The organism is Leclercia barmai (assembly GCF_049312895.1).
GTDB classification, from domain to species: Bacteria; Pseudomonadota; Gammaproteobacteria; order Enterobacterales; family Enterobacteriaceae; genus Enterobacter; species Enterobacter barmai.
In genome coordinates this window covers 1-57,671 of the sequence record NZ_JBMNWZ010000003.1, presented here as the reverse complement: position 1 = coordinate 57,671, position 57,671 = coordinate 1, and the positions used below count along the sequence as shown (strand labels likewise).

51 protein-coding genes (1 of these 51 running past the window's edge) are annotated in these 57,671 nt (G+C 56.1%); 35 read left to right on the top strand and 16 right to left on the bottom strand.

The window, feature by feature from the left end; all coding sequences use genetic code 11:
- The 6 genes from hrpB to fhuB form a co-directional block, all read left to right on the top strand.
- On the top strand, positions 1-1,048 hold the final stretch of the coding sequence (gene hrpB / locus ACOYA6_RS12970) for an ATP-dependent helicase HrpB (RefSeq protein ID WP_422654805.1). It extends 1,382 nt beyond the left edge of the window; 1,048 of the gene's 2,430 nt are visible here — the last part of the coding sequence; the start codon falls outside the window, past its left edge; its stop codon occupies positions 1,046-1,048.
- Positions 1,049-1,203: 155 nt separating this feature from the next.
- Positions 1,204-3,732: a bifunctional glycosyl transferase/transpeptidase gene (gene mrcB / locus ACOYA6_RS12965; protein WP_422654804.1), complete on the top strand. Its 2,529-nt coding sequence runs from the start codon at positions 1,204-1,206 to the stop codon at positions 3,730-3,732.
- Positions 3,733-3,964: 232 nt separating this feature from the next.
- Positions 3,965-6,220 carry a ferrichrome porin FhuA gene (gene fhuA, locus ACOYA6_RS12960; RefSeq protein WP_039030325.1) on the top strand — a complete coding sequence of 752 codons (2,256 nt, stop codon included), beginning with the start codon at positions 3,965-3,967 and terminating at the stop codon, positions 6,218-6,220.
- Between the two features lie 54 nt (positions 6,221-6,274).
- The gene (gene fhuC, locus ACOYA6_RS12955; RefSeq protein ID WP_039030324.1) at positions 6,275-7,072 is read left to right on the top strand and encodes a Fe3+-hydroxamate ABC transporter ATP-binding protein FhuC; all 798 of its coding nucleotides are present in this window, start codon (positions 6,275-6,277) and stop codon (positions 7,070-7,072) included.
- Positions 7,072-7,959: a Fe(3+)-hydroxamate ABC transporter substrate-binding protein FhuD gene (gene fhuD, locus ACOYA6_RS12950; RefSeq protein ID WP_422654803.1), complete on the top strand. Its 888-nt coding sequence runs from the start codon at positions 7,072-7,074 to the stop codon at positions 7,957-7,959. The genes fhuC and fhuD overlap by 1 nt, the downstream gene beginning before the upstream one ends.
- Positions 7,956-9,938, top strand: a complete 1,983-nt coding sequence (gene fhuB, locus ACOYA6_RS12945) for a Fe(3+)-hydroxamate ABC transporter permease FhuB (protein ID WP_422654802.1) — start codon at positions 7,956-7,958, stop codon at positions 9,936-9,938. The genes fhuD and fhuB overlap by 4 nt, the downstream gene beginning before the upstream one ends.
- A gap of 92 nt (positions 9,939-10,030) precedes the next feature.
- Here the strand turns inward: fhuB and hemL are convergent, their stop codons facing one another.
- A complete protein-coding gene (gene hemL, locus ACOYA6_RS12940; protein ID WP_422654801.1) occupies positions 10,031-11,311 on the bottom strand; it encodes a glutamate-1-semialdehyde 2,1-aminomutase in 1,281 nt (426 codons plus the stop codon).
- 177 nt (positions 11,312-11,488) lie between these two features.
- Here hemL and clcA point away from each other — a divergent pair, with 177 nt between their 5' ends.
- Entirely contained in the window at positions 11,489-12,865 is a 1,377-nt protein-coding gene (gene clcA / locus ACOYA6_RS12935; protein WP_039030320.1) for a H(+)/Cl(-) exchange transporter ClcA, read from the top strand.
- A gap of 79 nt (positions 12,866-12,944) precedes the next feature.
- On the top strand, positions 12,945-13,289 hold the full coding sequence (gene erpA / locus ACOYA6_RS12930; protein WP_039030319.1) for an iron-sulfur cluster insertion protein ErpA: 345 nt from the start codon (positions 12,945-12,947) through the stop codon (positions 13,287-13,289).
- Positions 13,290-13,383: 94 nt separating this feature from the next.
- On the opposite strand, the gene ACOYA6_RS12925 is transcribed toward erpA, so the two are convergent.
- Genes ACOYA6_RS12925 through mtnN form a run of 3 tightly spaced genes read right to left on the bottom strand, consistent with a single transcriptional unit; the run spans position 13,384 to position 15,516 of the window.
- Entirely contained in the window at positions 13,384-14,007 is a 624-nt protein-coding gene (locus ACOYA6_RS12925) for a TRIC cation channel family protein (RefSeq protein ID WP_223074941.1), read from the bottom strand.
- Between the two features lie 17 nt (positions 14,008-14,024).
- The gene (btuF, locus tag ACOYA6_RS12920; protein WP_139564353.1) at positions 14,025-14,825 is read right to left on the bottom strand and encodes a vitamin B12 ABC transporter substrate-binding protein BtuF; all 801 of its coding nucleotides are present in this window, start codon (positions 14,823-14,825) and stop codon (positions 14,025-14,027) included.
- Positions 14,818-15,516 (bottom strand): 5'-methylthioadenosine/S-adenosylhomocysteine nucleosidase, encoded by a 699-nt coding sequence (gene mtnN / locus ACOYA6_RS12915; RefSeq protein ID WP_039030316.1) that lies wholly within the window; start codon positions 15,514-15,516, stop codon positions 14,818-14,820. Before mtnN ends, btuF begins: the two co-directional genes overlap by 8 nt.
- An 82-nt stretch (positions 15,517-15,598) precedes the next feature.
- Between mtnN and dgt the strand changes: the two genes are divergently transcribed.
- The 3 genes from dgt (at position 15,599) to cdaR (ending at position 19,991) form a co-directional block, all read left to right on the top strand.
- Positions 15,599-17,113 (top strand): dGTPase, encoded by a 1,515-nt coding sequence (dgt, locus tag ACOYA6_RS12910; protein WP_422654800.1) that lies wholly within the window; start codon positions 15,599-15,601, stop codon positions 17,111-17,113.
- A 130-nt stretch (positions 17,114-17,243) separates the two neighbouring features.
- Positions 17,244-18,674 (top strand): serine endoprotease DegP, encoded by a 1,431-nt coding sequence (gene degP, locus ACOYA6_RS12905; protein ID WP_039030314.1) that lies wholly within the window; start codon positions 17,244-17,246, stop codon positions 18,672-18,674.
- 159 nt (positions 18,675-18,833) lie between these two features.
- The gene (cdaR, locus tag ACOYA6_RS12900) at positions 18,834-19,991 is read left to right on the top strand and encodes a DNA-binding transcriptional regulator CdaR (protein ID WP_422654799.1); all 1,158 of its coding nucleotides are present in this window, start codon (positions 18,834-18,836) and stop codon (positions 19,989-19,991) included.
- A gap of 138 nt (positions 19,992-20,129) precedes the next feature.
- On the opposite strand, the gene ACOYA6_RS12895 is transcribed toward cdaR, so the two are convergent.
- The 4 genes from ACOYA6_RS12895 to map form a co-directional block, all read right to left on the bottom strand.
- Positions 20,130-20,519, bottom strand: a complete 390-nt coding sequence (locus tag ACOYA6_RS12895; protein ID WP_032616607.1) for a DUF3461 family protein — start codon at positions 20,517-20,519, stop codon at positions 20,130-20,132.
- Between the two features lie 111 nt (positions 20,520-20,630).
- Positions 20,631-21,455 carry a 2,3,4,5-tetrahydropyridine-2,6-dicarboxylate N-succinyltransferase gene (dapD, locus tag ACOYA6_RS12890; protein WP_039030312.1) on the bottom strand — a complete coding sequence of 275 codons (825 nt, stop codon included), beginning with the start codon at positions 21,453-21,455 and terminating at the stop codon, positions 20,631-20,633.
- 30 nt (positions 21,456-21,485) lie between these two features.
- Positions 21,486-24,161 (bottom strand): bifunctional uridylyltransferase/uridylyl-removing protein GlnD, encoded by a 2,676-nt coding sequence (glnD, locus tag ACOYA6_RS12885; RefSeq protein ID WP_039030623.1) that lies wholly within the window; start codon positions 24,159-24,161, stop codon positions 21,486-21,488.
- Positions 24,162-24,223: 62 nt separating this feature from the next.
- Positions 24,224-25,018: a type I methionyl aminopeptidase gene (gene map, locus ACOYA6_RS12880; protein WP_138370465.1), complete on the bottom strand. Its 795-nt coding sequence runs from the start codon at positions 25,016-25,018 to the stop codon at positions 24,224-24,226.
- A 321-nt stretch (positions 25,019-25,339) separates the two neighbouring features.
- Here map and rpsB point away from each other — a divergent pair, with 321 nt between their 5' ends.
- The 20 genes from rpsB (at position 25,340) to tilS (ending at position 48,818) form a co-directional block, all read left to right on the top strand.
- Positions 25,340-26,065 (top strand): 30S ribosomal protein S2, encoded by a 726-nt coding sequence (gene rpsB / locus ACOYA6_RS12875; RefSeq protein ID WP_103178332.1) that lies wholly within the window; start codon positions 25,340-25,342, stop codon positions 26,063-26,065.
- A 117-nt stretch (positions 26,066-26,182) separates the two neighbouring features.
- On the top strand, positions 26,183-27,034 hold the full coding sequence (gene tsf, locus ACOYA6_RS12870; RefSeq protein ID WP_039030310.1) for a translation elongation factor Ts: 852 nt from the start codon (positions 26,183-26,185) through the stop codon (positions 27,032-27,034).
- Between the two features lie 150 nt (positions 27,035-27,184).
- Entirely contained in the window at positions 27,185-27,910 is a 726-nt protein-coding gene (pyrH, locus tag ACOYA6_RS12865) for a UMP kinase (protein ID WP_032616613.1), read from the top strand.
- 168 nt (positions 27,911-28,078) lie between these two features.
- The gene (gene frr / locus ACOYA6_RS12860; protein WP_039030309.1) at positions 28,079-28,636 is read left to right on the top strand and encodes a ribosome recycling factor; all 558 of its coding nucleotides are present in this window, start codon (positions 28,079-28,081) and stop codon (positions 28,634-28,636) included.
- A gap of 92 nt (positions 28,637-28,728) precedes the next feature.
- Positions 28,729-29,928, top strand: a complete 1,200-nt coding sequence (gene ispC, locus ACOYA6_RS12855; RefSeq protein WP_422654798.1) for a 1-deoxy-D-xylulose-5-phosphate reductoisomerase — start codon at positions 28,729-28,731, stop codon at positions 29,926-29,928.
- Between the two features lie 185 nt (positions 29,929-30,113).
- Complete coding sequence (ispU, locus tag ACOYA6_RS12850) at positions 30,114-30,872, top strand: (2E,6E)-farnesyl-diphosphate-specific ditrans,polycis-undecaprenyl-diphosphate synthase (protein WP_039030307.1); 759 nt, start codon at positions 30,114-30,116, stop codon at positions 30,870-30,872.
- Between the two features lie 12 nt (positions 30,873-30,884).
- The gene (gene cdsA / locus ACOYA6_RS12845) at positions 30,885-31,742 is read left to right on the top strand and encodes a phosphatidate cytidylyltransferase (protein WP_039030306.1); all 858 of its coding nucleotides are present in this window, start codon (positions 30,885-30,887) and stop codon (positions 31,740-31,742) included.
- An 11-nt stretch (positions 31,743-31,753) separates the two neighbouring features.
- On the top strand, positions 31,754-33,106 hold the full coding sequence (gene rseP, locus ACOYA6_RS12840; RefSeq protein WP_039030305.1) for a sigma E protease regulator RseP: 1,353 nt from the start codon (positions 31,754-31,756) through the stop codon (positions 33,104-33,106).
- Between the two features lie 29 nt (positions 33,107-33,135).
- Entirely contained in the window at positions 33,136-35,553 is a 2,418-nt protein-coding gene (gene bamA / locus ACOYA6_RS12835) for an outer membrane protein assembly factor BamA (protein WP_039030304.1), read from the top strand.
- Between the two features lie 118 nt (positions 35,554-35,671).
- Complete coding sequence (gene skp, locus ACOYA6_RS12830; RefSeq protein ID WP_039030303.1) at positions 35,672-36,166, top strand: molecular chaperone Skp; 495 nt, start codon at positions 35,672-35,674, stop codon at positions 36,164-36,166.
- Positions 36,167-36,169: 3 nt separating this feature from the next.
- Positions 36,170-37,195, top strand: coding sequence for a UDP-3-O-(3-hydroxymyristoyl)glucosamine N-acyltransferase (gene lpxD / locus ACOYA6_RS12825; protein ID WP_039030302.1), 1,026 nt, complete (start codon positions 36,170-36,172; stop codon positions 37,193-37,195).
- A gap of 102 nt (positions 37,196-37,297) precedes the next feature.
- Complete coding sequence (fabZ, locus tag ACOYA6_RS12820) at positions 37,298-37,753, top strand: 3-hydroxyacyl-ACP dehydratase FabZ (RefSeq protein ID WP_007373234.1); 456 nt, start codon at positions 37,298-37,300, stop codon at positions 37,751-37,753.
- 3 nt (positions 37,754-37,756) lie between these two features.
- Positions 37,757-38,545, top strand: coding sequence for an acyl-ACP--UDP-N-acetylglucosamine O-acyltransferase (gene lpxA / locus ACOYA6_RS12815; RefSeq protein ID WP_032616625.1), 789 nt, complete (start codon positions 37,757-37,759; stop codon positions 38,543-38,545).
- The gene (lpxB, locus tag ACOYA6_RS12810) at positions 38,545-39,693 is read left to right on the top strand and encodes a lipid-A-disaccharide synthase (protein WP_422654797.1); all 1,149 of its coding nucleotides are present in this window, start codon (positions 38,545-38,547) and stop codon (positions 39,691-39,693) included. Before lpxA ends, lpxB begins: the two co-directional genes overlap by 1 nt.
- Positions 39,690-40,286 (top strand): ribonuclease HII, encoded by a 597-nt coding sequence (gene rnhB, locus ACOYA6_RS12805; RefSeq protein WP_422654796.1) that lies wholly within the window; start codon positions 39,690-39,692, stop codon positions 40,284-40,286. Before lpxB ends, rnhB begins: the two co-directional genes overlap by 4 nt.
- A gap of 34 nt (positions 40,287-40,320) precedes the next feature.
- The gene (gene dnaE / locus ACOYA6_RS12800) at positions 40,321-43,803 is read left to right on the top strand and encodes a DNA polymerase III subunit alpha (RefSeq protein WP_422654795.1); all 3,483 of its coding nucleotides are present in this window, start codon (positions 40,321-40,323) and stop codon (positions 43,801-43,803) included.
- Positions 43,804-43,815: 12 nt separating this feature from the next.
- Positions 43,816-44,775 carry an acetyl-CoA carboxylase carboxyl transferase subunit alpha gene (accA, locus tag ACOYA6_RS12795; RefSeq protein ID WP_039030298.1) on the top strand — a complete coding sequence of 320 codons (960 nt, stop codon included), beginning with the start codon at positions 43,816-43,818 and terminating at the stop codon, positions 44,773-44,775.
- Between the two features lie 100 nt (positions 44,776-44,875).
- Complete coding sequence (locus tag ACOYA6_RS12790; protein WP_039030297.1) at positions 44,876-47,014, top strand: lysine decarboxylase LdcC; 2,139 nt, start codon at positions 44,876-44,878, stop codon at positions 47,012-47,014.
- Between the two features lie 59 nt (positions 47,015-47,073).
- A complete protein-coding gene (locus ACOYA6_RS12785; RefSeq protein WP_138370470.1) occupies positions 47,074-47,463 on the top strand; it encodes a VOC family protein in 390 nt (129 codons plus the stop codon).
- A gap of 62 nt (positions 47,464-47,525) precedes the next feature.
- Positions 47,526-48,818 carry a tRNA lysidine(34) synthetase TilS gene (gene tilS / locus ACOYA6_RS12780; protein ID WP_422654971.1) on the top strand — a complete coding sequence of 431 codons (1,293 nt, stop codon included), beginning with the start codon at positions 47,526-47,528 and terminating at the stop codon, positions 48,816-48,818.
- Positions 48,819-48,846: 28 nt separating this feature from the next.
- Here tilS and rof read toward each other — a convergent pair whose 3' ends face one another.
- Complete coding sequence (gene rof / locus ACOYA6_RS12775; RefSeq protein ID WP_039030294.1) at positions 48,847-49,107, bottom strand: Rho-binding antiterminator; 261 nt, start codon at positions 49,105-49,107, stop codon at positions 48,847-48,849.
- Complete coding sequence (locus ACOYA6_RS12770) at positions 49,094-49,294, bottom strand: YaeP family protein (RefSeq protein ID WP_039030293.1); 201 nt, start codon at positions 49,292-49,294, stop codon at positions 49,094-49,096. Before ACOYA6_RS12770 ends, rof begins: the two co-directional genes overlap by 14 nt.
- Positions 49,295-49,492: 198 nt before the next feature.
- On the opposite strand from ACOYA6_RS12770, the gene ACOYA6_RS12765 reads away from it, so the two are divergent.
- From ACOYA6_RS12765 to nlpE, 3 genes are read left to right on the top strand one after another with little or no spacing between them, the layout of a single operon-like run.
- A complete protein-coding gene (locus ACOYA6_RS12765) occupies positions 49,493-50,038 on the top strand; it encodes a YaeQ family protein (RefSeq protein ID WP_039030292.1) in 546 nt (181 codons plus the stop codon).
- Positions 50,035-50,457, top strand: coding sequence for an alternative ribosome rescue aminoacyl-tRNA hydrolase ArfB (gene arfB / locus ACOYA6_RS12760; protein ID WP_039030291.1), 423 nt, complete (start codon positions 50,035-50,037; stop codon positions 50,455-50,457). The genes ACOYA6_RS12765 and arfB overlap by 4 nt, the downstream gene beginning before the upstream one ends.
- 26 nt (positions 50,458-50,483) lie before the next feature.
- Entirely contained in the window at positions 50,484-51,182 is a 699-nt protein-coding gene (gene nlpE, locus ACOYA6_RS12755; RefSeq protein ID WP_039030290.1) for an envelope stress response activation lipoprotein NlpE, read from the top strand.
- A gap of 40 nt (positions 51,183-51,222) precedes the next feature.
- On the opposite strand, the gene proS is transcribed toward nlpE, so the two are convergent.
- From proS to metN, 6 genes are all read right to left on the bottom strand, one after another.
- A complete protein-coding gene (proS, locus tag ACOYA6_RS12750; RefSeq protein ID WP_039030289.1) occupies positions 51,223-52,941 on the bottom strand; it encodes a proline--tRNA ligase in 1,719 nt (572 codons plus the stop codon).
- A 111-nt stretch (positions 52,942-53,052) separates the two neighbouring features.
- Positions 53,053-53,760 carry a tRNA (N6-threonylcarbamoyladenosine(37)-N6)-methyltransferase TrmO gene (tsaA, locus tag ACOYA6_RS12745; RefSeq protein ID WP_039030288.1) on the bottom strand — a complete coding sequence of 236 codons (708 nt, stop codon included), beginning with the start codon at positions 53,758-53,760 and terminating at the stop codon, positions 53,053-53,055.
- Positions 53,757-54,161 (bottom strand): Rcs stress response system protein RcsF, encoded by a 405-nt coding sequence (rcsF, locus tag ACOYA6_RS12740; RefSeq protein WP_039030287.1) that lies wholly within the window; start codon positions 54,159-54,161, stop codon positions 53,757-53,759. Before rcsF ends, tsaA begins: the two co-directional genes overlap by 4 nt.
- Positions 54,162-54,268: 107 nt before the next feature.
- Positions 54,269-55,084, bottom strand: a complete 816-nt coding sequence (metQ, locus tag ACOYA6_RS12735; RefSeq protein WP_039030286.1) for a methionine ABC transporter substrate-binding lipoprotein MetQ — start codon at positions 55,082-55,084, stop codon at positions 54,269-54,271.
- A gap of 39 nt (positions 55,085-55,123) precedes the next feature.
- Positions 55,124-55,777, bottom strand: a complete 654-nt coding sequence (locus ACOYA6_RS12730) for a methionine ABC transporter permease MetI (protein WP_039030285.1) — start codon at positions 55,775-55,777, stop codon at positions 55,124-55,126.
- Complete coding sequence (metN, locus tag ACOYA6_RS12725) at positions 55,770-56,801, bottom strand: methionine ABC transporter ATP-binding protein MetN (protein WP_039030284.1); 1,032 nt, start codon at positions 56,799-56,801, stop codon at positions 55,770-55,772. The genes ACOYA6_RS12730 and metN overlap by 8 nt, the downstream gene beginning before the upstream one ends.
- A gap of 187 nt (positions 56,802-56,988) precedes the next feature.
- Between metN and gmhB the strand changes: the two genes are divergently transcribed.
- Positions 56,989-57,555 (top strand): D-glycero-beta-D-manno-heptose 1,7-bisphosphate 7-phosphatase, encoded by a 567-nt coding sequence (gmhB, locus tag ACOYA6_RS12720; RefSeq protein ID WP_422654794.1) that lies wholly within the window; start codon positions 56,989-56,991, stop codon positions 57,553-57,555.
- Positions 57,556-57,671 lie beyond the last annotated feature (116 nt).

The window sequence follows — 57,671 nt, the reverse complement described above, 5'->3', positions numbered from 1 at the left end:
TCAGCCGGAGTGGCAGCAGCGCGCCCGGCAGCTGAGTTCGCGACTGAACAGCCGGGGCGGGGCGCCGGACAGCGACCGGGTGCCCGCGCTGCTGGCGAAGGCGTTTCCCGACCGCATCGCCCGCCGTCGCGGGCTGGATGGCCGCTACCAGCTGGCAAACGGCATGGGGGCGATGCTGCAGAGCGACGACGCCATGACCCGTCACGAGTGGCTGATTGCCCCGCTGCTGCTGCAGGGCAGCCAGTCGCCGGACGCGCGCATTTTGTTGGGCCTGGCCGTGGATATCGATGCCCTGATCGGTGCTTGCCCCGATCTGGTGGAGCAGTCCGACACCGTGGAGTGGGATGAGGCGCAGGGCACCCTGAAGGCGCTGCGGCGCACGCAGATTGGCCGCCTGACGGTGAACGTCAGACCGCTGGCGAAGCCCTCGGAAGAGGAGCTGCATCAGGCGATGCTCAACGGCATCCGCGACAGAGGGCTCAGCGTGCTGAACTGGACCCCGGAGGCGGAGCAGTTCCGGATCCGTTTACACTGTGCAGCCAGGTGGCTGCCGGAGTACGACTGGCCCGCGGTGGACGATGCCTCGCTGCTGGCAGATCTGGAAAACTGGTTACTGCCGCAAATGAGTGGCGTACACTCCCTGCGCGCGCTGAAAGCGCTGGATGTGAAGGCGGCGTTACAGAACTTAACCGACTGGTCGTTACGTCAACGTCTGGATACCGAGCTTCCGGGGCATTACACTGTGCCGACCGGCAGCCGGATAGCCATTCGTTATCATGAAGATAATCCTCCGGCGCTGGCGGTACGGATGCAGGAGATGTTTGGCGAGGCGACCACGCCTGCCATTGCGCAGGGGCGTGTGCCGCTGGTGCTGGAGCTACTGTCACCGGCCCAGCGCCCGCTGCAGATCACCCGCGATTTGGGTGCTTTCTGGGCCGGGAGCTATCGCGAGGTGCAAAAAGAGATGAAAGGGCGTTATCCCAAACATGTCTGGCCGGACGATCCGGCAAATACTGCGCCCACCCGGCGCACGAAGAAGTATTCGTAGTATTTGTAGGCCGGGTAAGCGCAGCGCCACCCGGCGATGCCCTCTCCCACAGGGAGAGGGAGAAACACGGTTTATTTTGAGAGATTTCTTCTTCCTCCATCAGGGGGAAGAACTGAGAATCGGGCCTTTGCGCCTGATAGTTGCGGAGAGAAAGCATGGCGGGGAATGACCGCGAGCCAATTGGACGTAAAGGAAGACCTGCACGTCCGGCAAAAGAAAAGGCAGGGCGTCGACGCCTCAGAGATGAGGAGTACGACGATGATGTCGACAATGAGTATGACGATGACGCACCTGCGCCACGTAAAGGGAAAGGCAAAAAGGGTAAACCTCGTGGCAAGCGCGGCTGGTTCTGGCTGCTGCTGAAGCTGTTTATTGTTTTCGTCGTCCTGCTGGCGATCTATGGCGTCTATCTGGATCAGAAGATCCGCAGCCGTATCGACGGGAAAGTCTGGCAGCTGCCTGCGGCGGTCTATGGCCGGATGGTTAACCTTGAGCCGGATATGTCCATCAGCAAGAACGAGATGGTCAAGCTGCTGGAGGCGACCCAGTACCGCCAGGTGACGAAGATGACCCGTCCCGGCGAGTTTACGGTGCAGGCGAAAAGCATTGAGATGATCCGCCGTCCGTTTGACTTCCCGGACAGCAAAGAGGGGCAGGTGCGCGCGCGTCTGACCTTCGACGGCGATCGTCTGGAAACCATCGAGAACATGGAGAACAACCGTCAGTTCGGTTTCTTCCGTCTCGATCCGCGGCTGATCACCATGCTCTCCTCGCCAAACGGCGAGCAGCGCCTGTTTGTCGCGCGTAACGGCTTCCCGGATCTGCTGGTGGATACCCTGCTGGCGACCGAAGACCGTCACTTCTATGAGCACGATGGCGTCAGCCTGTACTCCATTGGCCGTGCGGTGCTGGCGAACCTGACCGCCGGACGGACGGTGCAGGGGGCGAGTACCCTGACCCAGCAGCTGGTGAAGAACCTGTTCCTCTCCAGCGAGCGCTCCTACTGGCGTAAGGCCAACGAAGCGTACATGGCCGTGCTGATGGATGCCCGCTACAGCAAAGACCGCATCCTTGAGCTGTATATGAACGAGGTCTACCTCGGTCAGAGCGGCGACAATGAGATCCGCGGCTTCCCGCTGGCGAGCCTCTACTACTTTGGTCGTCCGGTGGAAGAGCTGAGCCTCGATCAGCAGGCGCTGCTGGTGGGCATGGTGAAGGGCGCGTCCATCTACAACCCGTGGCGCAATCCGAAACTGGCGCTGGAGCGGCGTAATCTGGTGCTGCGTCTGCTGCAACAGCAGCAGGTGATCGACCAGGAGCTGTACGACATGCTCAGCGCGCGTCCGTTAGGCGTACAGCCGCGCGGCGGCGTGATCTCCCCGCAGCCTGCCTTTATGCAGATGGTGCGTCAGGAGCTGCAGACCAAACTGGGCGATAAAGTTAAAGATCTCTCCGGCGTGAAGATCTTCACCACCTTTGACTCCGTGGCGCAGGATGCCGCAGAGAAGGCGGCGGTGGAAGGTATTCCGGCGCTGAAAAAACAGCGCAAGCTGAGCGATCTGGAGACCGCGATGGTGGTGGTCGATCGTACCACCGGTGAAGTGCGGGCGATGGTCGGCGGTGCAGAACCGCAGTTCGCGGGCTACAACCGCGCGATGCAGGCACGCCGTTCGATCGGTTCTCTGGCAAAACCGGCGACCTATCTCACCGCCCTGAGCCAGCCGAACCAGTATCGTCTGAACACCTGGATCGCCGATGCCCCGATTGCCCTGCGCCAGCCGAATGGCCAGGTGTGGTCGCCGCAGAACGACGATAAGCAGTACAGCGGACAGGTGATGCTGGTGGATGCCCTGACGCGTTCCATGAACGTGCCGACGGTTAACCTCGGGATGGCGCTGGGTCTGCCAGCGGTCACCGATACCTGGCTGAAGCTGGGCGTGCCGAAAGATCAGCTGCATCCGGTTCCGGCCATGCTGCTGGGGGCCCTGAACCTGACGCCAATCGAAGTGGCGCAGGCGTTCCAGACCATCGCCAGCGGCGGCAACCGTGCCCAGCTCTCTGCGCTGCGTTCCGTGATCGCAGAAGATGGCACACCGCTCTACCAGAGCTTCCCGCAGGCGGAGCGTGCTGTACCGGCGCAGGCGGCCTATATGACGCTCTGGACCATGCAGCAGGTTGTGCAGCGCGGCACTGGCCGTCAGCTTGGGGCGAAGTATCCTGGCCTGCATCTGGCGGGTAAAACCGGGACCACCAATAACAACGTCGATACCTGGTTTGCGGGCATCGACGGGCGTGAAGTGGTGATCACCTGGGTAGGGCGCGACAACAACCAGCCGACGAAGCTGTACGGTGCCAGCGGGGCGATGTCGATTTACCAGCGCTATCTGGCTAACCAGTCGCCGGTTCCGCTGACCCTGACGCCACCGGAAGATATCGTGGATATGGGCGTAGATCAGTCGGGCAACTTCGTGTGTGGCGGCGGGATGCGTAGCGTGCCGGTCTGGACCACCAATCCGGACTCCCTATGCCAGGCGCCAGCGCCGCAGCCAACGGGCAACCCGTTTGAGCAGTCTTCTCCTCAGCAGCAACAACAGCCGCAACAGCAGCAGCCGCAGCAGCAGAATGAGAAGAAGGACAGCGACGGCGTCGCCGGCTGGATCAAGGATATGTTCGGCGGTAATTAATACTGTTTCCCTCTCCTGCGGGAGAGGGATTTTTCACCTCAATTAAACATCCCACCAACAGTAACATCCCCGTTTATTAACCCTGTATTTTCCATTGTTTAATTCTTATACCCTCAATTCCTGTAGGGGCGCATATCACTTGCTATGCCGTGAATGTTTCGCATAATATGCTGCGGTCATAATAATAATTCTCGTTTACGTTATCATTCACGCTTTCATCAGAGACATACCAATGGCGCATTCTAAAACTGCTCAGCCAATGCAATCTTCGCTGCGTAAAATCGCAGTTGTTGTAGCCACAGCGGTTAGCGGCATGTCTGCTTACGCTCAGGCTGCAGAAACCCCTAAAAAAGAAGAAACCATCACCGTTACCGCAGCGCCTGCTCCACAGGAGAGCGCCTGGGGTCCGGCGGCGACCATCGCAGCACGTCAGTCTGCTACCGGCACTAAGACGGATACCTCCATTGAGAAGGTTCCGCAGTCGGTCTCCGTGGTCACCGCGGAAGAGATGGCCCTTCACCAGCCACGCTCGGTAAAAGAAGCCCTGAGCTACACCCCTGGGGTGGCCGTCGGCACGCGTGGGGCGTCTAACACTTATGACTACCTGATTATTCGTGGCTTTGCGGCCGATGGCCAAAGCCAGAACAACTACCTCGACGGTATGAAGATGCAGGGCAACTTCTACAACGACGCGGTAATTGACCCTTATATGATCGAACGCGCGGAAGTGATGCGCGGGCCGACCTCCGTTCTGTACGGCAAAAGCAGCCCGGGCGGCCTGCTGAACATGGTCAGCAAACGTCCGCTGACCGAGCCGCTGAAAGAGGTTCAGTTCAAGGTAGGTACTGACAGCCTGTTCCAGACCGGCTTTGACTTCAGCGACGCGCTGGATGACGACGGCGTTTACTCCTATCGCCTGACCGGACTGGCGCGTTCCAATAATTCGCAGCAGGAAGGTAAGGGCGAGCAGCGTTACACCATTGCGCCGTCCTTCTCCTGGCGTCCGGATGATAAAACGAATTTCACCTTCCTCTCCTATTTCCAGAACGAGCCGGAGACCGGTTATTACGGCTGGCTGCCGAAAGAGGGTACCGTTGATCCGCTGCCAAACGGCGATCGCCTGTCGACCGACTTCAACGAAGGTGCAAAAAACAACACCTACTCCCGTAACCAGAAGATGGTCGGGTATAGCTTCGATCACGAGTTTAACGACACCTTCACCGTGCGTCAGAACCTGCGTTTTGCGCAGAATAAAACCTCGCAAAACAGCGTCTACGGCTACGGCATGTGTTCCGATCCACTCTATTCGAGTAACCCGGCATCCAGCCCTTGCGCGAGCGTTCCTCAATCGCAGTGGGGACACACGCTGACTCGCCAGTACGTTATCGATAACGAGAAGCTGGAAAACTTCACTGTTGATACGCAGTTGCAGAGCAAGTTCGCGACGGGTTCTCTCGATCATACTCTGCTGACTGGCGTTGATTTCATGCGCATGCGTAATGACATCGACTCGTGGTTTGGTTATGCCGGTTCCGTAGCTCCATCTGATATCTATAACCTTGATCGTAGCGACTTCGATTTCGGTTCACATCCTGGCCCGTCAGGCGCCTATCAGGTACTGAACAAGCAGAAACAGACCGGTCTCTACGTTCAGGATCAGGCGCAGTGGGATAAAGTGCTGGTTACCCTGGGCGGCCGTTACGACTGGGCTGAGCAGGATTCGCTCAACCGCGTCACGAGCACCACGGCATCACGTGATGACAACCAGTTCACCTGGCGTGGCGGCGTTAACTACCTGTTCGATAACGGCGTTACCCCGTACTTCAGCTACAGCGAATCCTTCGAGCCGTCCTCCCAGAGCGATGCACAAGGTAAGCCGTTTGCCCCTTCAAAAGGCAAACAGTACGAAGTGGGCGTGAAGTATGTCCCAAGCGATCGTCCGATCGTGCTGACCGGTGCGCTGTACCAGTTGACCAAAACCAACAACCTGATGGCCGATCCTGCGGGCTCGTTCTTCTCGGTTGAAGGTGGCGAGATCCGCGCCCGCGGCGTGGAAATTGAAGCCAAAGCGGCGCTGTCTGCCAGCGTCAACGTGGTGGGTTCCTATACTTACACCGACGTGGAGTACACCACCGACACCAACTACAAAGGCAACACGCCGGCACAGGTGCCTGAGCACATGGCCTCCCTGTGGGGTGATTACACCTTCTATGATGGTGCGCTCTCTGGCCTGACGCTGGGTACCGGCGGTCGCTTCTCCAGCTCCAGCTATGGCGATCCGGCGAACTCCTTCAAGGTCGGCAGCTACGCGGTGATGGATGCCCTGGTGCGTTACGACCTGGCGCGCGTTGGTATGGCGGGCTCGAACGTGGCGCTGCACGTGAACAACCTGCTGGATCGTGAATACGTCGCCAGCTGCTTCAACACCTATGGCTGCTTCTGGGGTGCTGAACGTCAGGTTGTCGCGACTGCGACCTTCCGCTTCTAACCTCTAAATTTGGGCACGTTTTTCGTGCCCTTTTCTTTACTTAAGTTGGCTGACATGCAGGAAAACAACCCGCAATCCGATACTACCTTTGCCCTTGATGGCGTCTCCTTTCGCGTTCCTGGACGCACGCTGCTGCATCCGCTTTCGCTGACCTTTCCCGCAGGCCAGGTGACCGGCCTTATCGGTCATAACGGCTCCGGCAAATCCACCTTACTGAAAATGCTGGGCCGCCATCAGTCGCCGTCAGAGGGCGATATCCTGCTCGACGGACAACCGCTGGAGAGCTGGAACAGCAAAGCCTTTGCCCGCAAGGTGGCCTATCTGCCGCAGCAGCTGCCGCAGGCGGAAGGGATGACCGTCCGCGAACTGGTGGCGATTGGCCGTTATCCGTGGCATGGCGCGCTGGGCCGTTTTGGCGTGGCCGACCGCGAGAAAGTGGAAGAGGCGATTGCGCTGGTGGGCTTAAAGCCGCTGGCCCATCGTCTGGTGGATAGCCTGTCCGGCGGCGAGCGTCAGCGGGCGTGGATCGCCATGCTGGTGGCGCAGGACAGCCGTTGTTTACTGCTGGATGAGCCCACATCCGCCCTCGATATCGCCCATCAGGTGGACGTGCTGGCGCTGGTGCATCGCTTAAGCCAGCAGCGCGGCCTGACCGTGATTGCGGTGCTGCATGACATTAACATGGCGGCGCGCTACTGCGATTATCTGGTGGCGCTGCGGGGCGGAGAGATGATCGCCCGTGGCACGCCGGACGAGCTGATGCAGAGCGAGACGCTGGAAACCATCTACGGAATTCCAATGGGTATTCTGCCGCATCCGGCCGGAGCGGCACCGGTGAGCTTTGTCTATTGATGCCTGATTTTATGATTAGCCGTCGCCGCCTGCTGACGGCCATGGCCCTTTCGCCGCTGCTGTGGAAAATGAACGCCGCGCAGGCTGCCGCCATCGATCCACAGCGCATTGTGGCCCTCGAGTGGCTCCCGGTTGAGCTGCTGCTGGCGCTGGGCGTTACCCCCTATGGCGTGGCCGATATTCCCAACTACACCCTGTGGGTGAACGAGCCGCGGCTGCCGGAGTCGGTTATCGACATCGGCCTGCGTACCGAGCCCAACCTCGAACTGCTCACCCAGATGAAACCCTCTTACCTGGTCTGGTCGGCCGGGTATGGTCCGTCAGAAGAGAAGCTGGCGCGGATTGCGCCGGGACGGGGTTTTGCCTTCAGCGACGGGAAAAAGCCGCTGACCAATGCCCGTAAATCGTTAAGCGAGATGGCCCAGCTGCTGAATCTGGAAAGCGCGGCCCGTTCGCATCTGGATCACTTCGACAGCGTGATAGACAGCTACAAACCGCGCTTTGCCGGTCGCGGCGATCGCCCGCTGCTGATGGTCACTCTGCTCGATGCCCGCCATATGCTGGTGTTTGGCAATAACTGCCTGTTCCAGGAAGTGCTGGATCGCTATGGAATTAAAAACGCCTGGGAAGGGGAGATGACCTTCTGGGGTAGTACCGCCGTTGGCATCGATCGTCTGGCGGCGTTTAAGGATGTGGATGTGCTCTGCTTCGATCACGGCAATGAACGCGAAATGCAGACCCTGATGGCGACGCCGCTGTGGCAGGCGATGCCGTTTGTTCGCCAGCAGCGCGTCAAGCGCGTACCGGCGGTGTGGTTCTACGGCGCGACGCTGTCGGCCATGCACTTTGCCCGCACGCTGGACAACGCGCTGGGAGGCCAGGCATGAGATCCCGGATCGCCCTTTACCCGGCGCTGTTCATAGCGATGCTGCTGGCCGTTGCGCTGGGTTTAACCTGGTGGAACCTCAATCTGGCCCTGCCGCGCACGCAGTGGGGCGCCGCGCTGGTCGCCCCCGATATCGATAATATTCAACAGATGCTGTTCCACTACAGCCTGCTGCCACGGCTGGCGATCTCGCTGCTGGTGGGGGCAGGGCTTGGGCTGGTGGGCGTGCTGTTCCAGCAGGTGCTGCGTAATCCGCTGGCGGAGCCGACCACCCTGGGTGTGGCAACCGGCGCTCAACTGGGGATGACCATCATCACCCTGTGGACGCTGCCGGGCGCGCTGGCACCGCAGTTCGCCGCCCTGGTGGGCGCCTGCGTGGTAGGCGCGATCGTCTTTGGCGTGGCCTGGGGCAAACGCCTCTCGCCGGTCACCCTGATCCTCGCCGGGCTGGTGGTGAGTCTCTACTGCGGGGCGGTGAACCAGCTTTTAGTCATTTTCCATCACGACCAGCTGCAAAGCATGTTCCTCTGGAGCACCGGAACCCTGACGCAGACCGACTGGAGTATCGTCCAGCGCCTGTGGCCGCAGCTGCTGGGCGGCGTGCTGCTGACCCTGCTGCTGCTGCGCCCGCTCACCCTGATGGGGCTGGACGATGGCGTGGCGCGCAACCTCGGGCTGGCGCTGTCGCTGGCGCGTCTGGCGGCGCTGACCCTGGCGATTGTCATCAGCGCCCTGCTGGTGAACGCCGTGGGCATTATCGGCTTTATCGGCCTCTTCGCGCCGCTGCTGGCGAAAATGCTCGGTGCGCGGCGTTTGCTCTCCCGGCTGATGTTGGCTCCGCTGATTGGGGCGCTGATCCTCTGGCTCTCTGACCAGGTGATCCTCTGGCTGACCCGGGTGTGGATGGAAGTCTCTACCGGTTCCGTGACCGCCCTGATTGGCGCGCCGCTGCTGCTGTGGCTGCTGCCGCGTCTGCGAAGCATGAGCGCCCCGGCGATGAACGCGGGTGACAAAGTGCAGGCCGAACGTCATCACGTGGTGTGGTTTGCCCTGGTGGGCGGCGCGGTGCTGTTGCTGGCGGTGATAACGGCGATGGCGTTTGGCCGCGATGCGCAGGGCTGGCACTGGGCGAGCGGGGCGATGCTCGACGAACTTCTGCCGTGGCGCACACCGCGTATTTTTGCCGCCCTGATGGCCGGGGTGATGCTGGCGGTGGCGGGCTGCATCATTCAGCGCCTGACCGGTAACCCGATGGCGAGCCCGGAAGTGCTGGGGATCAGCTCCGGGGCGGCGTTCGGCGTGGTGCTGATGCTCTTCTTTGTGCCGGGCAATGCTTTCGGCTGGCTGATGCCTGCGGGCAGCCTTGGCGCTGCGGCGACGCTGCTGATTATCCTCGTCTCCGCCGGACGCGGGGGCTTCTCGCCGCACCGGATGCTGCTGGCGGGGATGGCGCTGAGCACCGCCTTCACCATGCTGCTGATGATGCTGCAGGCCAGCGGCGATCCGCGCATGGCGCAGATCCTGACCTGGATCTCGGGTTCAACCTATAACGCGACGACCGAGCAGGTGATGAGCACCGGGATAGCCATGATCGTCCTGCTGGCGCTGGTGCCGCTCTGCCGTCGCTGGCTGACGGTGCTGCCGCTGGGTGGCGATACCGCCCGCTCGGTGGGCATGGCGCTGAACACCTCGCGCATCGGCCTGCTGCTGCTGGCGGCGGCGCTGACCGCAACCGCGACCCTGACCATCGGTCCGCTGAGTTTTATCGGACTGATGGCGCCGCATATCGCGCGGATGATGGGCTTCCGTCGGACGATGCCGCACATTGTGATGTCGGCGTTAATCGGGGGGATCATGCTGGTGATAGCCGATTGGTGCGGACGGATGGTGCTGTTCCCGTACCAGATCCCGGCAGGGCTGTTATCCACCTTTATCGGCGCGCCGTACTTTATCTATCTTCTGCGGAAACAGAGCCGATAAAAAAGCCGGGTGGCGGCTCCGCCTTACCCGGCCTACAAAACCCTCGAACCGTAGGCCGGGTAAGGCGAAGCCGCCACCCGGCATATCACAACTCAAAGCTTCGCAAACACCCGACGCGCCGCGTCGATGGTGTTGTTGATATCCTCTTCGCTGTGCGCGACTGACATAAAGCCCGCCTCAAACGCCGACGGTGCCAGGTAAACGCCTTCCTCCAGCATCAGGTGGAAGAAACGCTTGAAGCGCTCAACGTCGCACTGCACCACATCCTGATAGCAGGTTACGGTTTTGGCTTCGGTGAAGAAGATGCCGAACATGCCGCCGACGTGGTTCACCACCAGCGGAATACCCGCGTCTTCTGCCGCTTCCAGCAGGCCATTTGCCAGCTGGGTGGTGCGCTCGGTCAGGGTGGTATGGATACCCGGTTGCGCCACTTCGGTGAGACAGGCGAAACCGGCGGCCATGGCAATCGGGTTACCGGACAAGGTGCCTGCCTGGTAAACCGGACCGGTAGGGGCCAGCGCGTCCATCACCTCTCTGCGGCCACCAAAGGCGCCCACCGGCATACCGCCGCCGATGATTTTGCCCAGACAGGTCAGATCCGGTACCACGTCGTAATAAGACTGGGCGCCCGCCAGTGCAACGCGGAAGCCGGTCATCACTTCGTCGATGATCAGCAGCGCGCCGAACTCGTCGCACAGCGCACGCAGGCCCTGCAGGAAGCCCGGCTGCGGTGGAATGCAGTTCATGTTGCCCGCTACCGGTTCAACGATGATGCAGGCGATCTCCTGCGGATACTGCTCAAAGGCGGCACGCACGGAGTCGAGATCGTTATAGGTGCAGGTCAGGGTGTGCTTCGCGAAGTCCGCCGGAACGCCCGGGGAGTTCGGCTGGCCGAGGGTCAGCGCGCCGGAACCGGCTTTCACCAGCAGGCAGTCGGCATGACCGTGGTAGCAGCCTTCGAATTTGATGATTTTGTCGCGGCCGGTAAAGCCGCGCGCCAGACGGATGGCGCTCATGGTCGCTTCGGTACCGGAGTTCACCATGCGCACCATATCCATGGTCGGCACCAGTTCGGTCACCAGCTCCGCCATTTTGACTTCCATTTCGGTCGGCGCGCCGAAGCTTAAGCCGCGCTCCGCCGCTTCGATCACCGCATTACGGATAGCCGGGTGGTTATGCCCTAAAACCATCGGGCCCCATGAGCCGACATAGTCGATATAGGCTTTGCCATCCACGTCATACAGATATGCGCCATCGGCACGTTCGATAAACAGCGGTGTACCGCCCACGCCGGTAAAGGCACGGACCGGGGAGTTAACACCGCCAGGGATAAGCTCGCGGGCTGCACTGTAGAGGTTTTCAGACTTGCTCATGGCGTGGTTCCTGGCTCGTATAAAATGATTAAGCCCACTATTCTAAGTTATTCGTGGAAGGTTATGAAATTTTTGCCCCATTAATCCATTAACAATTGTTAAGCAATTTCCAGGAGACGGCCGGGCTGTCTCTGGTAAACTCCCTGCGGCGATTTGTATGACGAAAAATTACAGGCAATGAAAGCAGATTCTCCCTCATTTGAAGAACAACAGTTTGCGCGTGCGCAACACCGTATCAGCATCCGGCGGCTGCTCAACCGCGACAAGACACCGCTGGCGATTTTACTGGGCGCGGCGGTTGTTGGCACGCTGGCGGGGCTGGTGGGCGTCGCGTTCGAAAAGGCCGTCAATGGCGTCCTTAACTGGCGTATTGGCACCGTGGCGGGTTACGCCGATCGTGAATGGCTGGTGTGGATCCTGGCCTTTGGTTTATCAGCACTGTTCGCGATGGTGGGGTATTTTCTGGTGCGTAAATTCGCTCCGGAAGCGGGCGGCTCGGGGATCCCTGAGATAGAAGGGGCGCTCGAAGAGCTGCGCCCGGTCCGCTGGTGGCGCGTCCTTCCGGTTAAATTTATCGGCGGGATGGGCACGCTGGGAGCGGGGATGGTACTCGGGCGCGAAGGACCGACCGTACAGCTGGGCGGCAATGTGGGCCGTATGGTCAGCGATCTGTTCAGGATGCGCAGCGCTGAAGCACGCCATACGCTGCTGGCAACCGGTGCCGCCGCGGGCCTTTCCGCCGCGTTCAACGCCCCGCTGGCGGGGATCCTGTTTATCATCGAAGAGATGCGCGCGCAGTTTCGCTATAACCTGATCTCGATTAAAGCGGTCTTTACCGGCGTGATTATGTCGAGCATTGTCTTTCGGTTATTTAATGGCGAAGGGGCGGTTATCGAGGTCGGTAAGTTAACCAACGCGCCGGTCAATACGCTGTGGCTCTATCTGATCCTCGGCATGATTTTTGGCATTGTCGGCCCGCTGTTTAATGCCCTTATTATTCGCGCGCAGGATATGTTCCAGCGGATCCACGGCGGTAACACCACCAGATGGGTGCTGGTGGGCGGCCTGCTGGGGGGCGTGTGCGGTGTGCTGGGCTTTATCGAACCCAACGCGGCAGGCGGTGGCTTTGGGCTGATCCCCATTGCAGCTGCGGGTAACTTCAGCATCGGCCTGCTGCTGTTTATGTTCATCTCCCGGGTCATTACCACCGTACTCTGCTTCTCCTCCGGCGCGCCCGGCGGCATTTTTGCCCCCATGCTGGCGTTGGGCACGTTGCTGGGCACGGCCTTTGGCATGGCCGCTGCCGCAGGTTTCCCGGCGTATCATCTTGAGGCTGGCACCTTTGCCGTCGCCGGAATGGGGGCGCTGCTGGCGGCGTCGCTGCGCGCGCCGCTCACCGGGATCGTGCTGGTGCTGGAGATGACCGACAATTACCAGCTCATTTTGCCAATGATCATTACCTGCCTGGGGGCCACACTATTAGCCCAGTTCCTCGGCGGAAAACCGCTATACTCCACCATTCTTGCCCGTACCCTGGCGAAGCAGAATACTTGAATGAATTACCAGGGTATTAGATAATGACAACAAGAATTGGGTGATTTTTACCCACTAGCAGTATTCATGGGAGCATAAGATGAGTGATGACGTAGCGCTGCCGTTGCAGTTTACCGAAGCAGCAGCCAAAAAAGTAAAAGACCTGATTTCCGATGAAGACAATCCGGAGCTGAAACTGCGTGTGTACATTACCGGCGGCGGCTGCAGCGGCTTCCAGTATGGATTCACCTTTGACGATCAGGTTAACGATGGTGACATGACCATTGAGAAGCAGGGCGTCGCGCTGGTCGTTGACCCGATGAGCCTGCAGTATCTGGTGGGTGGCTCTGTTGATTACACCGAAGGTCTGGAAGGTTCGCGCTTTGTGGTAACCAACCCGAACGCGACAAGCACCTGCGGGTGTGGTTCTTCGTTCAGCATCTGATGGTATGGCCGGGTGCCCTCATCCCGGCCCTCTCCCACAGGGAGAGGGAGCAAACACTAAAAACGGGAACCTTGAGGTTCCCGTTTTGCTTTTATTACCGCCCGTTTTCGTCCAGCGCGAAGGTCGGTAGCTTCAGGTGCCAGCGGATTGCCGCCAGCCTGATGGCCAGCGTGACCACCATTCCCAGCATCGCCGCCTGTTCCAGCGGAACATTAAAGGTGTACCACGCCGTGGCGTGGACGATCCCGCCCAGAATACAGGCCGTGGCGTAGATTTCCGTTCGCAGGATCATCGGCACTTCGCGCGCCAGAATATCGCGGATAATCCCGCCGCCCACGCCGGTGACTACCCCCATACAGATCGCCACCATCGGGCCGGTTCCGGCCATAAACGCCTTGTTGACCCCAATCCCGACAAACACCGCGAGACCCACCGCATCCAGCACCGGCAGCAGCCATTTCGGCAGGCGGCGCGGCTGGCGGACCAGGATAATGGTTAACATGCAGGTGACCATCGCCACCACCAGGTCGGTGGGATCTTTGACCCAGAATACCGGGCCATGATCGAGGGCCATATCGCGGATGGTTCCTCCGCCAACGGCGGTGACCACGCCCAACACCAGGACGCCAAATGGGTCCATGCGTAATTTACCGGCGAGCAGAACGCCGGAGATCGCAAAAACGGCTGTGCCAAGAATATCCAGCCAGTAAACGAGCATCGTAATCCTCGAGAAAATTAGTGGCTCTGCGACAGCGCAGAGCAGAGTTGTTTTGCGGCGAGGATAATACGCGGGCTCGCGCGCTCAAACCAGTCACTCTTAAGGGCAATTACCGGTATTTTTAACTGACTTTTCCAGTACTGCTCTATTTTGGGAATATCGCCTGCGGAACCGGCTACAACAATGGCCTGCGGCTGGCGCGCCAGAACCTGCTCGCGGCTAACCTGGGGCCAGGGCACCCGGCTGGCAGCAAAGATATTTTCTCCACCACAGAGTTCCAGTACCTGATGTTGCAAAGAGCCTTTGCTGGTAGTGAACAGGGGTTGCTGGCCAAACTGGATAAACACCCGCTTTTTCGGCAGTGTGCCGTATGTGGCCTTCAGGGCGGCATACTCCGTCAGCATCTGCTGCGCGGCCTGTTGCGCTTTTTGTGGTTCCGGGCTCCAGGGGGCAAGATCGCGAAGAGCCTGCGCAACCTGCTCAATGCTGGTGGCATCGATCCACTGCACTTTTATCCCCAGCGAGGCCAGCTGATTTACCTGTCGTTCGGCATTGCCGCCGCGCCAGGCCAGCACCAGATCGGGCTTAAGCGCGACGATGCGTTCAACGTTCATGCCTTGCCAGGTGGCGACCTGTTCAATTTTAGCCGCTTCGGGGGGATAGTCGGAATAGCTGCTGACCCCGACAGGGACGATCCCGGCGGCAAACGCCAGCTCGGTATTGGCGGGGGAGAGGGTAATAACACGCGGCGCGGCCAGAAGCCACGCCGGTGTCAGCAGAAACAGCGCAACAAGCGCTCTGATGAGCGGCTTAGCCACGCGCCAGTTTCTGTACCAGCGTCTCAACCATCAGGCTGGACTGTTTGGCGGCAACCACGAGGAACTCGTCGAAGCTCAGGTGAGACTGCTGATCGGCCACGTCGGAGATGGCGCGAACCACCACGAAAGGCACGCTGAAGTTATGACAAACGTGAGCGATAGCGGTGGCTTCCATTTCCACGGCAATCGCCTGCGGGAAGTTGTGACGGATTTTCGCCAGGTTCACGGAGCCGTTAATAAACGCATCACCGCTGACAATCAGGCCACGTACGGCGTTGAGGTTCAGCTCGGCGATGCAGCTTTCTGCGGCGGCAACCAGTTTGTCATCCGCTTTAAAGCCCGCCGGGCAGCCCGGAAGCTGGCCGTACTCGTAACCAAAGGCGGTCACATCGGCGTCGTGGTAGCGTGCTTCATCAGAAACCACGATGTCGCCCACTTTCAGGGTTGGCGCGAGACCGCCCGCAGAGCCGGTGTTAATGATCAGATCTGGCTTGCAGCGTTCCAGCAGCAGGGTAGCGCCCAGCGCGGCAGAAACTTTACCGATACCTGATTTCAGCAGAGCAACTTCAGTACCGTTCAGCGTGCCGGTGTAAATCTCACAGCCGCCCAGAGAGAGGGTCTGACGGTTCTCAATTTTGTCACGCAGCAGCGTAACTTCTTCTTCCATTGCTCCAATAATACCGATTTTCATAGATTTACTCGCGATGTGCCTTGTTAAGATGCATAGTCTATCATGCGGTTAAGGGGAAACGCATTCTCACGCGGGGGAGCACATGGCACCAATCGATTTTCGCACCAAAATTAACTGGCACCGTCGCTACCGCTCCCCACAGGGGAACAAGAGCGAACATGAGATCCTGCGGATCTTCGAAAGCGATCGCGGGCGCATCATTAACTCTCCGGCAATCCGTCGGTTGCAGCAAAAAACCCAGGTCTTTCCACTCGAACGCAACGCGGCCGTGCGCACCCGGCTCACCCACTCGCTGGAGGTGCAGCAGGTTGGCCGCTATATCGCAAAAGAGATTTTAAGCAGGCTCAAAGAGCAGCGCCTGCTGCAAACCTACGGACTGGACGAGCTGACGGGGCCGTTTGAAAGCATCGTTGAGATGGCGTGCCTGATGCACGACATCGGCAATCCGCCTTTTGGTCATTTTGGTGAAGCGGCGATCAATGACTGGTTCCGCCAGCGTCTTTATCCCGCCGATGCGGCCAGCCAGCCGCTGAGCGACGATCGTTGCCTGGTGCAGGATCTGCGGCTGCGCGAGGGCGAAGAGGCGCTGAACGTGCTGCGTCGCAAGGTGCGTCAGGATCTCTGTCATTTTGAGGGCAACGCGCAGGGGATCCGGCTGGTGCACTCCCTGATGCGCATGAACCTCACCTGGGCGCAGGTGGGGTGCATTCTGAAATATACCCGTCCCGCCTGGTGGCAGGGCGATCCCCCCGCGACGCACAATTATTTGATGAAAAAGCCGGGGTATTATTTCTCTGAAGAGAGCTATATCGAGCGCCTTCGTCAGGAACTCTCCCTGCCGCAGTATGGTCGTTTTCCATTAACCTGGATTATGGAAGCGGCGGATGATATCTCCTATTGCGTTGCCGATCTGGAAGATGCGGTCGAAAAAAGAATATTCAGCGTCGAGGGGCTTTATCAGCATCTTTATGATGCCTGGGGCAACCACGAAAAAGGGTCTTTATTTTCGCAGGTTGTCGAAAACGCCTGGGAGAAATCGCGCTCTAACACCCTGAGTCGGAGTACTGAAGATCAGTTCTTTATGTATTTACGCGTCAACACCCTGAATAAACTGGTGCCCTATGCGGCTGAACGTTTTATAGACAACATCGAGCAGATTTACCGCGGTGAATTTAACCATGCGCTGCTGGAAGACGACAGCGGTTTCAGCCAACTTCTTGAATTGTATAAGAATGTCGCCATGCGGCATGTGTTCAGTCATCCGGATGTTGAGCAGCTGGAATTACAGGGCTATCGGGTTATAACCGGCCTGCTGGAGATCTTCCGTCCGCTGCTGCAATTATCCGTGGACGATTTTAGCGAGCTGGTAGAAAAAGAACGGGTACGCCGTTTTCCGATTGAAACCCGGCTATTTCATAAACTTTCAACACGTCACCGGCTGGCGTATGTGGAATCGATCGGTAAATTAGACCGTCAGCAGACGGACTGGCCGGTGCTGGAGTTTTATTATCGCTGCCGCCTGATCCAGGACTATATCAGTGGAATGACGGACTTGTATGCATGGGATGAATACCGCAAGTTGATGGCGGTGGAATAAAGGTGAGTTTTGTAAAGACGGCCAATAAATTTTTACTTTTTCCAGAAACTTAATACCGGAACTAAGCGCAGCAAAACGAATCTGATATACACAGCAATTGTGCGTGACCTGTAAATCGAGATTAAGAAACATGAAAAAAACCACTTTAGCAATGAGTGCACTGGCTCTGAGTTTAGGATTAGCGTTGTCTCCTCTGTCTGCTAGCGCAGCGGAGACCGGATCGTCGGCAGCCACTGCGCAGCAGATGCCAAGCCTGGCGCCGATGCTGGAAAAAGTGATGCCATCGGTGGTCAGTATCAATGTCGAGGGCAGCACCACCGTCAACACGCCACGCATGCCACGTAACTTCCAGCAGTTCTTCGGCGACAACTCGCCGTTCTGCCAGGATGGTTCACCGTTCCAGAGCTCACCATTCTGTCAGGGCGGCGATGGCGGCGGCAACGGCGGCGGCCAGCAGCAGAAATTTATGGCGCTGGGTTCTGGCGTGATCATTGATGCGGCCAAAGGCTATGTTGTCACCAACAACCACGTGGTGGATAACGCCACCAGCATTAAGGTGCAGCTGAGCGACGGGCGTAAGCTCGACGCCAAAATGGTCGGGAAAGATCCTCGCTCTGATATTGCCCTGATTCAGATCCAGGATCCAAAAAACCTGACCGCGATTAAGCTCGCCGACTCTGACGCGCTGCGCGTGGGCGACTATACCGTGGCGATCGGTAACCCGTTCGGTCTGGGTGAGACGGTGACCTCCGGTATCGTTTCTGCCCTTGGTCGTAGCGGTCTGAATGCGGAAAACTACGAAAACTTTATCCAGACGGATGCGGCGATTAACCGTGGTAACTCCGGTGGCGCGCTGGTGAACCTCAACGGCGAGCTGATCGGGATTAACACCGCGATCCTCGCCCCGGACGGCGGTAACATCGGCATTGGCTTCGCCATCCCAAGCAACATGGTGAAAAACCTGACGGCGCAAATGGTCGAGTTTGGCCAGGTTAAACGCGGCGAGCTGGGAATTTTGGGTACCGAGCTGAACTCCGAGCTGGCGAAAGCCATGAAGGTTGATGCCCAGCGCGGTGCCTTTGTCAGCCAGGTGATGCCAAACTCCTCTGCGGCAAAAGCGGGGATCAAAGCCGGGGACGTGATCACCACCCTGAACGGCAAACCGGTGAGCAGCTTCGCGGCACTGCGTGCAGAAGTGGGCTCTATGCCGGTCGGCAGCAAAGTGAGCCTGGGCCTGCTGCGTGAAGGTAAACCGGTAACCGTAAATCTGGAACTGCAGCAGAGCAGCCAGAACCAGGTGGATGCCGGAACCATCTTCAGTGGTATCGAAGGTGCGGATATGAGCAACAAGGGCCAGGATAAAGGCGTGTCGGTGGACAACGTTAAAGCCAATAGCCCGGCTGCCCGTATCGGCCTGAAGAAAGGGGATGTGATTATCGGCGCTAACCAGCAGCCGGTTAAGAACATCGCTGAACTGCGCAAAATTCTCGACAGCAAACCGTCGGTGCTGGCGTTGAATATCCAGCGTGGTGATACCTCTCTCTATCTGCTGATGCAGTAACCCGTTCAGCCCCTGTTTCTGCCTGGAAACAGGGGCTTTTACTTTCCTTTCTGTGAACCCTTCCACAAGTCCATACTTCTCCCTGTGAGTTTGTGCATTCGCACAATGCGACGCTGAATAATCTTCCTTATGCTTGAGCTCTGCTCAGAGGAGGGCGACATGGCTGGCTGGCATCTTGATACCAAAATGGCGCAGGATATCGTGGCACGAACGATGCGCATCATTGACACCAATATCAACGTGATGGACGCTCGCGGCCGGATCATTGGCAGCGGCGATCGCGAGCGTATTGGGGAATTGCACGAAGGTGCGCTGCTGGTGCTCTCCCAGGGGCGCGTGGTGGATATTGATGACGCGGTGGCGCGACATCTTCACGGCGTGCGCCAGGGGATCAACCTGCCGCTGCGTCTGGAGGGGGAAATCGTCGGGGTTATTGGCCTGACCGGTGAGCCGGAATCCCTGCGCAAATACGGTGAGCTGGTCTGCATGACCGCAGAGATGATGCTGGAGCAGTCCCGCCTGATGCACTTGCTGGCGCAGGACAGCCGTCTGCGTGAAGAGCTGGTGATGAACCTGATCCAGGCGGAAGAGCATACCCCGGCATTAACGGAGTGGGCGCAACGTCTGGGCATCGATCTCAATCAGCCCCGCGTGGTGGCGGTGATCGAGGTGGACAGCGGTCAGCTGGGCGTCGACAGTGCCATGGTGGAGTTGCAGCAGCTGCAGAACGCGCTGGCCACGCCGGAGCGTAATAACCTGGTGGCGATCGTCTCGTTAACCGAGATGGTGGTGCTGAAACCGGCGTTGAACCAGTTCGGCCGCTGGGATGCGGAAGATCATCGTCGGCGCGTGGAACAGCTGATTGCGCGGATGAAAGAGAACGGCCAGCTGCGTTTTCGCGTGGCGCTAGGCAACTACTTTACCGGGCCGGGGAGCATTGCGCGTTCGTGGCGTACCGCCCGCACGACCATGATGGTTGGCAAGCAGCGTATGCCGGAACACCGTAGCTATTTTTACCAGGATTTGATGCTGCCGGTGCTGCTCGACAGCCTGCGCGGCGGCTGGCAGGCCAACGAACTGGCGCGCCCGCTGGTGCGGCTGAAGGCAATGGATAACAACGGCCTGCTGCGGCGCACGCTGCAGGCGTGGTTCCGTCATAACGTGCAGCCGCTGGCCACGTCGAAGGCGCTCTTTATCCACCGTAATACGCTGGAGTACCGCCTGAACCGCATTTCGGAGCTGACGGGGCTGGATCTGGGGAATTTTGACGACCGGCTGTTGCTGTATGTTGCGTTGCAGTTGGACGAGCAGCGGTGACGTTGTTTGCCGGGTGGCGGCTGCGCCTTATCCGGCCAAGGTAAAAGCAAAACGGCAACCCAAGGTTGCCGTTTTTAGTGTTTGCACCCTCTCCCGGTGGGAGAGGGCCGGGGTGAGGGCATCATGCCGCACCGGGAATTACTTATTACGGGTCAGCTTCTCAAGATCCGCTTCGATTTCCGTGATCTTGTGGGCAACCACGCTTTCCAGATGACGCAGGTCATCAAGGATCTTACGTTTCAGATCAACTTCAGTGCGATCGCGCTGGCAAATCTGATCCAGTTCATCAATCACATAGCGCAGATTCGGGCTGATCTCCTGCACCTCTTTGTAACCCTGACCGATGCCATCGGCAACGACAGTTTTACGCTGGCGCGGGTACTTAAACTTTACGCTCTTGGCGAAGAACTCGCCCTTATCCTTGTGGAAATAGATTTTCAGGATATCGTTATTGGCTTCCTGACGGAGGCTGTAACGGTCAATTTCATCAGGATTAGTAATGCCCAGACTTTTCAGATTATCGTACATAGCGGTACCCTTGATCTCAACATAACCCATGAATAATTCACGAAAAAATCTATTTTCGCCACCCTCAGATATAAAAAAAGCGGGGTTGCCCCCGCTTTTTGTTATACCCGATTAATCGATGGTACGCAGCAGTTCATTGATGCCCACTTTGCCGCGGGTTTTCGCATCGACTTTTTTGACGATAACCGCACAGTACAGGCTGTATTTGCCATCTTTTGATGGCAGGTTGCCGGAAACCACCACGGAACCCGCCGGTACACGACCGTAATGCACTTCACCGGTTTCACGATCGTAAATACGGGTGCTCTGGCCGATGTAGACGCCCATGGAGATCACGGAGCCTTCTTCGACAATCACGCCTTCAACTACTTCGGAACGTGCGCCGATGAAGCAGTTGTCTTCGATGATGGTTGGGTTCGCCTGCAGCGGCTCAAGAACACCACCGATACCCACGCCGCCAGAGAGGTGGACGTTTTTACCGATCTGCGCGCAGGAACCTACGGTCGCCCAGGTATCCACCATGGTACCTTCGTCAACGTAAGCACCGATGTTCACGTAAGATGGCATCAGCACGGTGTTACGGGCAATGAATGCACCCTGACGAACAGCTGCCGGTGGCACCACGCGGAAACCTTCTTTCTGGAAACGCGCTTCGTCGTAATCAGCGAATTTCATGGGTACTTTATCGAAGTAGCGGCTTTCCGCACCGTCGATAACCTGGTTATCGTTAATACGGAAAGAGAGCAGTACCGCTTTCTTCAGCCACTGATGAGTGACCCACTGACCGTCGATTTTTTCCGCTACACGCAGTGCGCCGGAATCAAGCAGAGAAATAACCTGATTAACCGCCTCACGGGTCACGGTGTCTACATTTGCCGGCGTAATGTCGGCGCGACGCTCAAAAGCGGACTCAATAACGTTCTGTAACTGCTGCATAGTTCAACTCTTTCCAGGTAAAAAAAAACATCACCCTTTATCGTTTGGATTGAGGGCTGCTGTCAACCGTTGTTGCACTTCCTGTTGCAGGGCATTATTAAGCCCACGACGGTCGGCGGTGGCGATTATAAATAAATCTTCTACTCGCTCGCCAATGGTTGTAATTCTGGCGCCGTGCAGCGAAATTCCCAGATCGGCAAAAACCTGCCCGACCCGGGCGAGGAGCCCTGGCTGGTCGAGCGCGATCAGCTCCAGGAACGATTTGCGGTCGGTATGGGTCGGCAGGAAATTGACCTCGGTATCGACGGTAAAGTGGCGCAGTTTTGCCGGCTGTCGACGCGGCTGCGGTGGCTGCCAGCTGCGCTGGGTAATCGCCTGCTCTAGTCCGTAGCGAATGGGCTCGTGTCGGTCGGCCGACAGCGGGCTGCCGTCCGGCTCCAGTACAATAAAGGTATCCATCGCCATGCCGTCGCGGGTCGTGAAGATCTGCGCGTCGTGCACGCTGAGGTTACGTCTGTCGAGTTCCGCACACACCGCCGCGAAGAGGTAAGGGCGGTCGGGACTCCAGATGAAGATCTCGGTTCCACCACGGGTCGCCTGCGGGCTCAGCAGGATCAGCGGCTTCGTCAGGTCGTGCTGCAGCAGATGGCGCGCGTGCCAGGCCAGCTGGTTTGGACTGTGGCGGACAAAATAGTTGGCGCGACAGCGGGCCCAAATCAGATGCAGCGCCTCCTCTTTGATATTTTCCATCCGCAACAGCGCCAGAGCCTGCATCTGGTGATGGCGCACGCGCTCACGCATGTCCGGCGTGCTCTGCATTCCGCGACGCAGCTGTTTTTCGGTAGCGAAATAGAGCTCGCGCAGCAGGCTCTGCTTCCAGCTGTTCCACAGCGTTTCGTTGGTGGCGCAGATGTCGGCTACCGTCAGGCAGACCAGGAAACGCAGGCGGTTCTCCGTCTGCACCGCTTCGGCGAACTGCTTGATCACTTCCGGATCCTGAATATCACGGCGCTGGGCGGTCACGGACATCAGCAGATGGTGACGAACCAGCCAGGCCACCAGCTGCGTTTCACGTGAATTAAGCCCGTGTAGCTCGGCGAATTTCAGGACGTCTTCCGCGCCGAGGATCGAATGGTCGCCGCCGCGCCCTTTGGCGATGTCGTGGAACAGGGCGGCAATCAGGATCAGCTCCGGGTTGGTCAGGCGAGGCCAGAGCTCAACGCAGAGCGGGTGGCGGCTGCGCACCTCCTCCTGAGCAAAACTTTCCAGCTTCAGCATCACGCGGATGGTGTGTTCATCAACGGTATAGGCATGGAAAAGGTCAAACTGCATCTGACCGACAATATGCGACCACTGCGGCATATAGGCCCAGAGCACGCTGTGACGGTGCATCGGCAGCAGCCCGCGTCTTACCGCGCCCGGATGACGCAGCATGCTCAGAAACAGCGAACGCGCCTCGGGGATGTAGCACAGCGGCTGAGTAAGATGGCGGCGGGCGTGGCGCAGATGGCGCAGGGTGGTGGAGTAGATCCCGGTAATGGAGCTGTTACGCACCATGGCGTAGAACATCCGCAGGATCGCTTCCGGTTTGCGGATAAACAGCGTCTCGTCGCGCAGGTCGATCAGCGCACCGCGCAGCTGGAATTCATCATCAATCGGGCGCGGTTTTTCATCGGCGGTCAGGGCGAGGATGGCCTCATCAAACAGCTGTAACAGCATCTGATTCAGCTCACCCACGCGGCGGGTGACGCGGAAGAAATCCTTCATCATCTGCTCAACCGGCTCGTTGCCTTCGCCGCTGTAGTGCAGGCGCTGGGCGACGCTTAACTGACGATCGAACAGTAGGCGGTTGTCGTAGCGGGTCACTTCCAGATGCAGCGCAAAACGGATGCGCCACAGCAGATGCAGACACTCATTCAGCTCGGTACGCTCCGCTTCGGTGAGAAAACCAAAGCCGACCATCTCATCCAGCGAGGTGGCGCCGAAATGGCGGCGGGCCACCCACTGCAGGGTATGGATATCGCGCAGGCCGCCCGGGCTGCTTTTTATGTCGGGCTCCAGGTTGTAGCTGGTGCCGTGGTAGCGCTGGTGGCGCACCTGCTGTTCATCGACCTTCGCGGCGAAGAACTTCTCCGACGGCCAGAAGCCGTCGCTGAAGATGTGCTTTTGTAGCTCGAGGAAGAGTGCGACGTCGCCGATCAGCAGGCGTGATTCAATCAGGTTAGTGGCGACGGTGAGATCGGACAGCCCCTCCAGCAGACACTCTTCCAGGGTGCGTACGCTGTGGCCGACCTCCAGCTTGACGTCCCACAGCAGGGTCAGCAGCTCGCCGATTTTTTGCGCCTGTTCGTCAGGCAGCTTTTTGCGACTCAGGATCAGCAGGTCGATATCCGACAGCGGGTGCAGTTCGCCACGGCCATAGCCGCCGACGGCCACCAGCGCCACGTCGCCTAACTGACCAAAACCGTAATCAATCCATAAACGCTGCAGAAGCTGGTCAATAAATTCTGTGCGGGCTTCAATCAGCGCTTCGGCGGAGATCCCGCTGTCAAAGGCGTCACCCAGCCAGCGCTGAAAAATGTCGATATGCGCTTTGATGCCCGCGCAGGTCAGCTCGGCCGTGGGCCAGACGCCGGGGTTATCCGGCTGGCCAGGCAGGGTGGGGAGTGCCGTATTGGCATACTGTTCGGGTAAAAGGTTACTCATTGCGCGCCACCCATAAGAAAAAACGATAGCCATTAAAAAAGCCGGCATTTGCCGGCTTCTTATCATGCGTCTTGCGAGAGTATCGCCGGGATGGTGTCATCCTTGCGTAACGTCAGAATTTCGCAGCCGTTGTCTGTCACCACAATAGTATGCTCGTACTGGGCAGACAAGCTCCGGTCTTTGGTTTTCACCGTCCAGCCGTCTTTCATGGTACGGATGCGGTAATCACCTGAGTTGACCATCGGCTCGATGGTGAAGGTCATGCCCGCCTGCAGCACCACGCCGCCGTCATCGGCATCATAGTGCAGAACCTGTGGCTCTTCGTGGAAGACACGGCCAATGCCGTGACCGCAGTATTCGCGCACCACAGAGAAGCCCTGGGCTTCAACGAATTTCTGGATAGCCGCACCAAGGGTACGCAGGCGAATGCCGGGTTTAACCATCTTCAGCGCCAGGTAGAGGCTCTCCTGGGTCACTTTGCACAGACGCTCACCCAGAATGGTCGGTTTACCGACGATGAACATCTTAGAGGTGTCACCGTGGTATTCATCTTTAATGACGGTCACGTCGATGTTAACGATATCGCCATCTTTCAGCAGTTTTTCGTCATCCGGAATGCCGTGGCAGACCACTTCATTAATAGAGATGCAAACGGATTTCGGGAAGCCGTGATAGCCGAGGCAGGCGGAAACCGCATGTTGCTCGTTCACGATATAGTCGTTACAGATACGATCCAGCTCGCCGGTGCTGACGCCCGGCTTAACGAATGGCTCGATCATTTCCAGCACTTCAGCGGCCAGACGACCGGCGACGCGCATCTTTTCAATTTCTTCAGGTGTCTTAATAGAGATAGCCATGTAATCTGTCCATCAGTGTCGTTTTTTTCGACAATACTAGTCTAAGTGTTGTCAATGGTATCAGTCTGGCGCACATGCTGCCAAATTGAGATTCCTTTACCGCACACACGGCCAACAATTGTTGGTTTCGGGTAGCGTTTTGTGGTATAAAGCGCGCCGGACTTCCGATCCATTTCAGATACACAGGATGGACGGGAGCGACAAATCTCACTTTGTGTAACAACACACACGTATCGGCACATATTCCGGGGTGCCCTTTGGGGTCGGTAATATGGGATACGTGGAGGCATAACCCCAACTTTTAAATAGAGGTTTTAAAACATGGCAACTGTTTCCATGCGCGACATGCTCAAGGCTGGTGTTCACTTCGGTCACCAGACCCGTTACTGGAACCCGAAAATGAAGCCTTTCATCTTCGGCGCACGTAACAAAGTTCACATCATCAACCTTGAGAAAACTGTACCAATGTTCAACGAAGCCCTGGCTGAGCTGAACAAGATCTCTTCCCGTAAAGGTAAGATTCTGTTCGTTGGTACTAAGCGCGCTGCAAGCGAAGCTGTGAAAGAAGCTGCTAACAGCTGCGACCAGTTCTTCGTGAACCATCGCTGGCTGGGCGGTATGCTGACTAACTGGAAAACCGTTCGTCAGTCTATCAAGCGCCTGAAAGATCTGGAAACCCAGTCTCAGGACGGTACTTTCGAAAAGCTGACCAAAAAAGAAGCGCTGATGCGCACTCGTGAGCTGGACAAGCTGGAAAACAGCCTGGGCGGTATCAAAGATATGGGCGGCCTGCCAGACGCGCTGTTCGTTATCGATGCTGACCACGAGCACATCGCAATCAAAGAAGCTAACAACCTGGGTATCCCAGTATTCGCAATCGTTGATACCAACTCCGATCCGGACGGTGTTGACTTCGTTATCCCGGGTAACGACGATGCAATCCGTGCTGTTAGCCTGTACCTGAGCGCTGTAGCTACTACCGTTCGTGAAGGCCGTTCCCAGGATCTGGCTTCTCAGGCGGAAGAAAGCTTCGTAGAAGCTGAATAATAAGGTTCTACCCCTTATTAGTACCGTGTATGAATAGGGGCCCATTATCGGCCCCTTTTTTCAATTTATACTGTTTGGCCGCTGGCCGGGCAGTTCACATCTCCCGAGGATTTAAGAATGGCTGAAATTACCGCATCCCTGGTAAAAGAGCTGCGTGAGCGTACTGGCGCAGGCATGATGGATTGCAAAAAAGCGCTGACTGAAGCGAACGGCGACATCGAGCTGGCAATCGAAAACATGCGTAAATCCGGTGCGATCAAAGCAGCTAAGAAAGCAGGCAACGTTGCTGCTGACGGCGTGATCATCACTAAGATCGACGGCACCTACGGCATCATTCTGGAAGTTAACTGCCAGACTGACTTCGTTGCTAAAGATGGCGGTTTCCAGGCATTTGCTAACAAAGTTCTGGACGCAGCTATTGCTGGCAAAATCACTGACGTTGAAGTTCTGAAAGCACAGTTCGAAGAAGAACGTGTTGCTCTGGTTGCTAAAATCGGTGAGAACATCAACATCCGTCGCGTTTCTTCTCTGGAAGGCGACGTTCTGGGTTCATACCAGCACGGCGCACGTATCGGTGTTCTGGTTGCTGCTAAAGGCGCTGACGAAGAGCTGGTTAAACAGCTGGCAATGCACATCGCTGCAAGCAAACCAGAATTCGTTAAGCCAGAAGACGTGTCTGCTGAAGTAGTAGAAAAAGAGTACCAGGTTCAGCTGGACATCGCCATGCAGTCTGGCAAGCCAAAAGAAATCGCAGAGAAAATGGTTGAAGGCCGCATGAAGAAATTCACCGGCGAAGTTTCTCTGACTGGCCAGCCATTCGTTATGGATCCAAGCAAAACTGTTGCTCAGCTGCTGAAAGAGCACAACGCTGACGTAACTGGCTTCATCCGCTTCGAAGTGGGCGAAGGCATCGAGAAAGTTGAGACTGACTTCGCAGCAGAAGTTGCTGCAATGTCCAAGCAGTCTTAATCAGCGAAAAGAAGCCGCCTGAGGGCGGCTTCTTTTTGTGTACGTCTGTGTAAATCAGCCAGGCGCCTATAGAGTCTGTGTTGAATTGCGATATAACATGTCGCCAGAATTAACCCCCATCTTAATCGTTGACAGTCCCAGGAAAGAAATATGGCTACCAATGCAAAACCCGTTTACAAACGCATTCTGCTTAAGCTGAGTGGCGAAGCGCTGCAGGGGTCGGAAGGCTTCGGTATTGACGCAAGCATCCTTGACCGCATGGCGCAGGAGATCAAAGAACTGGTTGAACTGGGCATCCAGGTTGGCGTAGTCATTGGCGGTGGTAACCTTTTCCGTGGCGCAGGTCTGGCAAAAGCCGGCATGAACCGCGTTGTGGGCGATCACATGGGTATGCTGGCAACGGTCATGAATGGCCTGGCAATGCGTGATGCCCTGCATCGTGCCTATGTGAATGCGCGCCTGATGTCCGCTATTCCGCTGAATGGCGTATGTGATAACTACAGCTGGGCCGAAGCGATCAGCCTGCTGCGCAATAACCGCGTGGTGATCCTCTCCGCCGGTACGGGTAATCCGTTCTTTACGACCGACTCCGCAGCCTGCCTGCGCGGTATCGAAATCGAAGCCGATGTGGTACTGAAAGCCACCAAAGTGGATGGCGTGTTTACTGCCGATCCGGCAAAAGATCCTGCTGCAACCATGTACGATCAGCTGACCTACAGCGAAGTACTGGATAAAGAGCTGAAAGTGATGGATCTTGCCGCCTTCACGCTGGCCCGCGACCACAAATTGCCGATTCGTGTCTTCAACATGAACAAGCCTGGCGCACTGCGCCGCGTTGTTATGGGCGAAAAAGAAGGCACTTTGATCACGGAGTAATTTCCGTTGACGATAAATACAGGTAAGATTCCGCTCTACATTGTAGTGATATCTTACCTGGACGCGCCTTTGGCGTTGTCATGAATTAAACGCGACTATACTTAGCACACCTGTAGCAGCTGTGCTGGCGGATAGTCTGCCTGAGACAAGTTTTCAAGGATTCGTAACGTGATTAACGACATCAGAAAAGATGCTGAAGTACGCATGGACAAATGTGTAGAAGCGTTCAAAACCCAAATCAGCAAAATTCGTACTGGCCGTGCTTCTCCAAGCCTGCTGGATGGCATCGTCGTGGAATACTACGGTACGCCAACGCCGCTGCGTCAGTTGGCGCAGGTTACGGTTGAAGATACCCGTACGCTGAAAATCAACGTGTTCGACCGCTCTATGGGTCCGGCCGTTGAGAAAGCGATCATGGCGTCCGATCTGGGTCTGAACCCAAGCTCAGCAGGCACCGATATTCGCGTTCCGCTGCCACCGCTGACCGAAGAGCGTCGTAAAGACCTGATCAAAGTGGTTCGTGGCGAAGCCGAGCAGGGCCGCGTTTCCGTGCGTAACGTTCGTCGTGACGCGAACGATAAAGTAAAGGCGCTGCTGAAAGAGAAAGAGATCAGTGAAGACGACGATCGCCGTTCTCAGGACGACGTTCAGAAACTGACTGATGCCGCTATCAAGAAAATTGACGCGGCGCTGGCAGAAAAAGAAGCAGAGCTGATGCAGTTCTGATTTCTGTCGTAATCTGATAAAACGCCGTACAGAAGGCCTTTGGGCTTTGCTGGCGGCGTTTTGCTTTTCTGGTTCACTATTCCGGGCATCTCATGAAGCAATTAACTCTCCTTGGCTCGACCGGCTCCATTGGTTGCAGCACTCTCGATGTTGTTCGCCATAACCCAGACCACTACGCGGTGGCCGCCCTTGTCGCAGGCAAAAATGTTCACCGTATGGTGGAACAGTGTCTGGAGTTTACCCCGCGCTACGCGGTGATGGATGATGAAGCGAGCGCCCGGCAGGTTAAGGCGTTGCTGGCGGAGAAGGGGAGTCGCACCGAGGTGTTAAGCGGGCCAGAGGCTGCCTGCGAAATGGCCGCGCTGGATGACGTCGACCAGGTAATGGCCGCTATCGTGGGTGCGGCGGGACTGCTGCCGACGCTTGCCGCCATCGATGCCGGAAAATCCGTTTTGCTGGCAAACAAAGAGTCCCTTGTGACCTGTGGTCGTCTGTTTATGGATGCCGTGAAGCGCAATGGCGCGCGTCTTTTGCCGGTAGATAGCGAACATAACGCGATTTTTCAGAGTTTACCGCAACCCTTTCAGGAGAACCTGGGGTACGCTGATCTCGAGCAGAATGGCGTCTCTTCTATCCTGCTTACCGGGTCTGGTGGCCCGTTTCGTGACACACCGCTGTCTGAACTGGTCTCAATGACCCCGGATCAGGCATGCTGTCACCCGAACTGGTCGATGGGGCGTAAAATTTCCGTTGATTCGGCCACCATGATGAATAAAGGTCTGGAATATATTGAAGCCCGCTGGTTGTTCAACGCCTCGGCAGCGCAGATGGAAGTGTTGATTCACCCGCAGTCGGTGATCCACTCCATGGTACGTTATCGTGATGGCAGCGTGATGGCACAGTTAGGTGAACCCGATATGCGTACGCCTATCGCCCATACCATGGCCTGGCCGAACCGCGTGCTTTCAGGCGTTAAGCCGCTCGATTTCTGTAAACTGAGTGCGCTGACCTTCAGCGCGCCTGATTATCAGCGCTATCCGTGCCTGAAGCTGGCGATGGAAGCCTTCGAGCAGGGGCAGGCGGCAACGACCGCACTTAACGCGGCGAACGAAATCGCTGTCGCTGCCTTCCTTGATAATCGGATCCGCTTTACGGATATCGCTGCACTGAACCTGTCTGTTCTTGAGGCGATGGATTTACGCGAACCGCAAAGTGTGGATGACGTATTGACCGTCGATGCGAACGCCAGAGCCACGGCGCAAAAAGCGGTGACGCACCTCGCAAGCTGGTGATAATCCACCCGCAGGTGGTCATGCCATTTGTTAGCGTTGGGCTTCAGTGATATAGTCTGCGCCACCTGATTGCGGGTTGTTGACGTTACGTGGTCAGGTAAGCCGTGGTATGACACGGCTTTTTTACGTAAAGGCTTCAGTATTCCTGAGTACCGTTAAATCCTTTCAGGGACCAAAAACGCGTTATGTTGTCTGCGAACCAACCAATAAGCGAAAACTTGCCAGCTCATGGCTGTCGTCATGTAGCAATCATCATGGATGGCAATGGCCGCTGGGCGAAAAGACAAGGGAAGATCCGAGCCTTTGGGCATAAAGCTGGGGCAAAATCTGTGCGCCGCGCTGTTTCTTTTGCCGCCAATAACGGCATTGACGCGTTAACGCTCTATGCTTTCAGCAGTGAAAACTGGAATCGACCTGCGCAGGAAGTTAGCGCGTTGATGGAATTGTTCGTGTGGGCGCTCGACAGCGAAGTAAAAAGCCTGCACCGCCACAACGTTCGCCTGCGGATTATCGGCGATACCAGTCGTTTTAACTCACGTCTGCAGGAACGCATTCGTAAAGCGGAAGCATTAACCGGGCAAAACACCGGCTTAACGCTCAATATCGCGGCGAATTATGGCGGACGTTGGGATATTGTCCAGGGTGTGCGGCAATTGGCTGAACAGGTTCAGGAAGGGCTCATAAGGCCGGACCAGATTGATGAAGAGGCGCTGAGCAAGCAAATCTGCATGAGTGAACTGACACCCGTGGATTTAGTAATTAGGACAGGGGGAGAACATCGCATCAGTAACTTTTTGCTGTGGCAAATTGCCTATGCCGAACTTTACTTTACAGATGTTCTTTGGCCCGATTTTGATGAACAAGACTTTGAAGGTGCGCTGCATGCCTTTGCCAATCGAGAGCGTCGTTTCGGTGGTACCGAGCCTGGTGGCGACAACGCCTGATGGGGGTAGCTTTTGCTGAAGTATCGCCTGATTTCTGCGTTTGTTTTAATACCTGTTGTCATCGCAGCGCTGTTTTTACTGCCTCCGGTGGGATTTGCTATTGTCACACTGGTCGTCTGCATGCTGGCGGCGTGGGAATGGGGACAGCTTAGCGGCTTTACCTCGCGTTCCCAGCGGGTATGGCTGGCGGTGCTGTGCGGCCTGATGCTGGCGCTGATGCTCTTTATGCTGCCAGAGTACCATCACAATATTCATCAGCCGATCATTGCAGGTTCGCTCTGGCTTTCGCTAGGATGGTGGCTGGCAGCGTTGCTGCTGGTGCTTTTCTATCCGGGCTCTGCCTCGCTGTGGCGTAACTCTAAAGTGTTGCGCCTCTGTTTTGGGCTGTTCACCATCGTTCCTTTCTTCTGGGGAATGCTTGCCCTCCGTACCTGGCACTACGACGACAACCCTTACAGCGGCGCGTTATGGCTGCTCTATGTCATGATTCTCGTCTGGGGGGCTGACTCTGGCGCCTATATGTTTGGTAAACTGTTTGGCAAACATAAACTGGCCCCGAAGGTCTCCCCGGGTAAAACCTGGCAGGGCTTTATCGGCGGTCTGTTTACGGCGGCGATTATCTCCTGGGGTTATGGTGTATGGGCCAACCTCGAGGTCGCACCGGCAACATTACTGGTCTGTTCAATCGTTGCAGCGCTGGCTTCCGTGCTGGGTGATTTGACCGAGAGTATGTTTAAGCGTGAAGCAGGGATCAAAGACAGTGGCAATCTCATTCCAGGGCACGGCGGTATCCTGGATCGCATAGACAGCCTGACGGCAGCAGTTCCCGTGTTTGCCTGCCTGTTTTTACTGGTGTTTGGGACGATTTAACGGAAGGTTTTATGCTTAGCATTCTCTGGAATCTGGCGGCGTTCATTGTTGCACTGGGTGTACTAATCACGGTGCATGAATTTGGCCATTTCTGGGTTGCTCGGCGCTGTGGCGTGCGTGTTGAGCGCTTTTCCATTGGCTTTGGTAAAGCGCTCTGGCGTCGTAACGACCGCCACGGCACAGAATTTGTTATTGCCCTCATCCCCTTAGGCGGCTACGTCAAAATGCTGGATGAACGCGTAGAGCCGGTTGCGCCTGAAGTGCGCCACTACGCGTTCAACAACAAAACGGTTGGCCAGCGCGCCGCTATTATTGCTGCCGGTCCGGTTGCAAACTTCATCTTCGCCATCTTTGCTTACTGGCTGGTGTTTATCATCGGTGTCCCTGGTGTTCGTCCGGTTGTTGGTGAAATTACGCCCAACTCCATCGCGGCAAGCGCGCAAATTAATCCGGGCATGGAACTTAAAGCAATTGATGGTATCGAAACCCCTGATTGGGATGCCGTTCGGTTGCAACTGGTGGCTAAAATTGGCGATGAGAAGACGACCGTCAGCGTGTCGCCTTTCGGTTCTGACCAGCGTCAGGACAAAATTCTGGATTTACGCCACTGGACCTTTGAGCCGGATAAAGAAGATCCCGTTGCGGCATTAGGCATTCGGCCACGTGGCGCACAGATTGAACCGGTGCTGGCAGAAGTCCAGGCTGATTCAGCGGCGCGTAAAGCAGGTTTGCAAGCAGGCGACAGGATCGTTAAAGTCGATGGTCAGCCTTTAACGCAATGGATGACTTTTGTTACTCTGGTGCGCGATAACCCAGGTACGCCACTGGCGCTGGAGATAGAAAGGCAGGGGAGTCCGCTCTCCTTAACGTTGATTCCGGATACCAAACCGGGCGGCGGTAAGGCTGAAGGATTCGCAGGCGTGGTGCCTAAAGTGATCCCGCTGCCTGATGAGTACAAGACAATACGCCAGTATGGGCCGTTCAGCGCCATCCTTGAAGCCACGGATAAAACATGGCAACTGATGAAGCTGACCGTGCAGATGCTGGGTAAATTGATTACCGGTGACGTAAAACTGAACAACCTCAGTGGGCCGATCTCGATCGCTCAGGGGGCTGGGATGTCAGCAGAGTTCGGGGTGATTTACTATCTGATGTTTTTGGCGCTCATTAGCGTAAACCTCGGGATAATCAACCTGTTCCCACTTCCCGTCTTAGACGGGGGTCATCTGCTGTTTTTAGCGATAGAGAAGCTAAAAGGCGGGCCGGTATCCGAGCGAGTTCAAGACTTTAGTTATCGCATTGGTTCGATTTTACTGGTGCTGTTAATGGGGCTTGCACTTTTCAATGATTTCTCTCGGTTGTAAGAGAGTGTTAGGAAGAACGCATAATAACGATGGCGATGAAAAAGTTGCTCATAGCGTCGCTGCTGTTTAGCAGCGCGACCGTATACGGTGCTGACGGGTTCGTAGTGAGAGATATTCATTTCGAAGGCCTTCAGCGAGTCGCCGTTGGTGCGGCCCTCCTCAGTATGCCAGTGCGCCCAGGCGACACGGTTAATGATGAAGACATTAGTAATACCATTCGCGCCCTGTTTGCCACCGGCAACTTCGAGGACGTACGCGTTCTGCGCGATGGTGATACGCTGCTCGTTCAGGTAAAAGAGCGTCCGACAATTGCCAGCATCACCTTCTCCGGCAACAAGTCGGTGAAAGACGATATGCTCAAGCAGAACCTCGAGGCCTCTGGCGTCCGTGTCGGCGAATCCCTGGATCGCACCACCCTGTCTGATATCGAGAAAGGGCTGGAAGATTTCTACTACAGCGTCGGTAAATACAGCGCGAGCGTAAAAGCGGTTGTGACGCCACTGCCGCGTAACCGTGTCGATCTGAAACTGGTCTTCCAGGAAGGTGTTTCCGCGAAGATTCAGCAGATCAACATCGTGGGTAACCACGCGTTCAGCACCGATGAACTGATCTCAACGTTCCAGCTGCGTGACGAAGTGCCGTGGTGGAACGTGGTGGGCGACCGTAAATACCAGAAACAGAAACTGGCGGGCGATCTCGAGACCCTGCGCAGCTACTATCTGGACCGTGGTTATGCCCGTTTCAACATCGACTCGACTCAGGTTAGCCTGACGCCGGACAAGAAGGGTATCTACATCACGGTCAACATTACCGAAGGCGATCAGTACAAGCTTTCAGGTGTTGAAGTGAGTGGCAACCTGGCGGGTCACTCTGCTGAGATCGAAAGCCTGACCAAATTGCAGCCGGGTGAACTCTATAGCGGTTCGAAAGTGACCAAAATGGAAGACGGCATTAAAAAGCTGCTCGGCCGTTATGGTTATGCTTACCCGCGCGTTCAGACCCAGCCTGAAATTAACGATACGGATAAAACCGTTAAGCTCCACGTTAACGTCGATGCGGGCAACCGTTTCTACGTGCGTAAGATCCGCTTTGAGGGTAATGATACCTCCAAAGATGCCGTACTGCGCCGCGAAATGCGCCAGATGGAAGGGGCCTGGCTGGGCAGCGACCTGGTCGATCAGGGTAAAGAGCGTCTGAACCGTCTGGGCTACTTCGAAACGGTTGATACCGACACCCAGCGTGTTCCAGGTAAACCGGATCAGGTCGACGTCGTTTACAAGGTTAAAGAGCGTAACACCGGTAGCTTTAACTTTGGTGTCGGTTACGGCACAGAGAGTGGTGTCAGCTTCCAGGTGGGCGTACAGCAGGATAACTGGTTAGGTACAGGTTACTCCGTCGGTATCAACGGAACCAAAAACGACTACCAGACTTACTCTGAACTCTCCGTGACAAACCCTTACTTCACCGTTGATGGTGTGAGTCTGGGCGGTCGTATTTTCTATAACGACTTTAAAGCGGATGATGCGGACCTGTCTTCGTATACCAACAAAAGTTACGGCTTAGACGGTACGCTCGGATTCCCGATCAACGAATACAACACCCTGCGTGCGGGCTTAGGTTATGTGCATAACGACCTGTCCAACATGCAGCCGCAGGTGGCAATGTGGCGTTATCTGGACTCTATCGGACAGCCTGCCAGCACCTCGAATGATGACAACGGCTTTGCCGCCGATGACTTCACCTTCAACTATGGCTGGACGTACAACCGCCTCGACCGTGGTTTCTTCCCGACCGAAGGTTCGCGCGTCAACCTGAACGGTAAAGTGACAATCCCGGGCTCGGATAACGAGTTCTACAAGGTTACGCTGGATACTGCGTCCTACTTCCCGATCGACGAAGATCATAAATGGGTGGTTCTGGGTCGTACGCGTTGGGGTTACGGCGATGGCTTAGGTGGCAAAGAACTGCCATTCTATGAGAACTTCTACGCCGGTGGTTCCAGCACCGTACGTGGCTTCCAGTCCAATAACATTGGTCCGAAAGCGGCCTACTACGGCGGCAACGACGAAGATAACTGCGATAAGGCGTCTTCTAGCGAAGTATGTAGCTCTGATGATGCAGTGGGCGGTAACGCCATGGGTGTCGCCAGCCTGGAGTTTATTACTCCTACGCCGTTCATCAGCGATAAGTATGCCAATTCCGTACGTACCTCGTTCTTCCTGGATGCAGGTACCGTATGGGATACTAACTGGCAGAATACGGCTGAAACGAGAGCTGCGGGCATTCCTGACTACAGCGATCCGAGCAATATTCGTATGTCTGCCGGTCTCGCACTACAATGGATGTCACCGCTGGGGCCGTTGGTCTTCTCCTACGCCCAGCCGTTTAAGAAATACGAGGGAGACAAAGCGGAGCAGTTCCAGTTTAACATTGGTAAAACCTGGTAATTGTCCGTTGCAACGGAATGCGTTGGCAGTGTAGCGCTGACAACTGGCGATCGCAGGATCGCCTTGCCACGCAAAGAACGGTACCCTCGGGTACCAATGGGATGGTAAGGAGTTAATTGTGAAAAAGTGGTTATTAGCTGCAGGTCTCGGTTTAGCGATGGCAACTTCTGCTCAGGCAGCGGACAAAATTGCAATCGTCAATATGGGTAACTTGTTCCAGCAGGTTGCGCAGAAAACCGGTGTTTCTGCCAAGCTGGAAGGCGAGTTCAAAAGCCGTGCAAGCGAACTGCAGGGTATGGAAAACGATCTGCAATCCAAAATGCAGCGTCTGCAGCGCGATGGTTCTACCATGAAAGCGAGCGACCGCAGCAAGCTGGAAAAAGATGTAATGGCTCAGCGTCAGACTTTCTCTCAGAAAGCGCAAGCTTTTGAGCAGGATCGTCAGCGTCGTTCTAACGAAGAACGCGGCAAGCTGGTTACCCGTATCCAGTCCGCTGTGAAAGCTGTTGCTGCCGATCAGAGCATCGATCTGGTTGTTGATGCTAATGCCGTTGCATTCAACAGCAGCGATGTTAAAGACATCACCGCTGATGTCCTGAAACAGGTTAAATAAGTAATGCCTTCAATTCGACTCGCTGATTTAGCTCAGCAGTTGGATGCAGAATTACACGGTGATGGCGATATCGTCATCACCGCTGTTGCGTCCATGCAATCTGCTAAAGCAGGCAATATCACCTTCATGGTAAGCCCTAAGTACCGTGAACATCTGGCCCTTTGCCAGGCGTCTGCTGTCGTCATGACGCAGGACGATTTGCCGTTTGCCGCAGGTGCTGCGCTGGTAGTGAAGAACCCCTACCTGACGTATGCCCGTATGGCACAAATTCTGGATACCACGCCGCAGCCGGCGCAAAACATCGCACCCAGTGCGGTGATTGACCCGACGGCGAAGCTGGGTAACAACGTATCAATTGGTGCAAATGCGGTTATCGAATCAGACGTGGTGCTGGGCGATAATGTGGTCATTGGCGCCGGTTGCTTCGTCGGTAAAAAAACAAAAATTGGTGCAGGCTCTCGCCTGTGGGCCAATGTCTCCGTATATCATGAGATCGAAATTGGCGAAAATTGCCTGATCCAGTCCAGCACCGTCATCGGTTCGGATGGTTTCGGTTATGCCAACGATCGTGGTAACTGGATTAAGATCCCGCAACTTGGCCGGGTGATCATCGGCGATCGCGTCGAAATCGGCGCCTGCACGACAATTGACCGTGGTGCGCTTGATGATACGATTATCGGTAATGGTGTTATCATCGATAACCAGTGCCAGATTGCACATAACGTTGTGATTGGCGACAATACTGCGGTTGCCGGTGGCGTTATTATGGCTGGCAGCCTGAAGATTGGCCGTTACTGTATGATTGGCGGTGCCAGCGTAATTAACGGGCATATGGAAATATGCGACAAGGTCACGGTTACCGGTATGGGCATGGTTATGCGTCCTATCACCGAACCGGGCGTCTACTCCTCAGGTATTCCGTTGCAGCCTAACAAGGTGTGGCGTAAAACTGCCGCCCTGGTGATGAATATTGATGATATGAGTAAGCGCCTCAAGGCCATTGAGCGCAAAATCGATCAACAAGACTAAGCGTTCACCCGTTTAACGCACACTTCCCGGCCTGTCGGCTTTCTTATAAACCGGCAGGCCGTGTTATTATTGCCATTCAGATATTTTGACAGGAAGAGTATTTTGACTACTGACACTCATACTCTGCATATTGAAGAGATTTTAGAACTTCTGCCGCACCGCTACCCGTTTTTGCTGGTAGACCGTGTGCTGGATTTTGAAGAAGGTCGTTTTCTGCGCGCAGTGAAAAATGTTTCTGTAAACGAGCCATTCTTCCAGGGGCATTTCCCTGGGAAGCCTATCTTCCCGGGCGTATTGATCCTGGAAGCGATGGCTCAGGCTACCGGTATTCTGGCGTTTAAAAGCGTTGGTAAACTGGAGCCGGGTGAGCTGTATTACTTCGCAGGTATCGACGAAGCGCGCTTCAAGCGCCCGGTTGTGCCTGGTGATCAGATGATCATGGAAGTGACTTTTGAAAAAACGCGTCGCGGCCTGACTCGCTTCAAAGGCGTAGCTCTGGTTGACGGCAAAGTTGTTTGCGAAGCTACCATGATGTGTGCGCGTAGCCGGGAGGCCTGATACGTGATTGATAAAACCGCCTTTATTCATCCAACCGCCATTGTGGAAGAGGGTGCCGTTATCGGCGCTAACGTCCACATTGGTCCATTTTGTATTGTTGGACCCCATGTCGAAATTGGTGAGGGTACCGTACTGAAATCTCACGTCGTTGTGAATGGTCATACGACCATTGGCCGCGACAACGTGATCTATCAGTTCGCCTCCATCGGTGAAGTGAACCAGGATCTGAAATATGCTGGCGAACCAACCCGTGTGGAAATTGGCGATCGTAACCGCATTCGCGAAAGCGTCACCATTCATCGTGGCACAGTACAGGGTGGTGAGTTGACGAAGGTGGGCAGCGATAACCTGTTTATGGTTAATGCGCATATCGCGCATGACTGTACCGTTGGTAACCGCTGTATTCTCGCCAACAATGCAACGCTGGCGGGACACGTATCAGTTGACGATCATGCCATCATTGGCGGCATGACCGCAGTCCATCAGTTCTGCATCATTGGTGCGCACGTGATGGTCGGCGGCTGCTCCGGCGTGGCGCAGGACGTCCCGCCGTATGTGATTGCGCAGGGTAACCATGCGACGCCGTTTGGCGTTAACATCGAAGGCCTTAAGCGTCGCGGTTTCAGCCGTGAAGCGATTATGGCAATCCGCAACGCCTACAAACAGTTGTACCGTAACGGTAAAACGCTGGAAGAGGCTAAGCCGGAAATTGCCGAACTGGCGAAACAGCATCCTGAGGTGAACGCGTTCGTGGAGTTCTTCGCACGCTCAACTCGTGGTCTGATTCGTTAATGGTCGATAGTCGCCCGCTTACGATCGCCCTTGTCGCCGGAGAAACCTCCGGCGATATTCTTGGTGCAGGTCTGATTCGAGCGCTCAAAGCGCGCGTTCCCAATGCGCGCTTTGTCGGCGTTGCCGGTCCATTGATGCAGGCTGAAGGATGTGAAGCCTGGTACGAAATGGAAGAGCTGGCGGTGATGGGCATCGTTGAGGTGCTGGGTCGCCTGCGTCGGTTGCTGCATATTCGCGCCGATCTGACGCGTCGCTTTACCGAGCTTCAGCCCGATGTGTTTGTGGGTATCGATGCACCTGACTTCAATATTACCCTCGAAGGTAATCTGAAAAAGCAGGGGATCAAAACCATCCACTATGTCAGTCCGTCCGTCTGGGCGTGGCGACAGAAACGCGTTTTCAAAATAGGCAGATCGACGAATCTGGTACTGGCCTTCCTGCCTTTCGAAAAAGCGTTTTACGATAAATTCAACGTTCCGTGCCGCTTTATCGGTCACACCATGGCCGATGCCATGCCGCTTGATCCCGATAAAAATGCCGCACGTGACCAGCTTGGCATTTCACATGACGCCCACTGTCTGGCCCTGCTGCCGGGGAGCCGGGGTGCAGAAGTAGAAATGCTCAGCGCTGATTTTCTGAAAACCGCGCAAATCCTGCGTCAGACTTACCCTGACCTGGAAGTGGTCGTGCCGCTGGTAAATGCCAAACGCCGCGAGCAGTTTGAGCGCATTAAGGCAGAGGTTGCCCCCGACCTGCATGTTCATCTTTTAGATGGCAAAGGTCGTGAAGCGATGGTGGCCAGCGATGCCGCCTTGCTGGCATCGGGCACTGCTGCGCTGGAGTGCATGCTGGCGAAATGCCCGATGGTCGTAGGCTATCGTATGAAGCCCTTTACCTTCTGGCTGGCAAAACGGCTGGTGAAAACCGATTACGTCTCCCTGCCCAACCTGCTTGCCCGCCGCGAACTGGTGAAAGAGCTGCTGCAGGATGAGTGCGAGCCGCAGGCCTTAGCCGCTGCGCTGCTGCCGCTGCTGGCAGACGGCAAAACCAGCCACGAAATGCATGACACATTCCGGGAACTGCATCAGCAGATCCGCTGCAATGCCGACGAGCAGGCAGCTGACGCGGTGCTGGAGTTAGCGAAATGATGGAATTTGTTTATCCTCACACCCATCTGGTGGCGGGTGTGGATGAAGTAGGACGTGGCCCGCTGGTGGGGGCAGTAGTGACTGCCGCGGTGATCCTCGATCCTGCCCGGCCGATAATCGGTCTGAATGATTCGAAGAAATTATCCGAAAAGCGCCGCCTGGCGTTATTCGATGAAATCAAAGAGAAAGCGCTGTCCTGGAGCGTAGGGCGTGCGGAACCGCATGAGATCGACGAGCTGAACATTCTGCATGCCACTATGCTGGCGATGCAGCGTGCCGTAGCCGGGCTGAGCGTGGTGCCGGAGTATGTACTGATTGATGGCAATCGTTGTCCGGCGCTGCCCATACCGTCGCTGGCGGTGGTAAAGGGCGACAGCCGGGTAGCCGAAATCAGCGCCGCCTCGATCATCGCTAAAGTCACGCGCGATGCCGAAATGGCCGCGCTGGATCTCACTTATCCCCTGTATGGCTTTGCCCAGCATAAGGGGTATCCTACCCCTTTCCATCTGGAAAGACTGGCAGAACACGGCGCAACTGAGCACCACCGCCGCAGTTTTGGACCGGTAAAACGCGCACTGGGACTGATGTCCTGAATCAAGACGCCAATAAGTAACGCGGAATCTGAAGATGGCTGAACCACGTTTCGTACACCTGCGGGTGCACAGCGACTATTCCATGATTGATGGGCTGGCGAAAACCGGGCCGCTGGTGAAAAAGGCGGCCGCGCTTGGCATGCCTGCGCTGGCGATCACCGACTTCACTAACCTGTGCGGTCTGGTGAAGTTCTACGGAACGGCGCACGGCGCAGGAATGAAGCCGGTGATTGGTGCCGATTTTCACGTTCAGAGTGAACTGCTCGCCGATGAAATGACGCAAATCACCGTCCTGGCGATGAATAACACCGGCTACCAGAACCTGACGCTGCTGATCTCCCGTGCCTATCAGCGGGGCTACGGCCCGCAGGGCCCATGGATCGATCGCGAGTGGCTGGCGGAGCTGAATGAAGGGTTGCTGCTTATCTCCGGTGGCCGGATGGGCGACATCGGCAGATGTCTGCTGCGCGGCAACACCGCGCTGGTTGAGCAGTGCGTCGATTTTTATAAAGAGTACTTCCCGGATCGCTTCTATCTGGAGCTGATCCGCACCGGCCGTCCGGATGAAGAAAACTATCTGCACGCCGCGGTGGCGCTTGCAGAGGAGCACGGGTTGCCCGTTGTGGCGTCCAACGACGTGCGCTTCATCAATGCCGACGATTTCGACGCCCATGAAATTCGCGTCGCAATCCACGATGGCTTTACCCTCGACGATCCGAAACGTCCGCGCAACTATTCGCCGCAGCAATATATGCGCAGCGAAGAGGAGATGTGCGAGCTGTTTTCCGATATTCCGGAAGCGCTGGAGAACAGCGTAGAGATCGCGAAACGTTGTAACGTTACCGTCCGTCTGGGCGAATACTTCCTGCCGCAGTTCCCCACCGGCGACATGACCACCGAAGACTTCCTGGTCATGAAATCGAAAGAGGGTCTGGAAGAGCGCCTTGAATTCCTCTTCCCGGACCCGGCCGTTCGTGCCGAGAAGCGCCCGGAATATGACGAACGTCTGGATATTGAACTCCAGGTGATCAACCAGATGGGGTTCCCCGGCTACTTCCTGATCGTTATGGAGTTTATCCAGTGGTCGAAGGATAACGGCGTGCCGGTAGGACCGGGCCGTGGTTCCGGTGCCGGCTCGCTGGTGGCCTATGCGCTGAAAATTACCGATCTCGATCCGCTGGAATTTGACCTCCTGTTCGAACGCTTCCTGAACCCGGAACGTGTCTCGATGCCTGACTTCGACGTTGACTTCTGTATGGAGAAACGCGACCAGGTTATTGAACACGTGGCGGACATGTACGGTCGTGACGCGGTATCGCAGATCATTACCTTTGGTACCATGGCGGCAAAAGCGGTTATCCGCGACGTGGGCCGCGTACTGGGGCATCCGTACGGCTTTGTCGATCGCATCTCGAAGCTGGTGCCACCCGATCCGGGCATGACCCTGGCGAAAGCGTTCGAAGCGGAACCGCAGCTGCCGGAGATCTACGAGGCGGACGAAGAGGTCAAAGCGCTGATCGACATGGCGCGCAAGCTGGAAGGGGTCACCCGTAACGCCGGTAAACACGCCGGTGGCGTGGTTATTGCCCCGACTAAAATCACCGACTTTGCGCCGCTCTACTGCGACGAAACCGGCTCGCACCCGGTCACCCAGTTCGACAAGAACGACGTGGAATACGCGGGTCTGGTGAAGTTTGACTTCCTCGGCCTGCGTACGCTCACCATCATCGACTGGGCGCTGAAGATGATCAACCCGCGCCGGGCCAAACAGGGCCTGGAGCCGATTGATATCGCCGCGATCCCGCTCGATGACAAGAAAAGCTTTGATATGCTGCAGCGCTCGGAGACCACGGCGGTCTTCCAGCTTGAATCCCGCGGCATGAAAGATCTGATCAAGCGCCTGCAGCCTGACTGTTTCGAAGATATGATCGCCCTTGTGGCGCTGTTTCGTCCGGGGCCGCTGCAGTCAGGGATGGTAGATAACTTTATTGACCGTAAGCACGGCCGTGAAGAGCTCTCCTATCCGGATGTGCAGTGGCAGCACGAAAGCCTGAAACCGGTACTGGAGCCGACCTACGGCATCATCCTGTATCAGGAACAGGTTATGCAGATTGCCCAGGTGCTCTCTGGCTACACCCTGGGCGGCGCGGACATGCTGCGTCGTGCGATGGGTAAGAAAAAGCCGGAAGAGATGGCCAAGCAGCGCGGCACCTTCGAAGAAGGGGCGAAGAAAAACGGCGTTGACGGCGAACTGGCGATGAAAATCTTCGATCTGGTAGAGAAATTCGCCGGATACGGGTTCAACAAGTCACACTCCGCGGCCTACGCGCTGGTCTCCTATCAAACGCTGTGGCTGAAGGCGCACTATCCGGCTGAGTTTATGGCCGCGGTAATGACCGCCGATATGGACAACACCGAGAAGGTGGTCGGGCTGGTGGACGAGTGCTGGCGCATGGGGCTGAAAATCCTGCCGCCGGACATCAACTCCGGGCAGTACCATTTCCACGTCAATGATGACGGCGAGATCGTTTACGGTATCGGCGCGATTAAAGGCGTGGGTGAAGGCCCGATTGAAGCCATCATCGAAGCCCGTAATCAGGGCGGCTATTTCCGCGAGCTGTTTGACCTGTGCGCCCGCACCGATATCAAAAAGCTTAACCGCCGGGTGCTGGAAAAGCTGATTATGTCCGGGGCGTTTGACCGTCTCGGGCCGCATCGCGCGGCGCTGATGAACTCGCTGGCCGACGCCCTGAAGGCCGCCGACCAGCACTCAAAAGCCGAAGCCATTGGTCAGGCTGATATGTTCGGCGTGCTGGCCGAAGAGCCGGAGCAGATTGAACAGTCGTATGCCAGCTGTCAGCCGTGGCCGGAACAGACCGTGCTGGACGGCGAGCGCGAAACCCTGGGTCTGTACCTGACCGGGCACCCGATCAATCAGTACATTAAAGAAATTGAGCGCTATGTCGGAGGCTACCGGCTGAAAGACATGCATCCGACAGAACGTGGTAAGATTACCACGGCTGCGGGGCTCGTCATTGCCGCGAGGGTTATGGTCACCAAGCGCGGCAATCGTATCGGCATCTGTACGCTGGATGACCGTTCCGGGCGGCTGGAGGTGATGTTATTCACCGACGCTCTGGATAAATATCAGCAGTTGCTGGAAAAAGACCGCATACTTATCGTCAGCGGACAGGTCAGCTTTGATGACTTCAGCGGGGGGCTTAAAATGACCGCCCGCGAAGTGATGGACATTGACGAAGCCCGGGAAAAATATGCTCGCGGGCTTGCTATCTCGCTGACGGACAGGCAAATTGATGACCAGCTTTTAAACCGACTCCGTCAGTCTCTGGAACCCCACCGCTCGGGGACCATTCCAGTACATCTCTACTATCAGAGGGCGGATGCGCGTGCACGGTTGCGCTTTGGTGCGTCGTGGCGTGTCTCTCCGAGCGATCGTTTACTTAACGATCTCCGTGGCCTCATTGGTTCGGAGCAGGTGGAACTGGAGTTTGACTAATACAGGAATACTATGAGTCTGAATTTCCTTGATTTCGAACAGCCGATTGCAGAGCTGGAAGCGAAAATCGATTCTCTGACTGCCGTCGGCCGTCAGGATGAAAAACTGGATATTAACATCGACGAAGAAGTGCATCGTCTGCGTGAAAAAAGCGTAGAACTGACGCGCAAAATCTTTGCCGATCTCGGCGCATGGCAGGTAGCCCAGCTGGCTCGCCATCCTCAGCGTCCGTACACCCTGGATTATGTCCGCCTGGCGTTTGATGAATTCGACGAACTGGCAGGTGACCGCGCATACGCTGACGATAAAGCTATCGTTGGCGGTATTGCACGTCTCGACGGTCGTCCGGTGATGATCATTGGCCACCAGAAAGGGCGCGAAACCAAAGAAAAAATTCGCCGCAACTTCGGTATGCCAGCACCAGAAGGCTACCGTAAAGCCCTGCGTCTGATGGAGATGGCCGAGCGTTTCAATATGCCGATTATCACCTTTATCGACACCCCAGGTGCTTACCCGGGCGTGGGCGCTGAAGAGCGCGGCCAGTCTGAAGCCATTGCCCGTAACCTGCGTGAAATGTCGCGTCTGAGTGTACCGGTTATCTGTACCGTTATCGGTGAAGGTGGCTCCGGTGGTGCGCTGGCGATTGGCGTGGGCGATAAAGTGAATATGCTGCAGTACAGCACTTATTCCGTTATCTCTCCGGAAGGTTGTGCGTCCATTCTGTGGAAAAGCGCCGACAAAGCGCCGCTGGCTGCAGAAGCGATGGGCATTATCGCCCCGCGCCTGAAAGAGCTGAAGCTGATCGATACCGTTATCCCGGAACCGCTGGGTGGCGCGCATCGTAAGCCGGAAGTTATGGCTGCGTCTCTGAAGGCGCAGCTGCTGGCTGACCTCGCAGACCTCGACGTGCTGAGCAAAGAAGATCTGCTGAACCGTCGTTACCAGCGTCTGATGAGCTACGGTTACGCCTAAGCTACGCAATAATCTTAAAAGCCGCACAGTGTTGCGGCTTTTTTTATACCCGTTGTTTACCTCAACTATGCTTAGCTAATGTTTTTCAAGGAGGTAAACCGTGAACATCATTGCCATTATGGGGCCGCACGGCGTCTTTTATAAAGACGAACCCATCAAGGAGCTGGAGCAGGCGCTGGCATCGCGCGGGTTTCAACTTATCTGGCCGCAGAACAGCGCCGACCTGCTGAAGTTTATCGAACATAACCCCCGTATCTGCGGCGTCATCTTCGACTGGGACGAGTACGATCTGGAATTGTGCAGCGACATCAACCAGCTCAATGAATACCTGCCGCTGTACGCCTTTATCAATACCCACTCCACGATGGACGTCAGCGCCCATGATATGCGGATGGCGCTGTGGTTCTTTGAGTATTCCCTGGGGATTGCAGAGGATATTGCTACCCGCATTCAGCAATACACCGGCGAATACCTGGATACCATCACCCCGCCGTTTACCCGCGCGCTTTTCACCTATGTGAAAGAGGGCAAGTATACCTTCTGTACGCCGGGGCACATGGCAGGGACGGCTTATCAGAAAAGCCCGGTGGGCTGCCTGTTCTATGATTTCTTTGGCGGGAACACGCTGAAAGCGGATGTGTCGATCTCGGTGACGGAGCTGGGATCGCTGCTGGATCATACCGGCCCGCATCTCGAGGCCGAAGAGTATATTGCCCGTACTTTTGGCGCCGAGCAGAGCTACATGGTGACCAACGGCACCTCGACATCGAACAAGATCGTCGGCATGTACGCCGCCCCCGATGGCAGCACTCTGCTTATCGATCGCAACTGCCACAAATCTCTGGCGCACCTGCTGATGATGAGCGATGTCGTTCCGCTCTGGCTGTCGCCCACGAGAAATGCTTTGGGCATTCTGGGCGGGATCCCGCGCCGGGAATTTTCCCATGCCGCCATTGAACGCAAAGTGGCTGCAGTCCCTGGAGCAAGTTGGCCGGTGCATGCGGTGATCACCAACTCCACCTACGACGGCCTGCTGTATAACACTAACTGGGTGAAACAGACCCTGGATGTGCCCTCAATCCATTTCGACTCGGCGTGGGTGCCCTATACCAATTTCCATCCGATCTATGCCGGTAAAAGCGGAATGAGCGGTGAGCGCCTCCCGGGAAAAGTGTTCTTTGAAACCCAGTCTACGCACAAAATGCTGGCGGCGTTTTCTCAGGCTTCGCTGATCCACATTAAAGGTGAGTACGACGAAGATACCTTCAACGAAGCCTTTATGATGCACACCACCACATCACCCAGCTATCCGCTGGTGGCCTCGATTGAAACCGCCGCGGCGATGCTGCGCGGCAATCCCGGTAAGCGCCTGATAAACCGCTCCGTTGAGCGCGCGCTGCATTTCCGTAAAGAGGTCCAGCGTCTTAAGGATGAGGCCGACGGCTGGTTCTTCGATATCTGGCAGCCGGACGAGATTGATGAAGCCGAATGCTGGCCTGTCGCACCGGGCGAGAGCTGGCATGGCTTTCGCGATGCCGATGCGGATCATATGTTCCTCGATCCGGTCAAAGTCACCATCCTGACGCCGGGAATGGACGAGCAGGGGGAAATGAGCGAAGAGGGGATCCCGGCGGCGCTGGTAGCTAAATTCCTCGATGAGCGCGGCGTGGTGGTCGAAAAAACCGGGCCGTATAACCTGCTGTTCCTGTTCAGTATCGGCATCGACAAAACCCGGGCGATGGGATTGCTGCGCGGCCTGATGGAATTTAAGCGCGCCTACGATCTCAATTTGCGGGTCAGGAACATGCTGCCGGATCTCTATGCCGAGGATCCTGATTTTTACCGCAACATGCGCATCCAGGATCTGGCCAAAGGGATCCACAAGCTCATTCGTCAGCACGATCTGCCGCGGCTGATGCTGCAGGCGTTTGATGTCCTGCCGGAGATGAAGCTCACCCCGCACCATGCCTGGCAGCGTCAGGTGAAAGGAGAAGTGGAAACGGTCGATCTGGAGGATCTGGTCGGGCGGGTCTCGGCCAATATGATCCTGCCTTATCCCCCCGGCGTGCCGCTGCTGATGCCCGGCGAGATGATCACCGAGAAGAGCAGGGCGGTGCTCGATTTCCTGCTCATGCTCTGCTCGATTGGCCGTCACTATCCAGGCTTCGAAACCGATATCCACGGCGCCAGACGGGATGAAAACGGCATCTATAGGGTACGGGTCTTAAAAGCGCCATGACCCCTTGCGCGGCACGGGGATTCGGATATAACGTTCAGGCACACCAATAAGGAGAGGCTATGCTGGGTTTAAAGCAGGTTCATCACATTGCAATTATTGCCACCGACTACGCCGTCAGTAAGGCGTTTTACTGCGATACGCTGGGTTTCACCCTGCAGAGCGAGTTTTATCGTGAAGAGCGTGATTCCTGGAAGGGTGACCTGGCGCTGAATGGTCAGTATGTCATTGAGCTGTTTTCGTTCCCGTTCCCGCCGGCGCGTCCGTCCCGGCCTGAAGCCTGCGGTTTACGCCACCTGGCGTTCAGCGTGGATGATATTGACCAGGCGGTAGAGCACCTTCAATCCCACGGCGTTAAGTGTGAGGCCATCCGTATCGATCCCTTCACCGGGAAGCGTTTCACCTTCTTCAACGATCCTGATGGCCTGCCGCTGGAGCTCTATCAGCAGTAACGCTTGCCTCGCCAGGGAATGCCCGGTAACGTGCCGGGCACCTTTCTGTATAAATGACGACGATGACCACAGCCGAACTTCAGCAAGCCCTTCACCCTTACCGCCGACTGCTGGTGGGATTTAGCGGTGGCCTGGATTCCACGGTATTGCTGCATCAGCTCAAGCTCTGGCGTGAGCAGGAGCCCGGCCTCGAGCTGCGCGCTATCCATATTCATCACGGTCTGAGCCCGCACGCCGACAGTTGGGTTGCTCATTGCCAGCATCTCTGCCATGAATGGAATATCCCGCTGATCGTGGTCCGGGTGACGCTGGCAGAAGAGGGGCTGGGGCTCGAGGCGCAGGCGCGTAAAGCGCGTTATGCCGCCTTTACTGATGCCCTTATGCCGGGCGAAGCGCTGGTGACGGCGCAACATCTCGACGATCAGTGTGAGACCTTCCTGCTGGCCCTGAAGCGCGGCAGCGGCCCGGCAGGGCTCTCTGCCATGCCCGCACGGGCGCGTTTTGCCGATACCGAACAGATCCGTCCCCTTCTCGGCGAGACGCGTGAATCGCTGCAGGCCTGGGCGCAGCGCTGGGATCTGCGCTGGATTGAGGACGAAAGCAACCAGGACGACAGCTACGACCGCAATTTTTTGCGCCTGCGCGTCCTGCCGCTGCTGGCAGAGCGCTGGCCGCATTTTGCAGAGGCCACGTCCCGCAGCGCCACGTTGTGCGCCGAGCAGGAGCAGTTGCTGGATGAGCTGCTGGCAGGCGAGCTAATGACATTGGTTTCGAAAGACGGGGCGCTGGCTATCGCACCGCTGCAGACGATGAGCGCGGTGCGTCGGGCTGCGCTTCTGCGCAGATGGCTGGCTCTTCACGGGGCGTTAATGCCGTCGCGCGCCATGCTTACTCGTCTCTGGGATGAGGTGGCGCTGGCCCGGGAAGATGCAACACCGCGACTGCGTTCTGGCGAAGGTGAAATCAGGCGCTTTCGGGGAGAGCTGTGGTGGGTGAAATACCATCCCTCTCTGGCTGAGCGCGTTATCGACTGGCCCTCTGTTCACCAGCCGCTGTGCCTGCCGGAAGGGCTGGGTAGGCTTTTCCTCAGCGCAGGCGGCAATCTCCGTCTGCCGCACCCGGATGAGCCGGTGACGGTGCGCTTTGGCGCCAGCGGCACGCTGCACATCGTCGGGCGAAACGGTGGTCGAAAGATCAAAAAAATCTGGCAGGAACTTAACGTTGCGCCCTGGCGTCGGGATACCACGCCATTGCTGTTTTACGGTGAAACGCTGGTGGCTGCTGCAGGTATGTTTGTAACGCGGGAAGGGGCGGCTGAAGCGGAGCAGGGCGTACAGCTGGAATGGGAAACGTAACGGGCAGCAGGCTGCCCGTTACACAGGATCAGGACTCGCTCACCACAACGGTGCCGATTTCGGGATGGCTGAAGCTGGCAATTTTATCGAGACGCAGTTCGCGCGTTGCGCCACCGTCTTCCACGACCAGATACTCCACATTCTTTCGGGAAACCAGATCGTTAGCCTTTGCCTTCAGCACTTCGCCATCTTTTAACGCCAGCGTCAGAAGCAGGTGATGCTGGCAGGCGAGCTCGAGATTGTCGTAGTCATCGCAGTTAATTGGTTGGTATGTATCATTCATTGACATAATCGCTCACCAGTAAATTCGCAGCAGCATATGCTGCTTTTTCTCTGACCGATTCTGAAAGCGTGTCATCCGACGCCATTTCATTCAGAACTTTCAATACACAGCCCAACGCATCGGGGACATACCCCAGATCGCCGCTGGCAATTTCCGCATACCGTTTGCGAATTAGCTCACAATAATTATTCACATCCCCTCCTGCCAGCGCACTGACTTTACTGTGAGATACCTTTAAGCCTACGAAGATAAACCCGGTTTAGCAAGGTGACTATACCATACTCATTTAAGCAATATCAGCAGGTTGATGTCAGAGACATTCTTAAGCCTGTAACAGCCTTTTGGCGGAGATTTCGCTACAATGCGCACCTGATTCGAAAGGAGTTCTCTCATGGCGCTTAAAGCGACAATTTACAAAGCCGCGGTCAATGTAGCGGATTTAGACCGCAATCAGTTTCTGGATGCGACATTGACGCTGGCGCGTCATCCCTCCGAAACGCAGGAGCGCATGATGCTGCGCCTGCTGGCATGGATTAAGTATGCCAATGAGCGTCTGCAGTTTACCCGTGGATTAAGCGCGGAAGACGAGCCGGAAGCCTGGCTACTCAACGATCATCTGGGCATCGATCTGTGGATTGAGCTGGGCCTGCCGGATGAACGTCGCATTAAGAAAGCCTGCACCCAGTCTGCTGAGGTGGCGCTCTTTACCTACAACAGCCGCGCAGCGGAGATCTGGTGGCAGCAGAACAAGAATAAGTGTGCCCAGTTCGACAACCTGTCCGTCTGGTACCTGGATGATGAACAGCTCGCTAAACTGAGTGCCTTTGCCGGACGGACCATGAATCTGCAGGCGACGATTCAGGATGGCGCCATCTGGCTGTCGGATGCTGAGAATAATCTGGAAATTCATCCGGAAGCCTGGCAGTCCCGGTCATGATTGTCCTGTCCCGAAGCGTCAGCCTTCCCGATCATGAAGTCGAGATCACCGCGATCCGCGCTCAGGGAGCGGGGGGCCAGCATGTGAATAAAACCTCAACGGCTATTCATCTGCGCTTTGACATTCGGGCCTCCAGCCTGCCAGAGTATTACAAAGAACGGCTGCTCGCCGCCAGCCATCATCTGATCACCAGTGACGGCGTGATTATCATCAAGGCACAGGAGTACCGCAGCCAGGAGATGAATCGGGAAGCCGCGCTTGCCCGGCTGGTGGCGGTCATACAAGAGTTAACGGCAGTGCAAAAAAGCCGTCGGGCAACCCGCCCGACACGTGCATCGAAAGAGCGCCGTCTGGCTTCGAAATCACAAAAATCGACCGTCAAAGCACTGCGTGGCAAAGTTCGACGCCCTCAGGATTAACGGGTGTTTGAGATAAGGAACCTAAAGTGAAAACAGCGATATTTTCAGTGGTGGCAGCCAGCGCGCTGTTCGTCCTGATGGGGTGTCATAACCGTGCAGAGATGCAGGTTCTTGAGCCGACCCACGAAGAGGCGTTAAAACCGATGCAGCAGAGCTGGCGGGGCGTTTTACCCTGTGCCGACTGCGAAGGTATTGAGACCTCACTGTTCCTGGAAAAAGACGGTACCTGGGTAATGAATCAACATTATCAGGGGGCAAAAGCGCCTTCTTCTTTTGCCAGCTACGGCACTTGGGCGCGAACGGCCGATAAGCTGGTGCTGACGGATACGAAGGGCGAAAAGCGCTATTTCCGCGCCAAAGGCGAAGGGCTGGAGATGCTCGACATCCAGGGAAATCCCATAGAATCACAGTTTAACTACACCCTGGCACCGGTAACCGCTGCACTGCCGGCAACGCCGATGGCGATGCGCGGCATGTATTTCTATATGGCTGATGCAGCGATTTTCACCGATTGCGCCACCGGCAAAAAGGTGAGCGTGGCGAATAACGCCCAGCTGGAACGGGATTATGCGGCGGCGCGCGGGAGTGATACCAAACCGGTGCTGCTCACTGTGGACGGGCATTTTACCCTTGAGGCTAACCCGGACAGCGGCGAGCGAGTCAAAACGCTGGTACCGGACAGCGACGCCCGCTTTGAAGCAGGCAAAAATTGCGACAGCAAATAGCTGAAATAAAAAACCCCGCATCAGCGGGGTTTTTTGTGGCTTATGCCTTGATGGCTTTTACCAGGTAATCCAGTACGTCACCGGTTTTAATCATCTGCTTCTCGCCGTTACGACGATATTTGTACTCGATCTCGTCGTTGTCGAGGTTACGATCGCCGATGACCACGGTGTGTGGAATACCGATCAGTTCCATATCAGCAAACATCACGCCTGGACGCTCTTTACGATCGTCCATCAGCACTTCGATACCCTGTGCACGCAGCTCGCTGTACAGTTTTTCCGCCAGCTCCTGAACGCGGTAGGACTTGTGCATGTTCATCGGCAGGATCGCGACCTGGAACGGTGCAATGTTGTCCGGCCAGACGATGCCACGCTCGTCGTAGTTCTGCTCGATAGCGGCAGCAACCACACGCGTTACCCCAATACCGTAGCAGCCCATGGTCAGAACCTGGTTGCGACCATCTTCACCCTGAACGGCAGCGTTCATGGCGCGGGAGTATTTATCACCCAGCTGGAAGATATGACCGACCTCAATACCGCGTTTGATCATCAGGGTACCCTTGCCGTCCGGGCTTGGGTCGCCTGCTACCACGTTACGAATATCCGCCACTTCTGGGGTCGCGGCATCGCGATCCCAGTTAATACCGAAGTAGTGTTTACCATCGATGTTCGCGCCTGCGGAGAAGTCGCTCATCGCGGCAACAGTGCGGTCAATAACGACAGGAACTGGCATATTCACCGGGCCCAGGGAGCCAGGACCGGCGTTCACGACGGCACGGATTTCCGCTTCCGTTGCGAAGGTTAACGGGCTGGCAACCTGTGGCAGCTTCTCTGCTTTCACTTCGTTCAGCTCGTGATCGCCACGTACCAGCAGGGCAACCAGCGGGTATGCGCTGCCTTCGGTCGATTTCACCAGCAGGGTTTTGACCGTTTTTTCGATCGGCAGGTTGAACTGCTCAACCAGCTCGGCGATGGTTTTCGCGTTTGGCGTATCAACCAGCTTCATCTCTTCGGTTGCAGCAGCGCGCGGTGCTTTTGGCGCCAGTGCTTCAGCAAACTCAATGTTCGCAGCGTAATCAGAGGAATCAGAGAAGATCACATCGTCTTCACCACTCTGTGCCAGCACCTGGAATTCATGGGATGCGCTACCGCCGATAGAACCGGTATCAGCCTGCACAGCGCGGAAATCCAGACCCATACGGGAGAAGATTTTGCTGTACGCTTCGTACATCTTGTCGTAAGTCTCCTGCAGAGACTCCTGAGAAGTATGGAAAGAGTACGCATCTTTCATCAGGAACTCGCGAGAGCGCATAACGCCAAAGCGTGGGCGCACTTCGTCACGGAACTTGGTCTGGATCTGGAAGAAGTTGAGCGGCAGCTGCTTATAGGAGCTCAGCTCGTTACGGATCAGATCGGTGATGACTTCTTCATGCGTTGGGCCGAGAACGAAGGGACGATCGCCACGATCGGCAATACGCAGTAGTTCCGGACCATACTGCTCCCAGCGTCCACTCTCCTGCCATAGCTCAGAAGGCTGAACTACCGGCATTAACACCTCGATAGCACCGGCGTTGTTCATCTCTTCACGCACGATGTTTTCGACTTTTTTCAGGACGCGCACGCCGGTCGGCAGCCAGGTGTATAACCCGGAGGCCAGCTTGCGGATCATCCCGGCGCGCAGCATCAGCTGGTGGCTGATCACCTCGGCGTCGGCAGGTGTCTCCTTCAGAGTGGAGAGCAGATATTGGCTAGTACGCATGTTGTTACGGTTCCATTTCGAAGAGTGGAACAGGCTGATCGGCAGCCTGACACAAAAAAAGTGGTTTAGTTTACCAGTGTGGCAAAGATGCCAAAAGAGAAGAGGATAAAATTACTGCGGCTCGAGGGCAAACACTTCGAAGCCCGCCGCTGTGACCCGCCAGCGAACGTTAAAATCCAGCAGCAGAACGGCGTAGGTTTTTCCGGCTTCTTCCTCTTTGCGGTAGGCCGGACGGGGATCCTGGGCCAGCACGTCGACAATAAATTCCCGCAGGCGAGGGTAGCGCTTTTCCAGCTGGATTAATTGTGGGAGAAGCGCATCGCTAAACCAGACCGGCGTATCGGCCTGAGGAGCCTGCTGGGCGTAGCTGGCGCGCGCATTCGGCAGGGCTTCGGCAAAGGGCAGATACGGTTTGATATCCACCACGGGCGTACCATCCACCAGATCCAGACTGCCGAGCTCGAGGATCACCTGATCCTTCAGACAGCGAATGCCTTTCAGCTCGATGAGCGACATGCCGACAGGGTTCGGGCGAAACGTCGAGCGTGTAGCAAATACGCCCATCCTGGCATTACCGCCGAGACGAGGCGGGCGCACGGTAGGGCGCCAGCCGCCAGCCATGGTCTGATGAAAGATAAACAGCACCCACAGATGGCTGAACGCTTCCAGTCCGCGCACGGCATCGGCCTGATTATAAGGCGCGAGCAGGTGAAGTTCGCCGCTACAGCTTTTTACCAGCCCGGGCTGGCGCGGCACGGCAAACTTCTCTTTATACGGCGAGCGAATAACGCCTATCTGCTCGAACTGGAAAGCACTCATTTCGCCGAGACGTTAAGGGCAGAGCCTACGCAAACGGCCTGACGGTAGCAGCCAGGTGTACCGCTGGTCACTTCGCAGCTGTGCAGCAGAACCGCATTGGCCTTCATTTTCGAGGCATTGATCTGCATGCGTTTACGCGCAGTGGGAATATTCGGAGGAGAATCCTGGTTGGTGGCCTGGCAAGAATCGCCGGAGACTTCACCCAGATCGCGGAACGGTTTACCCACTAAATCTTCAGCCTTGGTATAGATCCTTACCGGCGCAGGACGCGGCGCTTTTGGCTTCTCAGGCTCCACTTTTGGCGGGGTTGCTGTGCTTTTAACAGGTTCAACAGGAGATCTGCTTAGCATAGAACAGCCGCTCAGCATCAGTGCTAAAAGACAGATCGGTAAAGCACGCATAATGTTTCCTCAATGAATTATCAAATCGTCAGATATTGAATCAGTTGCCTGCATAAATGACAAGACGGGCTTTCGCCCGTCCTGAATGATATTACACAAAGGTCAGATTACCAGCCTTTAACTGCACCGCCGTTAAAGACTTTGTTTGCTTCCTGGTAAACTTCATCAGACTGGTAGGCCTGGACGAACTTCTTCACGTTCTCCGCATCTTTGTTGTCTTCGCGGGTAACGATCAGGTTAACGTATGGAGAATCTTTATCTTCTACAAAGATACCGTCTTTCGCTGGGGTCAGGTTGATCTGGCTGGCGTAAGTGGTATTGATAACCGCCAGGGCGATCTGCGCATCGTCCAGAGAGCGTGGCAGCTGTGGCGCTTCCAGCTCAACAATTTTCAGGTTTTTTGGGTTCTCGGTTACGTCCAGAACGGTTGGCAGCAGGCCAACACCGTCTTTCAGTTTAATCAGACCCACTTTCTGCAGCAGCAGCAGGGAACGGCCAAGGTTAGTTGGGTCGTTAGGTACCGCCACCTGAGAACCGTCCTGCAGCTCTTCTAATGATTTGATTTTTTTGGAGTAGCCTGCGATTGGGTAAACAAAGGTATTACCTACCGCAACCAGCTTGTAGCCACGATCTTTGATCTGCTGATCCAGGTATGGTTTGTGCTGGAAGGCGTTAGCATCGATATCGCCTTTGCTCAGCGCTTCGTTAGGCAGAACGTAGTCGTTGAACGTAACCAGCTCGACGTCCAGGCCATATTTCTCTTTCGCCACTTTTGCTGCCGTCTCTGCAACCTGCTGCTCCGCACCGACGATAACGCCTACTTTGATATGGTTTGGATCTTTTTCGTCCTGGCCACAACCTACCAGTGCCAGAGAGCCGATCAGCGCGCCTACCGCAGCAAAGGTCTTAAATTTAAACGCCATGTTTTTATCCTTAACTCGTCGAGTTTGTGTTGTGTAACGTTATTTGTGCGTAACAGCCCGGACGATGCGATCGCCAGAGAATTGAATGAGATAAACCAGTACAACCAGCAGAACCAGCACGGTATTCATGACGGTAGCATTGTAGCCAATGTAACCATACTGATAACCGATCTGACCCAGACCGCCTGCACCGACAGCACCGCCCATCGCAGAGTAACCTACCAGGGTAATCAGCGTGATGGTGGCCGCATTGACCAGACCCGGCAGCGCTTCTGGCAGTAAGACTTTGCGTACGATCTGCATCGGCGTCGCACCCATAGCGCGAGAGGCTTCAATCAGGCCCGACGGGATCTCTAACAGCGCGTTCTCAACCATACGGGCGATAAAGGGTGCTGCGCCCACGGTCAGGGGAACGATAGCGGCCTGCAGGCCGATGGACGTGCCCACAATAACGCGGGTGAATGGAATCATCCAGACCAACAGAATAATGAAGGGAATGGAACGGAAGATGTTCACCAGCGCAGAGAGCGTGCGGTACAGTTTCGCGTTCTCAATAATCTGACCCGGACGGGTAACGTACAGCAGCACGCCCACCGGCAGACCAATGACAAAACCGAAGAAGCCGGATACGAAGGTCATCGCCAGCGTTTCCCATACGCCGCGTGCCAGCAACCACATCATTGCCTCAGACATAACCCAGTACCTCAACTTTTACATGATGCTCTTGCAGCCAGGCGATAGCAGCCTGCGTATCTTCTTGCGTGCCGTGCATTTCAGTCAGCATGATGCCGAACTTGACGCCACCGGCGTAATCCATCTGCGCGCTAATAATGTTGTTATTCACATTGAAACGGCGGGCGGTTTCGGACAGCAGCGGTGCATCCACTGACTTGCCGGTAAACTCCATTCGCAGCATCGGAACACTGTTGGCTTCAGGCTGGCTTTTCAGACGGGCCAGATAGTCTTCCGGGATATCCAGATGCAGGGTGGCCTGAATGAATTGTTGCGCCAGGGGGGTTTTAGGATGAGAGAACACTTCGCTTACGGTGTCTTGCTCAATCAGTTGCCCGTTGCTGATCACTGCCACGCAGTCGCAGATGCGTTTAACGACATCCATCTCGTGTGTAATAAGGAGAATGGTCAGTCCCAGGCGACGGTTAATGTCCTTCAACAGCTCCAGTATCGAGCGGGTAGTTGCGGGATCCAGGGCGCTGGTGGCTTCGTCACAGAGCAACACTTTCGGGTTGCTGGCCAGGGCACGGGCAATGGCTACACGCTGTTTTTGTCCACCGGATAAGTTCGCCGGGAAGGTATCGTGTTTGTCGCTCAGACCGACCAGATCCAGCAGCTCGGTCACGCGGCGTTTGATTTCGTCTTTTGGCGTATTGTCCAGTTCCAGCGGCAGGGCAACGTTACCAAACACGGTGCGCGAGGAGAGCAGGTTAAAGTGCTGGAAAATCATGCCAATCTGGCGGCGTGCTTTAGTCAGTTCTGATTCGGAAAGGGTAGTCAGTTCCTTGCCATCCACCTGAACGTGACCTTCGGTCGGACGTTCAAGCAGGTTAACGCAACGAATGAGCGTACTTTTACCTGCACCTGAGGCGCCAATGACGCCATAAATCTGTCCAGCCGGAACATGCAGGCTAACGTTGTTCAACGCCTGAATGGTACGGTTCCCTTGCTGGAACACTTTGGTGATATTCGAAAGTTTAATCATTAGATTATTTTTATCGTATGTAAGTTAGCCGTGGCATTTTCTGCTGCCTGATGCGGGCGATGACCGTCAACAAAACGGATGTTAAGGCATCCAGACGTCTAAATCAATCCAACTCTGCGCGATGAGCACTTTCTTGCGCAGTGAAACATGAGATACTAAGCAGACATCCCTTTTCAGGAGCAAACCGGTGGCAAAATCAGTACCCGCAATTTTTCTCGATCGTGACGGCACAATTAATGTCGATCATGGGTATGTACATGAGATAGACGAATTTGAATTCATCGATGGCGTAATAGAAGCCATGCGTGAATTAAAAGAGAGGGGTTTTGCGCTGGTGGTGGTTACCAACCAGTCAGGCATCGCGCGCGGTAAATTCACCGAAGCACAGTTTGAGACCTTAACAGAATGGATGGACTGGTCCCTGGCCGATCGTGGCGTTGACCTGGACGGTATCTATTATTGTCCGCACCATCCACAAGGCACAGTAGAAGAGTATCGTCAGACCTGTGACTGCCGTAAACCGCACCCGGGTATGTTCATCTCCGCGCAAGAGTTCCTTCATATAGATATGAGCGCTTCATATATGGTGGGCGATAAACTGGAAGATATGCAGGCAGCTGCCGCAGCAGGTGTAGGCCATAAAATTCTGGTACGCACCGGCAAACCGATCACGCCAGAAGCAGAAAGTGCAGCGGATTGCGTCATTAACAGCCTTGCGGCACTGCCAGAAACCATCAAAAAGCAGCAAAAATAGACGTTATGGCGAAAAGATGAGCGGTTGAAATAAAATTGTCTTTTTCCGCTTGTCAGTGCCGAAGAACTCCCTATAATGCGCCTCCATCGACACGGCGGATGTGAATCACTTCACAC

Bases quoted from the DNA above. Each gene is read 5' to 3' on its own strand.
- fhuD (WP_422654803.1), top strand. From the start codon at position 7,072: ATGCCTGATTTTATGATTAGCCGTCGCCGCCTGCTGACGGCCATGGCC.
- mrcB (WP_422654804.1), top strand. From the start codon at position 1,204: ATGGCGGGGAATGACCGCGAGCCAATTGGACGTAAAGGAAGACCTGCA.
- lpxB (WP_422654797.1), top strand. From the start codon at position 38,545: ATGGTCGATAGTCGCCCGCTTACGATCGCCCTTGTCGCCGGAGAAACC.
- metN (WP_039030284.1), bottom strand. From the start codon at position 56,801: ATGATTAAACTTTCGAATATCACCAAAGTGTTCCAGCAAGGGAACCGT.
- dgt (WP_422654800.1), top strand. From the start codon at position 15,599: ATGGCACCAATCGATTTTCGCACCAAAATTAACTGGCACCGTCGCTAC.
- dnaE (WP_422654795.1), top strand. From the start codon at position 40,321: ATGGCTGAACCACGTTTCGTACACCTGCGGGTGCACAGCGACTATTCC.
- tsf (WP_039030310.1), top strand. From the start codon at position 26,183: ATGGCTGAAATTACCGCATCCCTGGTAAAAGAGCTGCGTGAGCGTACT.
- dapD (WP_039030312.1), bottom strand. From the start codon at position 21,455: ATGCAGCAGTTACAGAACGTTATTGAGTCCGCTTTTGAGCGTCGCGCC.
- ispU (WP_039030307.1), top strand. From the start codon at position 30,114: ATGTTGTCTGCGAACCAACCAATAAGCGAAAACTTGCCAGCTCATGGC.
- glnD (WP_039030623.1), bottom strand. From the start codon at position 24,161: ATGAGTAACCTTTTACCCGAACAGTATGCCAATACGGCACTCCCCACC.
- rcsF (WP_039030287.1), bottom strand. From the start codon at position 54,161: ATGCGTGCTTTACCGATCTGTCTTTTAGCACTGATGCTGAGCGGCTGT.
- rseP (WP_039030305.1), top strand. From the start codon at position 31,754: ATGCTTAGCATTCTCTGGAATCTGGCGGCGTTCATTGTTGCACTGGGT.
- pyrH (WP_032616613.1), top strand. From the start codon at position 27,185: ATGGCTACCAATGCAAAACCCGTTTACAAACGCATTCTGCTTAAGCTG.
- ACOYA6_RS12785 (WP_138370470.1), top strand. From the start codon at position 47,074: ATGCTGGGTTTAAAGCAGGTTCATCACATTGCAATTATTGCCACCGAC.
- ACOYA6_RS12765 (WP_039030292.1), top strand. From the start codon at position 49,493: ATGGCGCTTAAAGCGACAATTTACAAAGCCGCGGTCAATGTAGCGGAT.
- tilS (WP_422654971.1), top strand. From the start codon at position 47,526: ATGACCACAGCCGAACTTCAGCAAGCCCTTCACCCTTACCGCCGACTG.
- cdaR (WP_422654799.1), top strand. From the start codon at position 18,834: ATGGCTGGCTGGCATCTTGATACCAAAATGGCGCAGGATATCGTGGCA.
- ACOYA6_RS12925 (WP_223074941.1), bottom strand. From the start codon at position 14,007: ATGCTCGTTTACTGGCTGGATATTCTTGGCACAGCCGTTTTTGCGATC.
- arfB (WP_039030291.1), top strand. From the start codon at position 50,035: ATGATTGTCCTGTCCCGAAGCGTCAGCCTTCCCGATCATGAAGTCGAG.
- proS (WP_039030289.1), bottom strand. From the start codon at position 52,941: ATGCGTACTAGCCAATATCTGCTCTCCACTCTGAAGGAGACACCTGCC.
- rof (WP_039030294.1), bottom strand. From the start codon at position 49,107: ATGTCAATGAATGATACATACCAACCAATTAACTGCGATGACTACGAC.
- hemL (WP_422654801.1), bottom strand. From the start codon at position 11,311: ATGAGCAAGTCTGAAAACCTCTACAGTGCAGCCCGCGAGCTTATCCCT.
- metQ (WP_039030286.1), bottom strand. From the start codon at position 55,084: ATGGCGTTTAAATTTAAGACCTTTGCTGCGGTAGGCGCGCTGATCGGC.
- fhuC (WP_039030324.1), top strand. From the start codon at position 6,275: ATGCAGGAAAACAACCCGCAATCCGATACTACCTTTGCCCTTGATGGC.
- map (WP_138370465.1), bottom strand. From the start codon at position 25,018: ATGGCTATCTCTATTAAGACACCTGAAGAAATTGAAAAGATGCGCGTC.
- degP (WP_039030314.1), top strand. From the start codon at position 17,244: ATGAAAAAAACCACTTTAGCAATGAGTGCACTGGCTCTGAGTTTAGGA.
- erpA (WP_039030319.1), top strand. From the start codon at position 12,945: ATGAGTGATGACGTAGCGCTGCCGTTGCAGTTTACCGAAGCAGCAGCC.
- ispC (WP_422654798.1), top strand. From the start codon at position 28,729: ATGAAGCAATTAACTCTCCTTGGCTCGACCGGCTCCATTGGTTGCAGC.
- tsaA (WP_039030288.1), bottom strand. From the start codon at position 53,760: ATGAGTGCTTTCCAGTTCGAGCAGATAGGCGTTATTCGCTCGCCGTAT.
- mtnN (WP_039030316.1), bottom strand. From the start codon at position 15,516: ATGAAAATCGGTATTATTGGAGCAATGGAAGAAGAAGTTACGCTGCTG.
- lpxD (WP_039030302.1), top strand. From the start codon at position 36,170: ATGCCTTCAATTCGACTCGCTGATTTAGCTCAGCAGTTGGATGCAGAA.
- ACOYA6_RS12730 (WP_039030285.1), bottom strand. From the start codon at position 55,777: ATGTCTGAGGCAATGATGTGGTTGCTGGCACGCGGCGTATGGGAAACG.
- bamA (WP_039030304.1), top strand. From the start codon at position 33,136: ATGGCGATGAAAAAGTTGCTCATAGCGTCGCTGCTGTTTAGCAGCGCG.
- fhuA (WP_039030325.1), top strand. From the start codon at position 3,965: ATGGCGCATTCTAAAACTGCTCAGCCAATGCAATCTTCGCTGCGTAAA.
- accA (WP_039030298.1), top strand. From the start codon at position 43,816: ATGAGTCTGAATTTCCTTGATTTCGAACAGCCGATTGCAGAGCTGGAA.
- clcA (WP_039030320.1), top strand. From the start codon at position 11,489: ATGAAAGCAGATTCTCCCTCATTTGAAGAACAACAGTTTGCGCGTGCG.
- rpsB (WP_103178332.1), top strand. From the start codon at position 25,340: ATGGCAACTGTTTCCATGCGCGACATGCTCAAGGCTGGTGTTCACTTC.
- ACOYA6_RS12895 (WP_032616607.1), bottom strand. From the start codon at position 20,519: ATGTACGATAATCTGAAAAGTCTGGGCATTACTAATCCTGATGAAATT.
- rnhB (WP_422654796.1), top strand. From the start codon at position 39,690: ATGATGGAATTTGTTTATCCTCACACCCATCTGGTGGCGGGTGTGGAT.
- fhuB (WP_422654802.1), top strand. From the start codon at position 7,956: ATGAGATCCCGGATCGCCCTTTACCCGGCGCTGTTCATAGCGATGCTG.